This window comes from Ruminococcus flavefaciens ATCC 19208 (assembly GCF_000518765.1).
GTDB classification, from domain to species: Bacteria; Bacillota; Clostridia; order Oscillospirales; family Ruminococcaceae; genus Ruminococcus; species Ruminococcus flavefaciens.
The window spans coordinates 293,009-350,679 of sequence record NZ_KI912489.1 but is presented as its reverse complement, the minus strand read 5'-3'; the positions used below and the strand labels follow the sequence as shown (position 1 = coordinate 350,679).

46 protein-coding genes, 1 pseudogene and 1 riboswitch (2 of these 48 running past the window's edge) are annotated in these 57,671 nt (G+C 45.1%); of the genes and pseudogenes, 24 read left to right on the top strand and 23 right to left on the bottom strand.

Features of this window, described 5'->3' with window-relative positions:
• Positions 1-617, bottom strand: the start of a protein-coding gene (locus L870_RS0108340) for a bifunctional folylpolyglutamate synthase/dihydrofolate synthase (protein ID WP_028517755.1). 661 nt of this gene lie to the left of the window's left edge; the window shows 617 of its 1,278 coding nt (coding positions 1-617); its start codon is at positions 615-617; the stop codon falls past the left edge of the window.
• Positions 614-1,186 (bottom strand): folate family ECF transporter S component, encoded by a 573-nt coding sequence (locus L870_RS0108335; RefSeq protein ID WP_028517754.1) that lies wholly within the window; start codon positions 1,184-1,186, stop codon positions 614-616. The genes L870_RS0108340 and L870_RS0108335 overlap by 4 nt, the downstream gene beginning before the upstream one ends.
• A gap of 69 nt (positions 1,187-1,255) precedes the next feature.
• Positions 1,256-1,370, bottom strand: a riboswitch (THF riboswitch).
• Between the two features lie 255 nt (positions 1,371-1,625).
• Here L870_RS0108335 and hrcA point away from each other — a divergent pair.
• The 6 genes from hrcA (at position 1,626) to L870_RS0108305 (ending at position 7,660) form a co-directional block, all read left to right on the top strand.
• The gene (hrcA, locus tag L870_RS0108330) at positions 1,626-2,672 is read left to right on the top strand and encodes a heat-inducible transcriptional repressor HrcA (protein WP_028517753.1); all 1,047 of its coding nucleotides are present in this window, start codon (positions 1,626-1,628) and stop codon (positions 2,670-2,672) included.
• Between the two features lie 16 nt (positions 2,673-2,688).
• Positions 2,689-3,258 (top strand): nucleotide exchange factor GrpE, encoded by a 570-nt coding sequence (gene grpE, locus L870_RS0108325; protein WP_028517752.1) that lies wholly within the window; start codon positions 2,689-2,691, stop codon positions 3,256-3,258.
• Positions 3,259-3,393: 135 nt separating this feature from the next.
• Positions 3,394-5,265 (top strand): molecular chaperone DnaK, encoded by a 1,872-nt coding sequence (gene dnaK / locus L870_RS0108320; RefSeq protein WP_028517751.1) that lies wholly within the window; start codon positions 3,394-3,396, stop codon positions 5,263-5,265.
• Positions 5,266-5,560: 295 nt separating this feature from the next.
• Positions 5,561-6,709: a molecular chaperone DnaJ gene (gene dnaJ, locus L870_RS0108315; protein ID WP_028517750.1), complete on the top strand. Its 1,149-nt coding sequence runs from the start codon at positions 5,561-5,563 to the stop codon at positions 6,707-6,709.
• Positions 6,710-6,776: 67 nt separating this feature from the next.
• Positions 6,777-7,175 (top strand): DUF6483 family protein, encoded by a 399-nt coding sequence (locus L870_RS0108310; RefSeq protein WP_028517749.1) that lies wholly within the window; start codon positions 6,777-6,779, stop codon positions 7,173-7,175.
• Between the two features lie 50 nt (positions 7,176-7,225).
• A complete protein-coding gene (locus L870_RS0108305; RefSeq protein ID WP_028517748.1) occupies positions 7,226-7,660 on the top strand; it encodes a hypothetical protein in 435 nt (144 codons plus the stop codon).
• Between the two features lie 35 nt (positions 7,661-7,695).
• Here L870_RS0108305 and L870_RS18535 read toward each other — a convergent pair whose 3' ends face one another.
• The 9 genes from L870_RS18535 to L870_RS0108260 all read right to left on the bottom strand — a co-directional run bounded on the left by L870_RS18535 (position 7,696) and on the right by L870_RS0108260 (position 17,017).
• Positions 7,696-8,685, bottom strand: coding sequence for a DUF805 domain-containing protein (locus L870_RS18535; protein ID WP_028517747.1), 990 nt, complete (start codon positions 8,683-8,685; stop codon positions 7,696-7,698).
• A 110-nt stretch (positions 8,686-8,795) separates the two neighbouring features.
• Complete coding sequence (locus L870_RS0108295; RefSeq protein WP_024861192.1) at positions 8,796-9,029, bottom strand: KH domain-containing protein; 234 nt, start codon at positions 9,027-9,029, stop codon at positions 8,796-8,798.
• A gap of 72 nt (positions 9,030-9,101) precedes the next feature.
• Entirely contained in the window at positions 9,102-9,344 is a 243-nt protein-coding gene (rpsP, locus tag L870_RS0108290) for a 30S ribosomal protein S16 (protein WP_028517746.1), read from the bottom strand.
• A gap of 67 nt (positions 9,345-9,411) precedes the next feature.
• The gene (gene ffh / locus L870_RS0108285; RefSeq protein WP_028517745.1) at positions 9,412-10,794 is read right to left on the bottom strand and encodes a signal recognition particle protein; all 1,383 of its coding nucleotides are present in this window, start codon (positions 10,792-10,794) and stop codon (positions 9,412-9,414) included.
• Positions 10,795-10,825: 31 nt separating this feature from the next.
• Entirely contained in the window at positions 10,826-11,161 is a 336-nt protein-coding gene (ylxM, locus tag L870_RS17130) for a YlxM family DNA-binding protein (RefSeq protein WP_037271656.1), read from the bottom strand.
• Positions 11,162-11,252: 91 nt separating this feature from the next.
• Positions 11,253-11,894 carry a hypothetical protein gene (locus tag L870_RS0108275; protein WP_028517744.1) on the bottom strand — a complete coding sequence of 214 codons (642 nt, stop codon included), beginning with the start codon at positions 11,892-11,894 and terminating at the stop codon, positions 11,253-11,255.
• A 1-nt stretch (position 11,895) separates the two neighbouring features.
• On the bottom strand, positions 11,896-12,759 hold the full coding sequence (locus L870_RS0108270; protein WP_028517743.1) for a phosphatidylserine decarboxylase: 864 nt from the start codon (positions 12,757-12,759) through the stop codon (positions 11,896-11,898).
• A 21-nt stretch (positions 12,760-12,780) separates the two neighbouring features.
• On the bottom strand, positions 12,781-14,010 hold the full coding sequence (locus L870_RS0108265) for a 2-hydroxyacyl-CoA dehydratase (protein WP_028517742.1): 1,230 nt from the start codon (positions 14,008-14,010) through the stop codon (positions 12,781-12,783).
• A gap of 34 nt (positions 14,011-14,044) precedes the next feature.
• On the bottom strand, positions 14,045-17,017 hold the full coding sequence (locus L870_RS0108260) for an acyl-CoA dehydratase activase (protein ID WP_028517741.1): 2,973 nt from the start codon (positions 17,015-17,017) through the stop codon (positions 14,045-14,047).
• 663 nt (positions 17,018-17,680) lie between these two features.
• Between L870_RS0108260 and L870_RS0108255 the strand changes: the two genes are divergently transcribed.
• The 11 genes from L870_RS0108255 (at position 17,681) to L870_RS0108205 (ending at position 30,092) form a co-directional block, all read left to right on the top strand.
• Positions 17,681-18,652: an AAA family ATPase gene (locus L870_RS0108255; protein WP_051411475.1), complete on the top strand. Its 972-nt coding sequence runs from the start codon at positions 17,681-17,683 to the stop codon at positions 18,650-18,652.
• Between the two features lie 531 nt (positions 18,653-19,183).
• Positions 19,184-19,957, top strand: a complete 774-nt coding sequence (locus L870_RS0108250; RefSeq protein ID WP_028517739.1) for an alpha/beta fold hydrolase — start codon at positions 19,184-19,186, stop codon at positions 19,955-19,957.
• 14 nt (positions 19,958-19,971) lie between these two features.
• Positions 19,972-21,606 (top strand): Mur ligase family protein, encoded by a 1,635-nt coding sequence (locus tag L870_RS0108245; protein ID WP_028517738.1) that lies wholly within the window; start codon positions 19,972-19,974, stop codon positions 21,604-21,606.
• Positions 21,607-21,722: 116 nt separating this feature from the next.
• Complete coding sequence (locus L870_RS0108240) at positions 21,723-22,907, top strand: D-alanine--D-alanine ligase family protein (RefSeq protein WP_028517737.1); 1,185 nt, start codon at positions 21,723-21,725, stop codon at positions 22,905-22,907.
• Positions 22,908-23,542: 635 nt separating this feature from the next.
• Positions 23,543-24,346 carry a hypothetical protein gene (locus L870_RS0108235; protein ID WP_028517736.1) on the top strand — a complete coding sequence of 268 codons (804 nt, stop codon included), beginning with the start codon at positions 23,543-23,545 and terminating at the stop codon, positions 24,344-24,346.
• 40 nt (positions 24,347-24,386) lie between these two features.
• Positions 24,387-25,220, top strand: a complete 834-nt coding sequence (locus L870_RS0108230) for a hypothetical protein (RefSeq protein ID WP_028517735.1) — start codon at positions 24,387-24,389, stop codon at positions 25,218-25,220.
• Between the two features lie 18 nt (positions 25,221-25,238).
• Positions 25,239-25,922, top strand: a complete 684-nt coding sequence (locus tag L870_RS17125) for a maltose acetyltransferase domain-containing protein (protein ID WP_080676396.1) — start codon at positions 25,239-25,241, stop codon at positions 25,920-25,922.
• A gap of 20 nt (positions 25,923-25,942) precedes the next feature.
• Complete coding sequence (locus tag L870_RS0108220) at positions 25,943-26,893, top strand: LysR family transcriptional regulator (protein WP_028517734.1); 951 nt, start codon at positions 25,943-25,945, stop codon at positions 26,891-26,893.
• Between the two features lie 330 nt (positions 26,894-27,223).
• On the top strand, positions 27,224-28,063 hold the full coding sequence (locus L870_RS0108215) for a sulfide/dihydroorotate dehydrogenase-like FAD/NAD-binding protein (protein WP_028517733.1): 840 nt from the start codon (positions 27,224-27,226) through the stop codon (positions 28,061-28,063).
• 1 nt (position 28,064) lies between these two features.
• Positions 28,065-29,450: an NADPH-dependent glutamate synthase gene (gene gltA, locus L870_RS0108210; RefSeq protein ID WP_028517732.1), complete on the top strand. Its 1,386-nt coding sequence runs from the start codon at positions 28,065-28,067 to the stop codon at positions 29,448-29,450.
• 21 nt (positions 29,451-29,471) lie between these two features.
• Positions 29,472-30,092 (top strand): redox-sensing transcriptional repressor Rex, encoded by a 621-nt coding sequence (locus L870_RS0108205; protein ID WP_028517731.1) that lies wholly within the window; start codon positions 29,472-29,474, stop codon positions 30,090-30,092.
• 51 nt (positions 30,093-30,143) lie between these two features.
• Here the strand turns inward: L870_RS0108205 and L870_RS0108200 are convergent, their stop codons facing one another.
• The 5 genes from L870_RS0108200 to L870_RS17120 all read right to left on the bottom strand — a co-directional run bounded on the left by L870_RS0108200 (position 30,144) and on the right by L870_RS17120 (position 37,069).
• The gene (locus L870_RS0108200; protein ID WP_028517730.1) at positions 30,144-30,734 is read right to left on the bottom strand and encodes a hypothetical protein; all 591 of its coding nucleotides are present in this window, start codon (positions 30,732-30,734) and stop codon (positions 30,144-30,146) included.
• Positions 30,735-31,182: 448 nt separating this feature from the next.
• Positions 31,183-31,776, bottom strand: coding sequence for a hypothetical protein (locus L870_RS0108195; RefSeq protein WP_028517729.1), 594 nt, complete (start codon positions 31,774-31,776; stop codon positions 31,183-31,185).
• 318 nt (positions 31,777-32,094) lie between these two features.
• A complete protein-coding gene (locus tag L870_RS0108190) occupies positions 32,095-32,637 on the bottom strand; it encodes a hypothetical protein (RefSeq protein ID WP_028517728.1) in 543 nt (180 codons plus the stop codon).
• 276 nt (positions 32,638-32,913) lie between these two features.
• Positions 32,914-35,763, bottom strand: coding sequence for a leucine-rich repeat protein (locus tag L870_RS0108185; protein WP_028517727.1), 2,850 nt, complete (start codon positions 35,761-35,763; stop codon positions 32,914-32,916).
• Between the two features lie 178 nt (positions 35,764-35,941).
• Positions 35,942-37,069 (bottom strand): M15 family metallopeptidase, encoded by a 1,128-nt coding sequence (locus tag L870_RS17120; RefSeq protein WP_037271653.1) that lies wholly within the window; start codon positions 37,067-37,069, stop codon positions 35,942-35,944.
• 495 nt (positions 37,070-37,564) lie between these two features.
• On the opposite strand from L870_RS17120, the gene L870_RS0108170 reads away from it, so the two are divergent.
• A complete protein-coding gene (locus tag L870_RS0108170; protein WP_028517726.1) occupies positions 37,565-39,154 on the top strand; it encodes a DUF7577 domain-containing protein in 1,590 nt (529 codons plus the stop codon).
• Positions 39,155-39,195: 41 nt separating this feature from the next.
• A complete protein-coding gene (gene mscL, locus L870_RS0108165; RefSeq protein ID WP_028517725.1) occupies positions 39,196-39,618 on the top strand; it encodes a large conductance mechanosensitive channel protein MscL in 423 nt (140 codons plus the stop codon).
• 42 nt (positions 39,619-39,660) lie between these two features.
• Here mscL and L870_RS0108160 read toward each other — a convergent pair whose 3' ends face one another.
• From L870_RS0108160 to L870_RS0108140, 5 genes are all read right to left on the bottom strand, one after another.
• Positions 39,661-40,389 (bottom strand): hypothetical protein, encoded by a 729-nt coding sequence (locus tag L870_RS0108160; protein ID WP_028517724.1) that lies wholly within the window; start codon positions 40,387-40,389, stop codon positions 39,661-39,663.
• Positions 40,390-40,443: 54 nt separating this feature from the next.
• Positions 40,444-43,665 (bottom strand): carbamoyl-phosphate synthase large subunit, encoded by a 3,222-nt coding sequence (gene carB, locus L870_RS0108155; RefSeq protein WP_028517723.1) that lies wholly within the window; start codon positions 43,663-43,665, stop codon positions 40,444-40,446.
• A 204-nt stretch (positions 43,666-43,869) separates the two neighbouring features.
• Positions 43,870-45,513 carry a MutS-related protein gene (locus L870_RS0108150; protein ID WP_028517722.1) on the bottom strand — a complete coding sequence of 548 codons (1,644 nt, stop codon included), beginning with the start codon at positions 45,511-45,513 and terminating at the stop codon, positions 43,870-43,872.
• A 23-nt stretch (positions 45,514-45,536) separates the two neighbouring features.
• Positions 45,537-45,932 carry a hypothetical protein gene (locus L870_RS0108145; protein WP_028517721.1) on the bottom strand — a complete coding sequence of 132 codons (396 nt, stop codon included), beginning with the start codon at positions 45,930-45,932 and terminating at the stop codon, positions 45,537-45,539.
• Between the two features lie 21 nt (positions 45,933-45,953).
• Positions 45,954-46,337 carry a VOC family protein gene (locus tag L870_RS0108140; RefSeq protein WP_028517720.1) on the bottom strand — a complete coding sequence of 128 codons (384 nt, stop codon included), beginning with the start codon at positions 46,335-46,337 and terminating at the stop codon, positions 45,954-45,956.
• Between the two features lie 313 nt (positions 46,338-46,650).
• Between L870_RS0108140 and L870_RS19730 the strand changes: the two genes are divergently transcribed.
• The 5 genes from L870_RS19730 (at position 46,651) to L870_RS18525 (ending at position 56,161) form a co-directional block, all read left to right on the top strand.
• On the top strand, positions 46,651-48,408 hold the full coding sequence (locus L870_RS19730) for an McrB family protein (RefSeq protein ID WP_051411474.1): 1,758 nt from the start codon (positions 46,651-46,653) through the stop codon (positions 48,406-48,408).
• A 15-nt stretch (positions 48,409-48,423) separates the two neighbouring features.
• Entirely contained in the window at positions 48,424-49,224 is an 801-nt protein-coding gene (locus L870_RS0108130; RefSeq protein WP_028517719.1) for a 5-methylcytosine restriction system specificity protein McrC, read from the top strand.
• A 147-nt stretch (positions 49,225-49,371) separates the two neighbouring features.
• Positions 49,372-50,124 (top strand): alpha/beta hydrolase family protein, encoded by a 753-nt coding sequence (locus L870_RS0108125; RefSeq protein WP_037271651.1) that lies wholly within the window; start codon positions 49,372-49,374, stop codon positions 50,122-50,124.
• A gap of 388 nt (positions 50,125-50,512) precedes the next feature.
• On the top strand, positions 50,513-52,660 hold the full coding sequence (locus L870_RS0108115; protein ID WP_028517716.1) for a leucine-rich repeat domain-containing protein: 2,148 nt from the start codon (positions 50,513-50,515) through the stop codon (positions 52,658-52,660).
• Between the two features lie 249 nt (positions 52,661-52,909).
• Positions 52,910-56,161: a S8 family peptidase gene (locus L870_RS18525; RefSeq protein ID WP_028517715.1), complete on the top strand. Its 3,252-nt coding sequence runs from the start codon at positions 52,910-52,912 to the stop codon at positions 56,159-56,161.
• Positions 56,162-56,258: 97 nt separating this feature from the next.
• Here the strand turns inward: L870_RS18525 and L870_RS19590 are convergent, their stop codons facing one another.
• The gene (locus L870_RS19590; protein ID WP_167549425.1) at positions 56,259-56,435 is read right to left on the bottom strand and encodes a hypothetical protein; all 177 of its coding nucleotides are present in this window, start codon (positions 56,433-56,435) and stop codon (positions 56,259-56,261) included.
• A 363-nt stretch (positions 56,436-56,798) separates the two neighbouring features.
• Positions 56,799-57,671 (bottom strand): annotated as a pseudogene (locus L870_RS17105) (NAD-dependent epimerase/dehydratase family protein) (it continues 195 nt past the right edge of the window).

Sequence of the window (57,671 nt, the reverse complement as noted above, 5' to 3'; positions counted from 1 at the left end):
TCGGCAATTATCTCGTAGGCTTCCTCGCTGTCACCGCCGAAATAAACAGGTCTGCCCTTTTTGATGATGCCAGACTTGTGGTAAGCTATCTCCGCAATGGTATCTCCGAGGAAGGCGCTGTGATCCTTCTGCACATTGGTTATCACCGACAGTACGGGAGCTTTTATGACATTTGTGGAGTCAAGGTCGCCGCCCATTCCGCACTCAACTACAGCTATATCGCAGCCTTTTCGCACAAATAGCTCGAATGCCGCAGCCGTAAGGACTTCAAATTCCGTGGGCTTCTCGTCCATGCTCTCGCATATGGAAGCGATATCGCCGATAATATCCGCAAACTCCTGCTCTGAAATCTCACAGCCGTCAATGCGGAAGCTGTCCGTTACCTTGGTTATGGCAGGAGAAGAAAATCCCCCGACTTTATAGCCTGCATTTTTCAGCACCGATGTGAGCATAGCTCCGAAAGAGCCTTTGCCGTTTGTGCCTGAGATATGGACTGTTTTCACCTTTTCCTGCGGATCGCCCATGAGCCGCAGAAGCTCTGTGACACGCGAAAGTCCCAGTACGCTGCCCCTTTCGGCAGCCTTTTTCATATATGCAAGTGCTTCCGAATAATTCATTTTCTTCTTACCTTGTTGAGCTCTGCTGTGAAAGCCTTATTTTTCAGCATAAGATAGATGACAGCTGTCTCGATAGCTGCTGTGATGAGGTAGATCGGCACACGGAGCCAAAGAGTCTCAAAGGGTGTGTGATAGTAAACGTAAAGACCTATGGAAGTGATCATCATAGAGCCTATAACGTGTGCGGTAACTGTTGAAGCTGCTACCTTTGGGAGCAGAGCGTTCTTGACACCGCGAAGTGCGAAATGATATACAAGTCCCGAGAAAACACCTATACAGGTCGAGCCTATAGTGATTATAGGATTGATTGCATAGCCCTTCATTATGCAGCCAACAACATCTGCCACAAGTCCTACTGCTCCGCCTATGACAGGTCCGAAGAAGATGCCTGCCATTTGTATGGGGAGTCCGCCAAAGCCTATGCGGATACTGTTGCCGATGTTGATAGCACCGAATTTGCCGAGAACCATGCTCATTGCTGCCAGCAGACCTGCTACGATAAGCACCTTTGTGCTGCCGAAAAGCCTGATATCGCTCTTTACTGCTGTTCCTCTGTTGTTTGTGATCATAAAAATAACCTCCTTTTCCTCACTCATACGACAAGAAAAGAAGGTTTCGGTTCTTTTTTAGTTGTCCTATGAAGCGGGATGCAAAATGCGAACCGTAAGCCTTAGCTTTTCGTTTGACCGACAACTCCCCGTTCGGTCAACACTGGAATACCGTGAGGTATAACGAACGCATTTTTACTCTTCAAATGATTGATTTGCAGTACCTTACTGCATTAACCATTATACAGCGCATATCGCCGTTTGTCAATAGTTCGGGGCATGAAAAAACGCTCTTTCGGGCTCTTTGTCAAATTGTTCTAAATACACATAGGCAGGTGGTAAAAATAGGACAAAAAGCCGAAAATGTATAAAACCCTTGACAAAACTCCATAATAGTGATAAATTATAGTTAGCACTCAGAGAGTTAGAGTGCTAACGAGATCGAAAGGTTGTGAGTATCGTGGACGACAGAAAGCTGAAAATACTTGCTGCTGTGGTTGACGAATATGTAAGGACGGGCGAACCCGTCGGCTCGAAATCTATCTCAAAGCTTGAAAATATAAATGTTTCCTCCGCTACTATCAGAAATGATATGGCGGCTCTCGAACAGATGGGATATCTGGAACAGCCCCATACTTCGGCAGGCAGAGTTCCTACCTTCAAAGGCTATCGCCTTTATATCGACGAGCTTATGACGCCTCACGACCTCCCCGATGAGGAAAAGCGGCGGCTCGATGAAATGCTCGGAGACAAGGATACTCCCGAAGAGCTTCTGGTACAGAATGCCGCAACTGCTCTTACCGAGATAACACAGTGTGCCGCAGTAGTTTCCAACGCTGTACCGAGATTTTCGGTGATATCAAAAGTGGAAGTTATCCCAACGGGTAAAAGACTGTACGTTATCCTGCTGATAACGTCCAACGGAAGCATAAAAAACAAGGCTTGCAGACTTGAATTCGACCTCAGCCATGAACAGCTTGATTTCTTTACACATTATATAGAGGAAAACCTCAGCGGTGTATCCGTAGACGAACTGTCTGAGGACGTTTTCGACAAAATGGTAGCAGCCGTGAGCGCGTACATGGTGTCGCTTTCACCGCTGGTAAAAGGCATCTGCGAGCTTTCAGAGGATCTTCGTCAGGAAGAACTGACAGTCAGCGGAGGAGAAAAGCTCCTCTCCTGTGAGGATCTTGACAAAATGGAAGTCGTAAGATTTATAGAACACAAGGACGGTCTTTCCGAACTCCTTGAAAACGCATTCAGCGGAATACAGGTAAAGTTCGGAGCTGAAAACGACAGCCTTGCAATAGGCAATTCAAGCCTTATCGTCTCCAAGTACCGCAAGGGCGGCAAGGAGGCAGGCTCTTTAGGCATCATAGGTCCTATGAGAGTCGATTATAAAAAGATAATCCCATACGTCGAATACCTCACCCAGAAGATATCCTATCTTATGGACGGTACAGACGATGACATCATAAATGCTCCGCCAAACGGACAGGAGCCATAGAAAGGAGAAATGACCGATGGAAAAGAATGAGAATTTCTCGGAGGAGCTTGAGGAGCTCGCAGGGGATACAGCTGAAACTCCCGATGCTGATGAAAACACAGACGCTCTTGACGAGGACGATGCAGCAAGCGAATACAATGATACTGCTACTCAGTTCTCCGACCTTGAGGACGCTCTTGCAGAGGCAAACGACAAGTATCTGAGGCTTTACGCAGAGTACGACAACTACCGCAAGCGTACAGCAAAGGAAAAGACAGAGACTTATCAGAACGCTTCCGCACAGTGTATAGAAAAGATACTCCCCGTGCTCGACAGCTTTGAAAGATCGCTGGAAGCAGAATGCTCCGATGAAAACTTCAAAAACGGCATGGCGATGATATACAATCAGATGAAGAACTTCCTTACTCAGATGAATGTAACTGAGATCGAAGCTCTCGGAGCTGAATTTGATCCCAATGTACACAACGCTATACAGCAGCTTGACGGCACGGATTACGCAAGCAATCACGTATGCTCGGTATTCCAGAAGGGCTATATGCTCGGGGATAAGCTTGTAAGACCTGCTATGGTGGCAGTGGCAGTTTAGTGCAAAGCGCTAAACAATTCATAATGCATAATTCATAATTCATAATTATGCGATCAACACAAGTAAACTACATTCATAATTCAATTATGCATTATGCATTGTGAATTATGAATTAGAAATTAGGAGGAATTTATTATGAGTAAAATTATTGGTATTGATCTTGGTACAACTAACTCTTGCGTAGCTGTTATGGAAGGCGGCAACGCAGTCGTAATACCTAACAGTGAGGGTGCAAGAACAACTCCTTCAGTCGTTGCTTTCACAAACAACGGCGAGCGTCTCGTAGGTCAGGTGGCTAAGAGACAGGCAATAACAAACCACGACAGAACAGTATCTTCAATCAAGAGACACATGGGCTCTGATTATAAGGTAGCTATAGACGGCAAGAACTACACACCTCAGGAGATCTCGGCTATGATACTCCAGAAGCTCAAGGCTGACGCAGAGGCTTACCTCGGCGAGCCTGTAACAGAGGCAGTTATCACAGTTCCTGCTTACTTCACAGACTCACAGAGACAGGCTACAAAGGACGCAGGTCAGATCGCTGGTCTTACTGTTAAGCGTATCATCAACGAGCCTACAGCAGCTGCTCTTTCCTACGGTATCGACAAGGAAGAGGAGCAGACCGTTATGGTTTACGACCTCGGCGGCGGTACATTCGATGTATCTATCATCGAAATGGGCGAAGATGTTCAGCAGGTACTTGCTACAGCAGGTAACAACCGTCTCGGTGGTGACGACTTCGACCAGCGTATCATCAACTGGATCGTTGACGAGTTCAAGAAGACTGAGGGCATCGACCTTTCACAGGATAAGATGGCTGCACAGAGACTCAAGGACGCAGCTGAAAAGTCAAAGATCGAGCTTTCATCTACAACAACATCTAATATCAATATTCCGTTCATCACTGTTGATGCATCGGGTACACCTAAGCACCTTGACCTTACACTTACACAGGCTAAGTTCAACGAGCTCACAGCTGACCTCGTAGAAGCTACAATGGGACCTGTAAGACAGGCTCTCAGCGACAGCGGACTCCAGATCTCAGAGATCAACAAGGTACTCATGGTCGGCGGTTCTTCAAGAATCCCTGCTGTACAGGAAGCTGTCAAGAAGCTCATCGGCAAGGAGCCATTCAAGGGCATCAATCCTGACGAGTGTGTTGCACTCGGTGCAGCATATCAGGGCGGCGTTCTCGGCGGCGACGTTAAGAACGGTCTCCTTCTTCTCGATGTTACACCACTTTCACTCGGTATCGAGACAGCAGGCGGCGTTTGCACAAAAATGATCGAAAGAAATACAACTATCCCTACAAAGAAGTCACAGGTATTCTCAACATATGCTGATAATCAGCCTGCTGTTGATATCAATGTACTTCAGGGTGAGCGTGAATTCGCACGTGATAACAAGCAGCTGGGTACTTTCCGTCTCGACGGTATCGCTCCTGCTCCAAGAGGAATCCCACAGATCGAAGTAACATTCGATATCGACCAGAACGGTATCGTTCACGTATCCGCTAAGGATCTCGGCACAGGCAAGGAGCAGAACATCACTATCACTTCTTCCACAAATATGTCCAAGGAAGACATCGACAAGGCTGTCAAGGAAGCTGAGCAGTATGCTGCTGAGGACAAGAAGCGCCGTGAGGCTGTTGACAACAAGAACGAGGCTGAGAACCTTGTATTCCAGTGCGAGAAGGCTCTCACAGACTTCGGCGACAAGGTATCAGCTGACGAGAAGTCCAATATCGAGTCCAAGTGTGCAGCTCTCAAGTCTGCTATCGAAGCAAACAACGATTCCGAGATAAAGACTCTCAAGGAAGATCTCCAGAAGGCATTCTATGATCTCTCTGCAAAGGTTTACCAGCAGGCAGCTCCAAACGGTGCAGCAGGCGCACAGGGCATAGATCCTTCACAGTTCGCTAACATGGGCGGTGCTGCTGACGCAGGCGCTTCACAGGGCGGAAACGACGACGGAGTAGTTGACGCTGACTTCACAGAGGTTTGATGAACTGAAATATAACACCATAAAAAGGGCGAACAATACTTCGCCCTTGTGGTGTATTTACAGGCGCGGCGAAAAAAGTGCTGTTTTTCATATGTAAGACGCGAAAAAGGGAGCGGAGGCTCTCCGCCGCCCTTGTGGTGTATTTACAGATACTAAAAGATCCGAATCCTTGTTTGTAGGGGCTGGCGTCCCCGACAGCCCGTATTTGGATTTATGATCATGTCCGAAGCGGGACGTCGAGGACGCCGTCCCCTACAAAATCTTTCCGCGGTATAACGGAAGAATGGAGTTATCTATGGCTGAAAAAAGAGATTATTATGAAGTCCTCGGTATCCAGAAGGGTGCTTCCGAGGACGAGATAAAAAAAGCCTTCCGTAAAAAGGCAAGAGAAAACCACCCCGACCTTCACCCCGATGATCCTTCCTACGTTGAGAAGTTTCAGGAGATAAACGAGGCTAACGAGGTGCTTTCAGACCCCGAAAAACGTGCTCGCTACGACCAGTTCGGTCACGCAGGCGTTGATCCCAGCTACGGCGGCGGTGCAGGCGGCATGGACGGCTTCGGCGGATTTGCCGATATGGACGATATCCTCGGAAGTATCTTCGGCGGTTTTGGTTTCGGCGGCGGTACAAAGCGTTCAAACGTCAATGCTCCGAGACGTGGTGCGGATATACAGGAAGCTGTTTCCATAAGCTTTATGGAAGCCTGCTCGGGCAAGAAGATAGACCTGAAAATAAACCGTATGTCTGTATGCGAAAACTGTAAAGGCACAGGTGCAGAGGCAGGCTCTACACCCGATATCTGTCCTGACTGTCAGGGCAGAGGCTCCGTAAAGACCACTCAGCGTACTCCTTTCGGTGCTATTTCATCAACAAAACCCTGTCCTCACTGCGGAGGCAAGGGCAAGATCATAAAAAATCCATGTTCAAAGTGCCGCGGCGTGGGCAGAGTAAGAGTGCAGAAAACAGTTACTGTTGATGTACCAGCAGGTATCGACGACGGACAGACACTGCGCGTAAGCGGACAGGGCGACTGCGGTATCAACGGAGGTCCTAACGGCGATCTTCTCGTTGGCATCAATGTAAAGTCACACCCCATCTTCAGACGCGAGGGCTACGACATATACTGCGATATCCCTGTTACTTATACAGAAGCCGTTCTCGGTGCTGAAATTACCGTACCTACAATCGACGGCGATGTAAAATACAATATCAGCGAGGGAACTCAGACAGGTACTGTATTCCGCTTAAAGGGCAAGGGCGTTACAAGACTTCACCGCACAGAGCGCGGAAACCAGTACGTTAAGATATATGTGGAAGTCCCGAAGAATCTCACCAAGAAGCAGAAGGATCTGCTGAAGGAGTTTGAGAATTCACTGACAGAAAAGAATTATGCAAAGCGTCAGAGCTTCTTTGATAAGCTCCGCTCAAAGCTTGATTTTTGACAACCGATACAGACCTGTTGCAAACAGCGCAGCAGGTCTGTTTTTATACCGAAAGGAGGCTTATTTTATGTATGAAGAGGATTTCATCATGCGGCAGATAAGAGAAATAACCGCAGTTATCGCAAAGGTAGTTTTTGGCAAGAAGGCTGATTCAATGACGCTGATGCTTCATCAGCGCGAAAGGCAAAAGGTCGAATATCTTGCGGACAAAGTGAAAGACGGCGAGATTCAGGACGCTGTCGAGGAGCTTGACAGGCTTGCTGACAACAACACCAAGGAAAACCTTATGATTGGTCTTGAATTCTATGCTCAGCTCAGCGATATGGACGAGGAATACTTCATCAACAGCGGCTACAGCTTCGGAAAGATGAGAGACGATTTCAAGCGTTTTGCAAAAAAATTCGGCATGGAACAGATGACCGAGCTTTACTTCGGAAAAGATGACGAAGAAAACACAGGCGAATAAGAATAAAACCTCCCTGAGCGGACATAATAACCGCAAAGGGAGGTGTTTTTATGGTCGAACAGGACACTATAAAGCTTCTTAGGGAGTGCGATTCGGGCGTAAAAATGGGAATATCATCTATAAATGATGTTCTGGACTATGTGAGCAGCGAGGAACTGCGCGGGATACTGCAAAAGAGCTCTGACGAACACGAAAGTATAAAAACAGGTCTGCAAAAGCTTCTCAGCGAATACCGCGATGACGGCAAAGAACCTGCGGCGATCGCAAAGGGAATGTCATGGATAAAGACCAGCGTCATGCTGAAAATGAACGAGTCTGACAGCACTGTAGCCGACCTTATGACAGACGGCTGTAATATGGGCGTAAAATCGCTGAGCAGGTATCTCAATAAATATGCTGCTGCCGATGAACGCTCAAAGGACATGGCAAAAAAGCTGATACGCGCAGAAGAATGCCTCGCAGCAGATGTAAGACCATATCTTTAAAAAAAGGCTTACGGTCAGCCGTAAGCCTTTAATAATTATCTTCTGTTTACAGGTCTTGCAGGAGCTCCCCACTGATTAGCGCCCACGCTGGGTCTGCACCAGAATATAAGAAGCACAATGCCCAAAACCAATATCACCATAGCGAACAGTCCGATCAATGCGCCAATAGCTTCAAAGCTATATGAGAAGTGCAGTATTCCTGCTATTGTTGAATAGCCCATAACTATCATCGCCAGTATCGAACCGATTACCCACCAGCCCGATTTTCCTGCATCATGCAGTCTTCTGACCTCGATAGAAAGATTAGGAACTAAAAATACAGCGTCGATCGCATATGACAAAATGTTAGAAGCAGTTTTACCCATGAAAAATCCTATAAAGCCTGCTCCAAGACCTACAAGCCAAGTAAACAGGAACGCATACCAGAATTCGCTTCGTGTTGAGCGTCCTTTGAAATTGACATAGTTCTTGAAAAACAGAGTTATCGCTTCACCGAATTCAACATACTTTGGACTTTCGTCAGTATTATTATAATACATGGGATCATAGCCGAAAGGCTGCTGATTGTACATATTAGGCTGTCCATAGGGATTTGGCTGACCGTATGGATTGGGCTGACCGTTGTAGCCCTGATAGCCGTTGTTTGGCTGTCCGTAGGGATTGGGCTGACCGTTGTAGCCCTGATAGCCGTTATTGGGCTGTCCGTAGGGATTGGGCTGAACGCCGCTGCCCTGATAGCCGTTATTGGGCTGTCCGTAGGGATTAGGCTGACCGCTGCCGCCCTGATAACCGTTGTTGGGCTGTCCGTAGGGATTAGGCTGAACGCTGCCGCCCTGATAGCTGTTTCCCGACTGTGGAGCATTATTCGCAGCCGCTGACGGAGGATTTGCGCCCTCGCTCAATGGCGGCGGTACAGGAATAGAGGATATATCGTTCATTCCCGTATTATTTTCAATACTCGCACCGCAGTTCTCGCAGTACTTATCCCCGGGTTTGTTCTCAAAATTACAGTATTTGCACTTCATAGTGCCACCCCCAAAATATTTTATGATATTATTCTATCAAAAAACGCCTTTTTTGTCAATATCTGTCCTTACAAAACAAAAAAAGCTCCCGAGTGGGGAGCTTGTCATACTTATTCGATCGTAACAGAGACCTTCTGGTCCTTTTTAGCTGCGCCTGCACGCATAATTGTACGGAGTGCCTTTGCGATCCTGCCCTGTTTACCGATAACTCTGCCCATATCATCAGGAGCAACGTTAAGGTGGAATACGATAACGCCCTCTTCATCGGGAGCATCTTCGGTAATATTGATAGCGGACTTGTCTTCTACGAGGCCTGCTGCGATAGCATAAAGTAAATCTTTCATAGTAAAACCTCCGTTCAAGCTCTGGGACAGAGGCAGAGACCTTACGCCTCTCCTCTTCCATTAAGCTTTTGATCAAAGAACTCCCTCTTTCTTGAGGAGAGCCTTTACAGTATCTGTAGGCTGTGCACCATTAGCGATCCAGCTCTTAGCCTTTTCAGCGTCGATCTTAACTTCTGATGGCTCCTTAGTAGGATCATAGAAACCGATCTCTTCGATGAAACGACCATCTCTTGGGTATCTTGAATCAGCAACAACTACACGGTAGAAAGGAGCCTTCTTAGCACCCATTCTTCTGAGTCTGATCTTTACTGCCATTTGAATTCACCTCCGTATAAATCATAATGTTTTATATTCAAGCGGCGGGAGACCGCATTGAAAGCTTTTAGAACGGCAGATTTCCTCCGCCCTTGCCCGTATACTTGTCGAAGTTCATGCCTGCAAGATTCTTTCTTGCCTTACGCAGAGACATCTTGCCGTTTTTGCCTGTGAACTGCTTCATAACGGACTGCATCTGGTCAAACTGCTTGAGAAGCCTGTTTACGTCCTCTACCTTTGTACCCGAGCCCTTTGCGATACGCTTTTTGCGTGAAGGGTTGATGATAGAGGGCTTAGCTCTTTCAGCCTTGGTCATAGAGGTTATCATAGCCTCGATCCTGCCAAGCTGGCTCTCGTCGATATCAGCTTCCTTTATCTTGTCGCCGACGCCCGGAAGCATACCCAGTATAGACTTCATAGAGCCCATACGCTTGATAGACTTCATCTGTTCGAGGAGATCGTCCATATCGAACTTGTTCTCCTTGAACTTCTTGGTGAGCTTTTCAGCGTCCTTCTGAGACATAACGTTCTCAGCCTTTTCGATAAGGGTAAGTACATCGCCCATACCGAGTATTCTTGAAGCCATACGCTCAGGGTGGAACTGCTCGAAATCGTCAAGCTTTTCGCCCATACCAACGAACTTGATCGGCTTACCTGTTACAGAGAGTACAGACAGTGCCGCACCGCCTCTTGTATCAGAGTCAAGCTTTGACATAAGAACGCCTGTGATACCAACAGCATCATCAAAAGCCTTGGCAACGTTTACAGCGTCCTGACCTGTCATAGCATCAACTACAAGCATTATCTCATCAGGCTGGGTTTCATTCTTGATATTTACAAGCTCGTCCATGAGAGCTTCATCTATATGGAGACGACCTGCTGTATCTATGATAAGGATATCGTGACCGTAGTCCTTAGCATAGGCAAGTGCCTTCTTAGCGATAACAACGGGGTCTGTCTGACCCATTTCAAATACCTTGACATCAGCCTTTGCGCCGACTACCTGCAACTGGTTGATAGCAGCAGGACGGTAGATATCGCAGGCAGCTAAAAGGGGACGGTGTCCTTCCTTCTTTAAAAGCTTAGCCAGCTTTGCGGCGTGGGTAGTTTTACCTGAACCCTGAAGTCCGCACATCATGATTACCGTAGGCGGCTTTGATGCCATATTTATACGTGAATTGCTGTTACCCATAAGGGATACCAGCTCTTCGTTAACTATCTTTATTACCTGCTGTGCAGGAGTAAGGCTTGACAGCACTTCTTCTCCGACAGCACGTTCTGTAACGCTCTTTACAAAGTCCTTAACGACTTTATAGCTGACATCGGCTTCGAGAAGTGCAAGGCGCACCTCACGCATAGCCTCTTTAACATCAGACTCGGTAAGCTTTCCTCTTGATTTGAGCTTTTTAAAGACAGTGTTCAGTTTTTCTGAAAGTCCTTCGAATGCCATGTCGAGCCTCCTTTTATACTATAATAATGTATTATAACAGCTCCGTACCCTTTGCGGTCTCGGAGAGTATGATATTTCTTGCAGCTTCATCAGTGATATGCTCTGCGGCAGCCTCGATGCGTCCGAAGCATTCCCGCATTTTCCCGAGCCTTTCGGCGAACCCGAGCTTTTCCTCATAGTTCAGGAGTATCTCCTCGGTGCGTTTTATGATACTGCGTACAGCCTGTCTCGTAATATCGAGGGGCTGACCTATCTCGGCAAGAGAGAGATCCTCGCAGTAATACAGCTCCATTATGCTGCGCTGATGCTCTGTGAGCAGGTCGCCGTAGCAGTCAAGAAGCATTACGAATTTAAGTTCCTTAGCCATTTTCAAAGCACCTCTTTCGGGTGTAATGCAAAATCACTTTACACATTATACTACATATCACAGATTTTGTCAAGTGGTAAATGAAATAAATTTATTCCTGCGACTGCTGAGTAAGGTCGGAATAGGTTATGCTCACCAGATCAACTATGCCCTGCTCATTGAAGGATACTGCGATAGTATGTCCTCGGAGTATTCCCTGCGCGTCCTCGCCGATATTGATACCGTAGTGATAGATATGGGTATAGGGCATTTCCACCATGTCAACAGTATCGGGCTGACCGATAAGGGATTCAACATCGGCTATAGTCGAAACCATAGGAGTTATGCCGTAGATATCGCTGTCGCTTGTCTTTATGGCAACGCTGTAGATAACGCTGTCCTGCTCTCTGCCTGTATAGCAGTTTTCAAGGGATACGGTACCCATTTCCACACCGTTATAATAAAGTGTGGCGAGACCGCTTCCCTCTTTAAGACCGTAGTCCTTTCTGTCGTAGTATCTGAATTCCCATTTGTCGCCAAGCTCGTCGATAAGCTGAGGCAGGTATAAGTGCTGACCCTTTATGGTTATCATACTTCTTACCGCATCAACATCGAAAGTACCAGCAGGAGCAGTATGAGGCTCTACCTTCGGTGCGACCTCAAAGGGGATATCGTGCTTTTTGTCGGGCTCAAGACAGCCTGTCATAGAAAACAGCATCGCACCTGCAAGAAGCAGTAACGGTAATCTCTTCATATCATTCTCCTGCCTTTCCTATTTTTTCTCCGAGCTTTACCACAGTCTCGATACCCTCGGCTGAATTTCGCAGTATATCATAGTCCACGCTGATACTGTCCCTGCCGAAGAGCATTACAATAGTAGAGCCGCCGAACTCAAATCTGCCCTTTTCCTCGCCTCTGCGGAAGCTTGCTTCGCCGTGGTTATTGACTATTCGTCCAACCATCATAGCTCCCACCTCTATCTGTACCACATCGCCGAAATTCTCGGTATGGAGCACTGTATACTCGCGGCAGTTGCGCTTGTATATGTTGTATCTTTCAAGAGCTATGGGATTTACGGTGTGAAGCTCGCCGGGGATAAAGGTATTACCGGTCTTTGTACCGTTGTCGATATAGCAGTAGCGGTGGTAATCATCGACCTCGAGACGGAATATAAGGCAGTATCCGCCGCAGAAACGCTTTGCAAGGAATTCGTTCTGCAAAAGGTCACTTACTCTGTAGCGTGAGCCCTTGATGCGGAAGATGCTGTTCTTTGATATCTTATGAGCCGTAAGCTTTGCGTCGCAAGGGCTTATAAGATGATCGGGTCTGAAATCAACAGGACGCTTCCCCTGCTTTACATGACGGGTGAAGAAGTCATTGTACGAGCGGAAATCACGCATCACATACTGTGAGGTATCAATGCCGCTTCTCTTGATAAAAGGCTTTATAAGGAGCTTTGAAGCCCTTGAATCCATGAACGCTCCTGCTGCCTTTGATATGCAGGGAGCAGTAAGAATTTTCAGTACAACTCGTCCAAGTGAACAGCCGTAAAGCTTTTTCAGCAGCTTGTTCTGTTTTTCGTTGGTGACGATGACATCGCCGTTTCTTGTTTTTATCATGTTACAGCTCCTCGCTTGTTCTCACAGACGGGCATTTGCGAGCATGAGTTTTATTCTGTTCTCCTGATTTACCCTCGTAGCACCCGGGTCATAGTCTATAGCAACGATATTTGCATTTGGGTTGTCCTGCTTGATAGCTCTTGACATACCCTTTGCAACGATATGGTTCGGCAGACAGCCGAAGGGCTGAGTGCAGATGATATTCTCAACGCCGGACTTTGCAAGCGCAGCCATTTCAGCGGGTATGAGCCAGCCCTCTCCCATTACAACGCCCTGATTTATATACTTGTCAGCAAGCTTTCTCAGGTGCTCGAAGTCGTGGAGAGGCTCAAAGCTTCCCTGCTCCTTCATTACCTTGATGAGCTCCTTCTGCTTTGCGTAGATGAGCTTATAGCCTATCTTGTTGAATATGGACTGCTTTGTGGTATGGTCGTATATCTTGGCATCGTTGAAGGTTCCTGCGGCGCAGTACATAACGAATTCCAGAAGGGACGGAACTACAGGCTCACAGCCCTCGGATATGAGGAAGTCCTCAAGGTGGTTGTTGGCAAGGGGCGAATATTTAACGTATATCTCACCCACTATGCCGACTCTGATCTTTTTCTCGCTGCTAAGCTCGATAGTGGCGAAATCGTCGAGTATATCCCTGTATATCTTCTTTGTTTTCAGGAACATCTTGCTGCCCTTGCGGAAGATATTGCACAGTCTGCGGTGCCATTTGTCCAGCATCTTCCTTGACTCGCCCTTGTTTATCTCATAGGCTCTGCACTTGTTATAGCAGGTCATGAGCAGGTCGCCGTAGAGCACTGCATACAGCATCTGCATGAACATGGGCGCAGTTATCCTGAAAGCACTGTCCTTTTCAAGTCCGCTGAAATTAAGTGATACAACGGGTATCTGAGGATAGTTCTTGGCAACAGCCTTTCTCAGCAGGTGGATATAGTTCGATGCACGGCAGCCGCCGCCTGTCTGGGTGATGAGGAGAGCTGTCCTGTCAGGGTCGTATTTGCCGCTTTTCAGTGCGTCCATGAACTGTCCTATAACGAGGAGCGCGGGATAGCAGGCATCATTGTGTACGTTTTTCAGTCCCTCATCGACCACTGCACGGGAGTCGTTTGTCAGCAGCTCCAGTTTATAGCCCTTGGCTTCAAAGATAGCAATGAGCATCTTGAAGTGTATGGGCAGCATATCGGGAACGAGGATAGTGTGAGTTTTTATCATATCCTCGGTAAATTTTGCATATTCAGGCATAAAAACCTCCATATATCATCTTCATAGCCCGAGCTTATACTACAGGCTGTACCTCGGGCTTTTTGGCAGGCTTCTGCTCTGCCTGCTCCATAGCGGCAACAAGGCTTCTCAGTCTTATCCTTGCCGCGCCGAGATTGTTTATCTCGTCGATTTTAAGCTGTGTATAGAGCTTACCGCGGCTTTCGAGGATATGTCTCACCTCATCGCCCGTAACTGCGTCGATGCCGCAGCCGAAGGATACAAGCTGTATGAGCTGCATATCGGGCTGTGTGGTAACATACTTGGCTGCGCGGTAAAGTCTCGAATGATAAGTCCACTGATTGAGTACCCCAAGCTTTGGTGTTCTTGCAAGACCTGCAACGCTGTCCTCGGTTATTACAGCCATGCCGAGGCTTGATACGAGCTTGTGTATGCCGTGGTTTATCTCCTTGTCGATATGATAGGGTCTGCCTGCAATGACGATTATCTTGCGTCCCTCGGCTCTTGCCTGATCTATTATCTCCATAGCCTTGCGTGTGACGGAGTTGTGATACTTTTCAAGGGCTTCGTAAGCCTTATCAACTGCATCGGGTATCTTGCCCTTGACATTGTACTTGCCAAGCACCTGTCCCAGTACCTTTATTACGTTCTTTCTGATGTTCAGGTCAAGGTAGGGGTGAACGAAGTTCTTATTGTTGAGTCTTGGGTTGTTTGCAAGGAGAAGCTCGGGATAGTAGGCTACAACAGGGCAGTTGAAGTGGTTATCGCTGCCGCCCTCGTCAAGGTTATAGCTCATGCAGGGGTAGAATATGAAATCCACGCCCTTATCGAGGAGACACTCGATATGTCCGTGAGCCAGCTTTGCAGGGTAGCATACCGTATCCGAGGGAATAGTGTGCTGACCGAGATAGTACATATCACGGGAGCTCTCATCGGATATGACAGTCCTGAAGCCGAGAGTAGTGAACAGCATATGCCAGAAGGGGAGCTGCTCGTAGAAGCCCAGTGCAAGGGGAAGTCCCACTGTGCCGCGGAAACGCTTTGGCTGGTGAGTCTTTACGGTATTGAGGATACTGTCGTACTTGAATTCGTAAAGATTTGGGACTGTGTTCCTGTTGGCGATGCCGCCGCCCTTTTCACAGCGGTTGCCCGAAATGAAGCGTCTGCCCTTGCCGAAGTTGATGATATTCAGCTGACAGTGTGCGGTACAGCCGCCGCAGTTAGCCGAACGTGACTCGTATGTGAAGTTTTCGAGCTCCTCGGCAGAGATAAGCTTTGAAGCCTCACCATTTGCGCGTTCCTTTGCGTAGAGTGCGCAGCCGAATGCTCCCATAAGTCCCGAAATAGCAGGACGGATAACGTTTCTGCCAAGCTCCTTCTCGAACGAGCGGAGGACTGCATCATTGAGGAAGGTACCGCCCTGTACTACGATGTTCCTGCCCAGATCATCGGGAGAATTAGCACGTATGACCTTGTAAATGGCGTTCTTGATGATAGACGATGAAAGTCCTGCGGAGATATCCTCAACGGTAGCACCGTCCTTCTGAGCCTGTTTTACCGAGCTGTTCATGAATACGGTACAGCGTGAGCCAAGGTCAACAGGGTGCTCTGCGAAGAGTCCAAGCTGTGAGAACTCGGAGATATCGTAGCCGAGAGCCATTGCGAATGTCTGTATGAAAGAGCCGCAGCCCGAGGAACAAGCCTCGTTGAGCATGATGCTGTCGATGCTCTTGTTCTTTATCTTGAAGCACTTGATGTCCTGTCCGCCGATATCAATGATAAAATCAACATCGGGACAGAAATATGCCGCAGCCTTGAAGTGGGCAACTGTCTCAACTATGCCGTGGTCAACGGAAAGACCTGCCTTTATGAGGTCCTCGCCGTAGCCCGTAACTGCCGAACCCTTTATGGTTATATCGGGGTTCATAGCCGAATAGATGCGTCTGAGCTGGTCGGCTATCTTGTCGAGAGGCTGTCCCTGATTTGAGGAATAATGATTGTAGAGCATACGTCCGTCATCGGTTATGAGCACAAGCTTGGTAGTTGTAGATCCTGCGTCTATACCGAGATAAGCGTCGCCCTTATATGTACGTATATCGGCATATCCTAAGTCGAACTTCTTGTGGCGGTCAATGAACTCGTCATACTCTGAGTGCGAACGGAAAAGGGGTTCGCCTGTAACTATAGCGTCCGAAGTCTTTGCATTAAGTATCTTCTCGATCATATCGCCTATCTTGTACGCTTCCGCAGCCTTAGCTGCATACAGTGCGCAGCCGTAAGCCACGAATACGGGAGCCTCCTGCGGAAATACAGCGTGTTCCTCATCGAGCCCGAGAGTCCTTACGAAAGCCTTTTTCAGTCCCTTTAAGAAGAACAGCGGACCGCCGAGGAAAAGGACTTTTCCCTCGATAGTACGTCCCTGAGCCAGTCCCGAAACGGTCTGGTCAACAACTGCCTGAAAGATACTTGCGGCAACGTCCTCGCGCCTTGCTCCCTGATTGAGGAGAGGCTGTATATCGGACTTTGCGAATACTCCGCAGCGCGAAGCTATAGGGTGTATCTTCTGAGCGTGGAGAGAGAGCTCGTCAAGCTCATCGGCTGTAATGCCGAGAAGTGTTGCCATCTGGTCGATGAATGCACCTGTACCGCCTGCACAGGTACCGTTCATACGCTGTTCTACTCCGCCTGTGAGGAAGATTATCTTTGCGTCCTCGCCGCCAAGCTCGATAACTGCGTCAGCATCGGGCTGTTTCTCCTTAACTGCAAGGAAAGCAGCGTGTACCTCCTGAACGAAGGGTATATCCGCAGAATTGGCAAGTCCGAGACCTGCCGAGCCTGTGATGCAGACTGTGAATTCCTCATCGGGATAGTCCGCCTGTATTATCTTGAGCTGGTCTGTGACAGTTTCCTTGACTTTGGAAAGATGACGCTGGTATTTCGAGTAAATGATATTGTTTTCAGCGTCAGTTATGACCGTTTTTACCGTGGTCGAACCCACATCAATGCCCAGTGAATATTTATTTGACATTTTACACCTCAGTAGAAGTAATCATATGGCGGATACCTGCGTTCCGCCGCTATCTTTACATTATAACATATAATAAGTGAAATTGCAAGCCGTTCAGTGATTAGTAATTAATGGTTAGTGTAGGGGACGGTGACTCCCTACAGTGTAGGGAGATGTCAGCAAAGCTGACAGAGGGTCGCGGCTTCTGTTGGAAGTCCTCGACGTCCCGAGCCGTCAGCCTGTAGGGGCGCACAGTGTGCGCCCGTATGTGCCTTACGATGCAAATATCAAGAACGCACTCACGCGATGATATTTCCCTTTCGTTTATTGCCCCTCGCGGATATTATCAGCAATTCGCGTTAACTATATCGCGGAGAGAGGGGGCGCAGGCTCTGCGCTCACGCGATGATATTTCCCTTTCGTTTATTGCCCCTCGCGGATATTATCTGCAATTCGCGTTGACTATATCGCGGAGCAAGGGTGTGCAGGCTCTGCACTCACGCGATGATATTTCCCTTTCGTCTGTTATCTCTCGCGGCTAAAAGCTAAAGTCCCAACGAAACTTTCACGCGGAGCAAGGGTGCGCAGGCTCTGCGCTGAATTTTTCCGATATTCAATGGTTTTCCGTTGAAAAAACGATTTTTTATGCCCTATTGTGAAAACCAATTAAAGGAGGTCATTTTTATGGCAACAGGAATTTACAATATGGCAAAGATAGAGGCTGCCGAGACTGAGTGGCTGTGGTATCCCTATATCCCATTCGGCAAGGTGACTATCATTCAGGGCGACCCCGGTGAGGGAAAGACTACTCTTGCGCTGAATATAGCTGCTTCGCTCACTCGCGGAAAAACCGTCACAGGTGAGACTCACGACCCCGTTACGGGGAAGGAGCTGTTCCCACAGCCCGTTATCTTTCAGACTGCCGAGGACGGTCTTGCGGACACTATCAAGCCCCGACTCCTTGCGGCTGATGCGGACTGCGGCTATATAAGCGGAGTTGACGAGAGCGTCTACCCTATGACTATCACTGACGGCAGACTTGAAGAAGTTCTCAGGCTGACCAACGCACGTCTTGTAATTCTCGACCCCTTGCAGGCTTATCTCGGAGCTGATGTGGATATGCACCGCGCCAACGAGATACGTCCCGTTATGAGCTATCTTGCCAATATGGCTGAGCAGTTCGGCTGTGCTATAGTCCTCATCGGTCATATGAACAAGAATATGGGAGCTAAGGCGGCTTACCGCGGACTGGGCTCTATCGACCTTACCGCCGCCGCAAGAAGCGTTCTTCTGGTAGCCCGTGACAAGCGCGAACCCGACAGGCGCATCGTCATGCAGATAAAGAGCTCCCTTGCCAGAGAGGGCAAGCCCATTGCGTTCAGACTCGGCGAGAATAATGCCTTTACCTGCGAGGGCGAGTGCGAGGCTGACCCCGATAATATGCTCCTCGGTCTGGGCACTCCCCAGCCCAAACAGTCCGACCTTGCAAGAGAGTTCCTTATGGCGGAGCTGGGCGGCGGCGAAATGAAAGCCGTTCAGGTGCTTGTGGATAAGGCGCAGAAAATGGGGGTGAGCTATGATATTCTGACGAAAGTAAAAAAAGAATTGGGTATTAAAGCAACAAAATATGAAAAAATATGGTTCTGGCAACTTTGAAAATGTTCCTTCTTTCTTCCTTTCAACCTTGAGTTGTTTAAAGTGTTAAAGTGCATTTTATAGAATAATAGTCAAAGAAGGAAGGAAGAAAGAAAGAAAGAAAGAATGTGTGCAGGGGACGGCGTCCAACAGCGCGTTCATGTTATTTTCATCGTAAGGCACATACGGGCGCACACCAAACGGGCGCACACCAAACGGACGCACACTGTGCGCCCCTACAGCGCAGAGCCTGCGCACCCTCTCTCCGCGTGAAAGTTTCGTTGGGACTTTAGCTTTTAGCCGCGAGAGATAACAGACGAAAGGGAAATATCATCGCGTGAGTGCGTTCATGTTATTTTCATCGTAAGGCACATACGGACGCACACCAAACGGGCGCACACTGTGCGCCCCTACAGGCTAACGGCTAAGGGCTAAGGGAAAAATAAATGTTGACATAAAATAGTGCAGGTGATATAATAGATTATATATGTATATTTGCGGCTGTATGCCGTATATCATATAGAAACAATATTTTTATCGGAGATAATAGAATTGATAAAGACAGTTAACGGTTTAAAGATAAACTACGAGGAAAAGGGCGAGGGCGACCTTATCGTACTGCTTCACGGCTGGGGCAGCAATATCACCCTTTTCGCCAATATGATGGAGCTCCTCTCCAAAAAGTACAAGGTTGTTGCTATGGATATGCCGGGCTTCGGAAAGAGCGAAGAGCCAAAGGAAGTATGGGACGTGAGCTCCTATGTGCAGTTCGTCATCGACTTCCTCAAAGACTACGACACAAAGGAAGTAATGCTTCTCGGACACAGCTTCGGAGGTCGAGTAATAATCAAGATGCACAGCCGCGATGACCTGCCCTTCAAGGTTACAAAGGTCATTCTCGTGGACAGCGCAGGCATCATGCCGCCAAAGTCCAATAAAAAGAGCTGGCGCACTCGCTATTACAAAATGGGCAAGGCTGTGCTCTCGCTGGGCATAGTGAAGAAGCTCTTCCCCGATGCGCTTGAAAACTTCCGCAAGAAAATGGGCAGCGCCGACTATGCCGCAGCCTCTCCTATGATGAGACAGGTCATGGTAAAGGTAGTAAACGAGGACTTGGAGCCCTATCTGCCGAATATCAAAGCTCCCACACTGCTCGTATGGGGCGTTAACGATACAGCTACTCCCCTCTCCGACGGCGAGAAAATGGAGAAGCTCATACCCGATGCAGGTCTTGTAAAGCTTGAAAATGCAGGACATTATTCCTTCCTCGAACAGCAGTTCACATTCAACCGCGTGATGTGCAGCTTTATGAAGATAGAAGATTGAATTAGGAGATATATATGAATTTGGTTTTATGGATGATCTATGCGGTCATTACGCTGGCTGCTATTGTTTTTCTCGGGCTGAGGGAGTTCCATATGCTCCAGCTCAACGGCTACAAGACCCCCGAGCACTCACGCTGGATGAAGAAGAACAAAAAGAGGTATATACTCCCTGCGGTGCTGTTTGTGGCGCAGTTTCTGCTCATTCCGTTTCACGGGCGCAGTGGTCTTGAAATAACTCTTGTGATAGTTCTTTGCTTCTTCAATGCTATCATAGCACTTGCCAACAAACCCGGCAAGAAGTTCAAGAAGCCGCTGGTCTATACAGCGCGTATGAAGCGCATGATGATAACCTTTGGCATATTGATCGCGATATGCTATGCTATTGCCATAATCAAGGGCAAGACCTACGTTGATATTGACGGCATAGACTTCTGCCGCACCGAAACTCGCTGGTTCACATGGTATCTGCCGTATATCATGGTGGGCTCGGCACTGTACCTCACACCTATACTGGTTCCACTGTCAAACCTGATAAACAAGCCAATAGAAAAGGCAGTACAGAATTGGTACATCAACGACGCAAAGAGAATACTTTCCGAGTGCCCCACACTTCACAAGGTGGGTATCACGGGAAGCTACGGCAAAACAAGCATGAAGTTCTATCTTGATGAGCTTCTCAACTCGCAGTACAACACGCTGAAAACTCCCGAGAGCTTCAACACTCCTATGGGTGTTACAATAACTATCCGCCGCGACTTAAAGCCCACACACGAATACTTCATCTGCGAAATGGGCGCAAGACGAGTTCACGAGATAAAGGAGCTCTGCGGCATTGCAGACCCCCACGACGGCATCATCACTTCCGTAGGTCCTCAGCACTTGGAGACATTTGGTTCTATCGAGAACGTAGTTAATACGAAGTTCGAGCTTGCCGACCATGTAAAGGCAAAGGGCGGAAAGATATACCTCAACGGCGACAACGAGCTTATCCGCAGGAAAGCTCCCGAGTACCCCAATGCTGTGCTTTACGGCTTGCAGGAGGGCAACCACTACCGCGGTACTGATATATCCGTTTCCGACAGAGGTACAGAGTTCACGGTAACTGCTCCGAACGGCGAGACACAGCGTTTCTCAATGAAGCTCCTCGGTGAGCACAACGTTCAGAACGTCCTCGGAGCTATCGCCTACGCACACGGTACGGGCATATCCCTTGACAAGCTGACGCTCCCCGTGAAGCGTATCGCCGCAGTTCCCCACAGATTACAGCTTCTCGATAAGGGCGGCAATATGACCTTTATCGACGATGCATACAACTCAAATCCAAACGGCTGCCGTGCAGCTCTCAATGTCCTCGGTCTTTTCGATGCCTGCCGTATACTGGTAACTCCGGGTATGGTCGAGCTTGGCGCAAAGCAGGAGGAGCTGAATTTCGAGTTCGGTCAGGAAGCTGCTAAGGCTTGTGACCATATCGTACTGGTTGGCAAAAATCAGACAGTGCCTATATATAACGGTATCAAGGACGCAGGCTACGATATGGATAACGTTTACGTTGCGGATAGTCTTAACGAGGCTCTCACCCACGTAAATGCATATCAGACCGACAAGAAGAAAATAGTCCTTCTTGAAAACGACTTACCCGACAACTATTAAAGCCATAAGCTATTGGCTGTCAGCCTTTAGCCTGTGGTATCGCTGCGCGATAATATTTGAAATTAAATCAAGAGCTTCGGCTAACGGCTAAGGGCTCGAATAAAGGAGTAATTACAATGAAGATCAATCTTGCAGTTCTTTTCGGCGGAAGAAGCGTTGAACACGAGGTATCAGTCATCTCGGCTGTTCAGGCTATGGCAAGCATAAACAAGGAAAAATACAACATTATCCCTGTGTATATGACCAAGAAGAGCGAATTCTGGACAGGCGAAAAGCTCATGGATATCAACAGCTTCAAGGATATCCCCGCACTCCTCAAAGAGTGTACCGAGTGCGTTTTCGTAAGAAGCGAGGGCAAGGTACAGCTTATCCGCCAGAAAATGAAGAAATTCGGCTCTAATGTCATTTCCGATATCGACGTTGCATTCCCTATCGTTCACGGTACAAACGTTGAGGACGGCGCATTGCAGGGCTATCTCCAGACTCTCGACCTGCCTTATGTAGGCTGCGACGTACTGGCTTCCGCTGTCGGTATGGATAAATTCGTAATGAAGATACTCCTTAAAGACGCAGGCTTCCCTGTACTTGACTGCTGCCGTTTCTCCTCATACGAGATAAACGACATGGACAGAATGGTCGAGGAAGTTGAGAAGAAGTTCGGCTATCCTGTTATCGTAAAGCCTATCAACCTCGGTTCAAGCGTTGGTATCTCAAAGGGCAAGGACAGAGACAGCCTTATAAAGTCTATCGAAGAGGCTTTCGAGTTCGCTGACCGTATCCTCATCGAGCCATGCGTTGTTCAGCTCAAGGAAATAAACTGTGCTGTTGCAGGTGACAGCGAGTCCGCAGAAGCTTCCGTATGTGAAGAGCCTGTACAGGCAAGCGGCGATGATATCCTCAGCTACGACCAGAAGTACGTAGGCGGCGGCAAGGGCGGCAGCAAGGGTATGGCTACCCTGAAAAGAAAGATACCTGCCGAGATCACTCCCGAGCAGGACGAATTCATCAGAAAGACCGCAGTTGACGCATTCCGCTATCTGGGACTCAACGGCGTTACACGTATCGACTTCATGATAGATATGGCTGCCGACAAGGTCTACATCAACGAAATAAACACTATCCCCGGCTCTCTTGCATTCTACCTCTGGGAGCCTAAGGGCGTGAAGTACACAGAGCTCCTCGAAAGACTTATCCAGCTTGCTCTCAAACGCTACAGACAGAGCGAAAAGATAAGCTATACATTTGATACAAATATCCTTTCAATGGGAGGAAGCTTCGGTTCAAAGGGCAGCAAACGCTAAGGCAGCGTGACGCTGCACCCTTACTCCGCGTGAAAGTTTCGTTGGAACTTTAGCTTTTAGCCGCGAGAGATAATATGCGAAAGGCTAATAACATCGCGTGAGCGCAGAGCCTGCGCCCCCTTGCTCGGACGAATATCATCGAAAGGGCAGTTGCTTCTCGACACGGGCAGCGTGACGCTGCACCCTTACTCCGCGTGAAAGTTTCGTTGGGACTTTAGCTTTTAGCCGCGAGAGATAATATGCGAAAGGCTAATAACATCGCGTGAGTGCAGAGCCTGCGCACCCTTGCTCCGCGATATAGTCAACGCGAATTGCAGATAATATCCGCGAGGGGCAATAAACGAAAGGGAAATATCATCGCGTAAGTGCAGAGCGTGAGTGCGTTCATGTTAGTTGCAGCGTAAGGCTCGGGAGCCCGAGGGTGACTCCCTGTAGTACAGGGAGATGTCCGAAGGACAGAGGGTCGCGGCTCCTGTTGGGAGGCGTTCCCTACAATCTACTCACTACTCACTTGCGGACTGCCAAATAAGCAGTGCCCCAAATCTGTGATTTGGCTGGCAATGCTATCTTATTTCCATTGGCTCTGTTTCTTCCTTTTATACTTCATTAATGTACTGTTTAACAGGGGGGATAAAATGAAAAAGCTGAATATATTACCGCTGGCAGAAAAAATAACTGCCGACAACCTTTACTCTGCACCGACTGAAAGAAAGCTGCCGTCTGTAAAAATACCCTCGGCAGTATATACCGTCTTAGCTGTTATATCATTTATCGCCTGTTATACCGATCCTGTCATCGGCATTATCGCATTCGGTATACTGTTCATTGTTGCAGGTATAGACGGCAAAACAGGAAAGAACAAAAAAGGCACAACAGCAGAGAAAATGATATGGACAAGGCTCCCCCTATTATTCATGGGTATTTTCTTCATATTAACAGGTATATTCATATTAATATCGGAAGAGCCCTCAAGAAGCACCAATACCGACATGACCAGAGCGTATTTCATGTTGATGCTGAAACTGTTTCTCATTGCTTTTGCAGTATTGGGAATATCGAGACTTATCATGCTTGTGACTGTCGAGCTTGCCCTGCGCAGCAGACGAGAACACTGCGGTACACTTGTACACATCGAGCCCGACATAGCAGCTGCGGACTGTACAGTCACTGCATCGGATACCGAATACAAGTGCCATGTTCCCGTATACAAATACTACTATGAGGGAATAGGCTATCGCTTCACGGACCATTCCAGAGACCTGTATTTCTTTTCGCCTACAGACTCATCTCTGGTATACGTAGATCCCGAAAAGCCCGATCGTTATTATTCTCCCAATCTCTTCGCAGACAACGGTGAGAACCTTATAGAATTCCTTCAGTTTTTAGGGTATATGTTCGTCTTTTCAATTCCCTTGCTGGTAGTGCTGCTTTTCAAATGATAAAATATACCGATGACTTATGTGATAATGGGGGGATAAAATGAAAAAGCTGAATATACTTCCGCTGGCAGAAAAAATAAGTGCCGACGACATATACAAACCTGCGCCTGTTGAAAGGGAATTCAAGATATCGTTCCCTCCAATGACGTATTTGATATTATTTGCTGTAATGATAGTATGTGCTTTCGTCTGTCTGCCTTTATGCATGATCTTGTTCGGAGCATTATTTACTATGGCAGGGCTTGACAGCTCGGGAAATATCAGACACAACGGAAGAAGAGTCGAAAACAATGCGTGGAACCGTCTGCCTTTTCTGATTATCGGACTGCTGGTGTGCGCAATGACTATCGTTATCACATTGTCCGGCATTAAAAACAAAGGCAGCAGGAACTCAGACTCAGAGGATATGAGCGGTGCAAATATAGTATTAGGGCTGTTCGCACTTGCTGTCGTGGCAATAATAATCGGCAGACTGATATTCCTTGTGGTCAATGCCTTTGCAATATCAAGCAGGAAAAAGCACTGCACCTGCCCTGTACACGTGGAAGGTGACACCCTTTCCTTCTATGCTGTCGATCCGTCACAGAATACCGAAGCTAATTACAGCAATCCCGTATACAAATACTATTATGAGGGTGAAAGCTACCGTTTCGCAGACCATGAGAGACTTACATCTTTTTTCAACGAACAGCCTGAGCTCCAGGTATATATTGACCCCAATGAGCCTGAAAGGTACTATTCACCCTATCTTTTCAGACGGAATGCCTACAAGCTGAAAAGCTATATAAAGAATATGATCTTCATTTTACTGCTCACATCTCCTTTATGGGGAACATTTCTCTTCAAATACTTAGTTGACAAAAATATAATTTAAAATTAAGGAGGGTTTAAAATGACCGAAAAAGAAAAAATGCAGGCAGGAGAGCTTTACAACAGCAATTCTCCCGAGCTTGTAAACGAGAGGATAAAAGCAAAAAAACTCTGCGCCGAATACAATGCTGTTGAATACAACGATTATCAGAAGCGCGACCGCGTTCTCGGCAGACTTATTCCGCTGAAAAGCGACGACTCCATAATAGAGCCGAATTTCTTCTGCGATTACGGATACAATATCATAATGAACGGCAGATTCTATGCAAACCATAATCTCGTTATCCTTGACTGCGCCGAGGTGACCTTCGGTGAAAATGTCTTTATCGGTCCGAACTGCGGTTTCTATACTGCTGAACACCCTATTGACGCAGATACAAGGAATCAGGGACTTGAGTCCGCAAAGCCCATAACTGTGGGAAACAATGTATGGATAGGCGGTAATGTTACCGTTATCGGCGGTATCACCATAGGCGATAATACAGTCATCGGCGCAGGAAGTGTTGTCACATCGGATATCCCTGCAAACTGCGTTGCCGCAGGAAATCCCTGCAAGCCTGTAAGACCCGTTGATTCAAGACCTGCCCCAGTGCCTGAGAAGGAAGAAGAAAAAGCTGAATTCAGGACTCCTGCCCCTCAGAAGCCCGAGCCTCCCAAGCACAGACACATCGAAGTAAAACTTGTAAACAGCACTGACGATAAATAAGACGAAAGGACGACTGAACCATGAACACACTGCACTTCAAATACGCCGTTGAGATCGAAAAAACACGCTCTATCACACAGGCTGCTGAAAATCTCTACATGGCTCAGCCTAATCTGAGCAAGGCTATAAAAGAACTGGAAAGCACCCTCGGCATCACTATTTTCCGCCGCACATCAAAGGGCGTTATCCCTACGGATCAGGGACTGAAATTCCTTGATTACGCAAAACAGATACTTATACAGATAGACAATATGGAGGCTATACACTCCCCTGACAAGCCCAAAAACAGCCGTTTGCGCATATCCGTACCGAGAACGGGCTATATCTCAAAGGCTTTCTCGGAGTATATCGCTTCACTGGATACTCCCGAGGATATGGAAGTATTCTTCTGCGAGACAAATTCACTGAGAACTATCGAAAATGTCCGCGAAAATGGCTATGATTTCGGCGTTATCCGCTATAATACCGCTCACGAGAAGTACTTCACCGACTTCCTCGCCGAGAAGAACCTGGACGGCAAGCTCCTCTGGGAATTCGAGATGCTGGCTGTTATGTCAGCCGAACACCCTGCCGCAGGTGCTGATGTTATCACTTATTCAGACCTGTCCTGCAACTACACCGAGCTGGGACAGGGCGATGACGCAGTCCCCTATGTTTCGGGAGCTGTGGAGAAGCTCTATGCATCAAACCGTCCTGCCGACGTGCCCGTGAGAAAGGTCTGTATGTACGACCGCGGAAGCGCTTTCGACTTCCTGCTCACAGTACCTCAGGCTTTCATGCTGGATTCTCCCATGCCTGCAAGCCTCTGCGGAAAATACGGACTTGTCCAGAGAAAATGCGCCTTCCCCGACAACAGCTTCAAGGATATGCTCATCTACACATCGGGTCATAAGCTCTCGGATAACGAGCTGAAGCTGGTAAATCGCCTCTATGAGGTAAGAAACGAAAGCGCTTTTGCCGAGTATAAATAAGATATATTGCATAAGGAATACGAATATTCCGTGCAGGAATAAGAAAAAACTGTAAAAGCAACAAAATACAAGGGCGGCTTTATGCCGCCTTTTCTCTTTTTTCCATTCATTTCCGCCCTTTACACGGCTTTGTCAAGCAATTGTCAAGGTTTATTTCGTTACAAGAATATCGATATCGGAATACCGATATTCTACTGTTATATTTGTGCAACATACGTTATTATGATATAATATTGAATATATCATGCAGTACCTGTATCTGAGGAGATCAATGGGGATATCACAGAAATGCTCCCGTACTGCAAATCTTTAGCAAGGAAGGTTAGGACTATGTTTGAAATTCTTGAAAAAAGAACTCTCAATCCCACCGTTACTCTTATGAGGATCAACGCTCCCAAGGTAGCAAGAAAGGCTGAACCGGGTCAGTTCATCATTCTCAGAACTGATGCTGAGGGCGAGCGTATACCGCTTACTATTGCGGATTTCGACCGTGAAAAAGGCTCTGTAACTATCATTTTCCAGATAGTCGGAGCTACAACAGAAAAGCTAAATCACCTCAATGAGGGCGACTGCTTACAGGACTTTGTTGGTCCTCTCGGCAGAGCTACAGAAACAGAGGGACTTAAAAAGGTAGCCGTTGTGGGCGGCGGCGTTGGCTGTGCTATCGCTTACCCTGTTGCAAAGAAGCTCCACGAGCTTGGCGTTGAGGTACATTCTATAGTTGGTTTCAGAAATAAAGACCTTGTTATCCTTGAAGATGAATTCAAGGCTTCAAGCTCTAAGTTCGTACTTATGAGCGATGACGGCACAGCAGGCGAAAAGGGTCTGGTTACAGATGCTCTCAAAAAGCTCATCGAAAGCGGTGAGAAGTATGACAGAGTCATCACTATCGGTCCTCTCATTATGATGAAGTTCGTCTGTCGTCTTACAAAAGAATACGAGATACCCACTGTTGCTTCCATGAACCCTATCATGATAGACGGTACAGGTATGTGCGGCGGCTGTCGTCTTACTGTTGGCGGTCAGACAAAGTTTGCCTGCGTTGACGGTCCCGAGTTCGACGGTCATCTCATCGACTTCGATGAGGCTATGGCAAGAGGCGCTATGTACAAGCCTTTCGAGCGTCATGCCTACGAAGAAGCCTGCAATCTGTTCAAGGAGGTAAAGTAAAATGCCTAATATGTCACTTACAAGAAACGAGATGCCTGTACAGGCTCCCGATGTGAGAAATAAGAATTTCAGCGAGGTAGCTCTCGGCTATACCGAGGAACAGGCTATCGACGAGGCTAAGAGATGCCTTAACTGCAAGAACAAGCCATGTTCAACAGGCTGTCCCGTACAGATAGATATCCCTGCATTTATCGCTCAGGTTGCTGAGGGTAATTTCGCAGAGGCTTACAAGATAATCACAAAATCAAGCTCACTCCCTGCTGTATGCGGCAGAGTATGTCCTCAGGAGACACAGTGCGAGAGCAAGTGCGTAAGAGGCGTAAAGGGCGAGCCTGTTGCTATCGGCAGATTAGAACGTTTCGTTGCAGACTGGCACAATGCACAGCCTGAGACAGCCCCCGAGATACCTGCAAAGAACGGTCACAAGGCTGCTGTTATCGGTTCAGGTCCTTCCGGTCTTGCCTGCGCAGGCGACCTTGCAAAGAAGGGCTATGACGTTACTATATTTGAAGCTCTCCACGTTGCAGGCGGAGTTCTCTCCTACGGTATCCCCGAGTTCAGACTTCCTAAGTCAATCGTTCAGAAGGAGATCGGCGGTCTCAAGGCTCTCGGCGTAAAGGTAGAGACTAATACTGTAGTCGGCAAGACTATCTCAGTTGACGAGCTTATGAAGGAAGAAGGATTTGAGTCCGTATTCATCGGCTCAGGCGCAGGTCTCCCAAGATTTATGAATATACCCGGCGAGAACCTCAACGGCGTTTACTCAGCTAACGAGTTCCTCACACGTATCAACCTTATGAAGGCATACAAGGAAGGCAGTGCTACTCCTATCAAGGCAGGTACTAAGGCTGTTATCGTAGGCGGCGGAAACGTTGCTATGGACGCAGCACGCTGCGCTAAGAGACTGGGCGCTGAAGTATACATCGTATACAGACGTACAGAAGCAGAGCTTCCTGCAAGAGCTGAGGAAGTTGAACACGCTAAGGAAGAGGGCATCATCTTCAAGTTCCTCACAAATCCTATTGAGATACAGGCTACAGAGGACGGCTGGGTAAAGAGCGTTCACTGTCAGCAGATGGAGCTTTCAGAGCCTGATGCTTCGGGCAGAGCAAAGCCTGTTCCGATAGAGGGCGCATTCGTTGACATCGAAGCTGACTGCGTTATCATGTCTATCGGTACTTCACCAAATCCGCTCATCAAGTCCACTACAGCAGGTCTTGATACTCAGAAATGGGGCGGTATCATCGCTGACGACAACGGTCTTACTTCAAAGGAAGGCGTTTACGCAGGCGGCGACGCTGTAACAGGTGCTGCAACTGTTATCCTTGCTATGGGCGCAGGCAAAAAGGCTGCCGCAGCTATGGACGAATATATGCAGAACAAGTAAGCCCTCTGACGGAGGTATACCATGGAAAAAAACATTACCTCACAAACTCTTTCAAGGCTTCCGATATACTTCAATTACCTTGTATCACTTCCAGAGGAGAGAAAAAAAGGAAACATATCAGCTACTGCTATCGCTGAGGCTCTCGGACTCAACGATGTACAGGTGCGAAAAGACCTTGCTTCGGTGAGCTGCGGCGGTCGTCCCAAGGTGGGATATATGACCTCAGAGCTTATCGGCGATATCGGCAAATTTCTCGGCTTTGAGAACCACGACAAGGTGGTAGTGGCAGGTATGGGAAACTTCGGAAGAGCCATGCTGGAATACAACGGCTTTGAGGCTTACGGCTTTGATATAATCTGCGGATTTGACTGCAACAAAGAGCGTGTGGGCAAAAATGTGGGCGGCAAGCCTGTCCGTCATATCGACGAGCTTGAGGACTTCTGCCTGACAAACGATATACGCATCGGTATCATAACTGTACCTGAAACTGCTGCACAGGAGGTCTGTGACCGTATGGCAGAGGCAGGGATAAAATATATCCTTAATTTCGCCGCCGTACATATAAACGCTCCTAAGGGAGTTGCGGTGCATAACGAGAATATTTCCCTCACTCTTGCAATGCTTGCAAGGTGCGGAGCATGAAAATAAGGGACTGCAATTGCAGTCCCTTTTATTATATTCAGTAATTTATGATCATACTAATCTGACAAATTTGCATCTTGCACTGTCAAAAATATCATCGCTCTTACCGTTTTTATAAATGCGCTTTGCAACAAGTCTTCCATCGCTTTCGAGGAAGTAATAATAACAGCAGTCTCCTTTCTCACAGGTCAGATTACTGTATGTAGATGTGTGACATAACGGACGTATAACCTTAGGGTTAGTAGTTGAATAAATTACAATATTTCCGTCACTCTGGAAGTATACTTTAAACTTTGAAATCTTTTCATTTGTACCGGGATATTTGCTGTTTGAATTATACGGTGACTTGAATAAAACCTTCTTCTGTTTTGTTCTGGTATTATAAGTATAAAAATCTCCGTTTTTATCGCCCTTGAGTACCCAATCGCCATTCTGCATGATAGCAGAACCGTTTAATTCATAGCCAAAGATGTCCATATGGCAATTGCCGGGCTCAACCATGATAACAGAAGGTCTTGAAGAAGCTGCTTCTGCTACAATAGCATTGTCACTGAATGATAATACATCACCTGTGTAGCCTGTTATCGGTGCTGATGCCATTACAACAGCTAATAACGCACCGACGAGTTTTACTTTTTTCATAATAAATACTCCTTTGTTTTAAATTGATTCTCTTAAAACCGATAGTTTAAATACATAAAATATAAACAGAATGTATCAAACAAGTATATTATATATTTATCATCTTCAAATGTCAAGTATTTTTATTCAAATCAGCAATCTATGAACAAAAGTTGTAAACTCAGATGCGCATAATAGTTACTTGAATTACACTCGATCCACGCTATAATTATAAATTCTTAACTTTTCGGTTTTGTAATAATTAACGCAATTATTAACTTGCAATCCAAGTAATACGTGCGAACACTGTTCGCCCCTACAGCGCAGAGCCTGCCCCCCCTTGGTCGTCCGCGTATCTTCAAAGGAGATATTGCTTCTCGACACGGTGATACCATCGAAGCGGCTTCAATTATGAATTGATCCGCGGCTAATAGCAAAAAAAGACGGCATAAAGCCGTCCTTTTTATTATTATTCTTTTTCTTCAGCTGCTGCTTCTTTTTCATCAGCAGCTGTTTCTGTTGCAGTTTCATCTGAATCAAAATCTGCTTCAGCTTCAGTGTCAAAGTCAAACTTCATTTCCATATCCTCAGGTATTTCCTTGAATCCGTCTACCTTTTCGAGGGTTGCCTTGTTTTCCATTTCGTCGCCCTCTTCTGAAAGGTTAAGGATCATCTTTCCGCCTTCATTTTCAAGGAAAACTTCGTCTTCATCGAATACTTCCTTGCTGATGAGCTGGACCTTTCCATCCTTTTCTTCCCACTCGATATCCTGTGGTTTTCCGTCTTCACTGTAAAGGAATGAATAGAATGTACCCTTGTTGTCGTCTTTAAGCTCGATCTGGAAAAGTGCATATGCATCTACACCGTAAAGGCTATCCATTTCTTCTCCGTCAAGAACAAGCTTGCTGCACTGCCACTTACCAACAGCAGCAGAATCAGCTGCCTCTGTTGCAGCAACAGTTGTAGTCTCTTCCTTTGCGTCCTTTTCCTTAGTATCGCCGCAGCCTACCATAGATGATAAGATGCAGACAAGTGCCAGTGATGAACAAATAAGTTTTTTCATAAATTTTATCCTCCATAATAATAAGCCTTAGTCAGTTTAATATCCCTCTTCCAACTGACTCTTTTCGGCTTCGTGAATTATATCACACTTTTTTTGCATCTGTCAAGTTTTTGAGGAAACGGTTTTATGGCGTTTAACAGTCGATTTTTCGCTAATTTATGTGAAATAATCGTTAATTAGCAACAAAATTAACATCACGTTCTTGATATATTTCGCTATTCGATAGAAATTTTAAATACTCTTCCGAGCACCTGTAATAATGAGCAGATAAAAAAACCAAAAACGGCGGAAAATCCGCCGTTTTCATTGTTATTATCCTTACTCTGCTTCTTCAGCAGTAGCATCTTCGTCTTCGTCGTCAAAGCTGAAATCAGAATCATCATCACTGCTAAGATCACCGAATGGATTTTCAGGCATTTCCTTGAATTCGTCTACCTTTACAAAATACATCTTTACTTCTTCGTCTTCACTTACCTCTTCCTCTTCGTCGTAAACCATACTCATGAGCAATTTGCCGCCGTCCTTTTCAAGGATAGCCTCCTCGCCGTCAAATGCGTCGTTCTTTGCGATCTTGACCTTACCGTCCTTCTGCTTCTTCCACTCGATGTCAATAACCTCTCCGTCATTATTCAACAGTGAATCTACTGTACCCTTGTTTCCTTCTTTAAGTTCGATCTGGTATAAAGCATAAGCATCTACGCCGAAGAAATTATCTGTTTCTTCACCGCCCATTACGATTTTTTCACACTCCCACTTGCCGATGAAGTCGTCCTTCTTTTCCTTCTTAGCACTGCATCCTACAAATGCAGAAGCAACGCAAACTACAGCGAGTGATGAGCAAAGTATTCTTTTCATAGTCATAATTAAATCCTCCATAAATATATGTGTTATTGCTTCGAGTTCACATTAACTTTGGATAAGTTCACTTGAACCCTTTCGACATTATGAATTATATCACACTTTTTTAAGTTTGTCAAGTTTTTGGCAAAAAATTTTTATCGTCGATTTATGCCTGTTCTGCGCCAAATCAGGATTTTTAGTTAGTTACGTATAACAATTTGAAAAATTTCAGGTGACGACCTTTCACAGAAAGATCATCACCTGATAAAGCTTCTATATGGTTATTTCTATTTCAGATCACTTCTTATTTGTTCTCTGCTTTCTGAATTCCGAAATGCCTACTGGCTTTTCGTCATCAGTTGTAGAAAGATATGTGTAATAAGCAAGTATATTTGAAGCATCAACTGCGTCTATAAGTCCGTCTGTATTGACATCAGCGGCTTTCTTCTGCTTGTCTGTGAAATTGCCGCTGCCTGTTGATAACAGAGCGTACTGTTTAAGTATCATGGACGCATCAACCGAATCCGTACGCTTATCATCGTTAACATCGCCCAATACATACTCTTCAGGCTTTGTGGTTACAGTCGTGGTAGTTGTTGGCTTTGAAGTTGTAGTAGTTGTTGGTTTTGATGTTGTGGTTGTTGCCTTTGAAGTCGTGGTAGTTGTTGGCTTTGAAGTTGTCGTAGTCGTCTTTGAAGTTGTAGTAGTTGTTGGCTTTGATGTTGTGGTTGTTGCCTTTGAAGTCGTAGTAGTTGTTGGTTTTGATGTTGTCGTAGTCGTCTTTGAAGTCGTGGTAGTTGTTGGCTTTGATGTTGTGGTTGTTACCTTTGAAGTCGTAGTTGTTGTTGTGGTGGTCGAAGCATTCAGTGCAACGTACTTTCCTTCGCTATTAAGCACCTTTATCTTGCCGTCAATACTCTCATTTCCTTCATTTACTGTTACCGACTTCCATGCTTTTTCGCTGTCGGGATAGAAAACATTGAGTATGCCCTTGCAGCCTGCGAAGGTATTCTCGCCTATCTGTACAACAGTCTTTGGAAGTGTGATATCCTCCACCTTTGCGAAGCCGTCAAAAGCATAGTTTGGCAGGTATTTTCCGCCTGAAACAGTTATAGTTTTTAGGCTTTCGGGAATGTAGCGCACCTCTCCGTTGAAGCCGCTTGCTTCATATGTGCCCTCAGTCTTGTCGAGGAACATATCACCGAGCCATACATTGCTCTCGCCGTTTATATCCTTATCGCCGAAGCCTGCAAACGGAAGTGTAAGCTCCTCAAGAGCAGTACATCTGTTGAAGATATGATCCTCGATGCCCTTGCTTCCGCCCTTTATAGTCGCCTTTTTAAGCGATGTGCAGCCTTCAAACGCACAAGCTCCGATAGTCTCTGTGCTTGCGGGAACGTTTATCTCCTTTACAGACTCGCAGCCTGCAAATGCTCTTGCTCCTATGGATCTGACTCCGTCAGGGATATCCGCATTTAACTTCTTACAGTCATAGAAAGCGTATTCGCCGATAGATGTTACCTTAGAAGGTATCTTGAAGTCAGCAAGAGAAGTACAGCCCGAAAATGCGGCTTCTTCTATAACTTCGATATCATCGGGAACAGTTATCTTCTTGACCGATGAGAAGCCGTCAAAGGTATATGCAGGTATTTTCTTGCCGCCTGTAACGGTTATGCTTGTAAGTGACTTGGGGATATTCAATACCGCAGCATCGAAGCCCTGCACTGAATATATCATTTCTTTTTTACCGTCAAGGAAAAGATATCCCAGCCATGATATATCACCGTCATCGACCGCTTTGCGCTGGAAACCTGCAAACGGAAGTGTAAGCTCCTCAAGAGCCGTACAGCCGTTGAAAACGAAATCGCTGATATTCTCTGTTCCCTCGCCGATAACTGCCTTTTTCAGCGAAGTACAGCCGCTGAATGCGTATGAGCCTATAGTCTTTGTTGCCATTGGAATGTTTATTTCCTTAATAGACTCGCAGCCCGTAAATGCATAATCACCTATGCTAACAACTGCCTCGGGGATATCTGTATCAAGCAAAGAACAGTGCTGAAAAGCGTTATTGCCGATAGAAGTCAACTTGCCGGGCATTTTGAAGCTGCTGAGCTTGCTGCACTCAGAAAAAGCACTATCCCCGATAAATGTAACACTGTCGGGAACCGATATCTTCTTGACAGACGAGAAACCGTCAAAAGTATACGCAGGTATCACAGTTCCGCCTGTTATATTGATAGTTTCAAGGGACTTGGGTATATATCTTGTTTCGCCGTTAAATCCGCTTATGCTGTATGTTTTGTCGGATTTTTCCGCACTGTCTCCGAACATATCGCCCAGCCATGTGACGCTTGCACTGTTTATATCATTAAGTACGAAGCCTGCAAAGGGAAGTGTAAGCTCTTCAAGGGCAGTACACTTGCTGAATATATGTCCGCCTATGCCTTCGCTGCCGCCTTTGATGACTGCCTTTTTAAGCGATGTACAGCCCTCAAAAGCACGTTCACCGATGGTCTTTACCGTGTCGGGGATAATTATGTCTTTAAGGGAAGTACAGCCTGCAAAAACATAGCTTCCCACTGAGGTTATAGCTTTTCCGCTGTCATTCTTTATAGTTACCTTTGTGATCTTTGCAGCATTCTTGAAAGGCGACTGCGGATAGTCCTGCATATCGCCGCTGCCGCTTATAACAAGTGAACCGTCATTGTAAAGTATATAGCTTACAGCATCGCCGAGCTTTCCTTCTTCTGATGTGTTTGAAACTGTAGTTACAGAAGTCGTTGAAGTTGAAGATGTCAAAGCCTTTGTTGTCGTAGTTATTGATGTTGTTGTATTTTTAGTCGTAGATGTAGATGTTGAAGATGCTGCTTTTTTAGTAGTTGTATTAGTTGATGAAGAAGACTTTACTGCTGAGGAAGTAGTTGTGGACCCTGTCTTTGTGGTAGTTGCAGAAGTTGAAGTTGCCGCCTTTGTTGTGGCAGTCGATGTTACTGCTGCACCTGCCTTTACATTGCTGTTTGCTGCCATTGATACTATGCCTGCATATGTTGCGGCAGTATTCTTGTCAGAACAATTTCCACTGCATGGGATAGCCGCTGACAGGCATAAAGCCGTACTTAATGCGACTGCTGTGATTTTACTAAGCATTTGATATTCGCTCCTCTTCAAAATTATACAAATAATATTATTTTTGTATTTTTATACAAGCAATATTATAATCCATATTATCACGTTTGTCAATCCAAATATTGTGCTAATGACATTTTTTACCATATTCTGCTGAATAAAGCAAAAAAGCGGACGATCTTTCATCGTCCGCTCTGTATCAGTATTCATTTGTACCATCAGTATCTTCCGAATTTTCATCTTCACCCTCATCGGTGCTGTTTTCGTCGTTTTCCTCGGAAGTATCTTCAAATGTCTTGGTCGGTGCTTCTTCCACTATAGGCTTCTGACCCTTGTATACAGTCACTATGAAGCCGTCTATGTTATTTCCCGATATCTCATATCTAACACCTGTAGGTACGGGAACTGTTGTCTTTTCGTTTCCGTCATCGGATTTTACGAAATAGACCTCATAGTCATTGCCCTTATCATCTGAAAATTCAAGATGATCCTTGTCATACGGGTGCTCGCCCACAAGCTTGATATACTCTTCAAGGCAAAGGTCGTTTGCGTCCATATAATATGCATGGGGTATTCCTACATAGCGGAAATGCCACGGCTCGTTCTGGAAGCCTGTTATTTTTTCCTTGCTTGATGTATAACGCACTATAAAGCCGTATTTATAGCAGTTTGCGTTTATCCACTCAAAATCGCCTGTGCCCTGATAATCGTTGTTCTCGGTCTCGCTGAAGTCAAAGGCAAGTCCTGTTTCGTGCTCACTGAAGCCCGGTTTTGCAACTCTTGTGGACTCTTCTCCGTCATTGTTTGCAACGTCGTTATCGTAAAGCTGCTGCTGGAATTCCGTTGTTCTGTATGAACCGTAGATAATAAGCGTATCATTGTTGTACTTGTCGTAGAAGTCCTGTATCATCTTGGTCATAGGCCCGTAGACTTCCCTGAGGATAGTATATGTTGAGTCAACTGCGCTGAAACAGCTGATCTCGTTCTCATAGTTCATATCCGTGATACTTACAAGATCCTCATCGCCGCCGAAATACTGATGTTCCTTATTTACAAGGATAAGATCGCCGCGGAACTTGTCCTTTGTATTGACTGAAAGTGATTCATATATAGTCTGATTAGGGTCGGGAACGGTAGAAGCTGTAAGATCCTCCACCTCTATATCATTCTGCTCAACAAACGGCGAGGGTGCTACCTCTTTTGCGTGATGAAAGCTTTTTGCGATAAAGAAAGCACAAGCTCCGAGAAGGACAAGGCTTATAACTATCTCAGTTGTCGTTTTTGCTCGTCGTATACTTTTTTCTTTGCTTATTTTCTTTTTGGACATATGTCTGCTCCATTCCGCTGCTTCATAAGCAGCCGCATCTTTTGGGAACTCTTTCGATTCCGTTCACTTTTGTTCTTTTATCTCTATAAATTCCGTATAAATGGACGTATGAATGTATTATACCATATTCCGCGCTGAAAATATAGTGTTAGCGATACATATTTGTAAAGGTGCTGTATTGTCAATGTCGATAAAATCTACAAATTGTGAGCTTTTGACAATTTTTCGGTTTTCTCGGAGCTACAGAAACCAATATATAAAATAACTTCCTATTTATATATAGGTAATATAGTGTTAATCTTCACAAAAAGGATACAGCAATTAACACAGTATTGCACAATCTTTCTTAAATCACTTGAAAATGCATTAAGGAAATGTTATAATATATTGTGAGAGTATAGACAAATTCTTTAATTAAGCGATTTTTACGACCGCTCCGTCGGGGATACGGCTTACGCGGTCTTTCTGTTATCTTCGCGTTAAGGAGTGATCTCTATGAAATGTCCACGGTGCGGAACAGACAACGAAGCGGGTTTCAGGTTCTGCGTTAAATGCGGCGTTAACCTTGAAGATCCGCAGGATGTTAACATTGAACAGGCAGATATGGGCGGCTATTACTCCGAAGAAGACCCTGCCTCAGGCGGCTTCACTTTCGGAAGCGGCACATTTACTATAAGCGATACACCTTCTCACGATTCTTCTTCAGACCTCTATACTGCTGCTGAGCTGAATGATACGGACGAAGAGTTCGACTTCAGCAGCTTTGACGAGCCCTTTATTCCAAAGCTTGATACAGGAAGAGTTACTCTTCCCGAACAGACAAGAGCTGTACGTCAGGCTCAGATGAACAATGCAAACCCATTCCGTCAGCAGGGTGCTATGCAGGGCATTCCTGTTCAGGGCGGTATGCAGGGGATTCCCCAGCCGGCTGCCATGCAGGGTATTCCTGCACAGGGCGGTATGCAGAGTATTCCTCAGCCAAACGCTATGCAGGGTATACCTCAGCCCGCTGCCATGCAGGGACTTCCTCCGCAGGGTGGTATGCAGGGTATACCTCAGCCAAATGCAATGCAGGGACTTCCTCCGCAGAGTGGTATGCAGAGTATACCTCAGCCAAATGCAATGCAGGGTATTCCTGCACAGGGCGGTATGCAAGGTATGGCTCAGCCTGTCATGTATGCGCAGCCCCAGATGATCGGTTACGACCAGAATGGTATGCCCATATACGGTCAGCCTGTCATGTATGCGCAGCCTCAGTTGATCGGCTACGACCAGAACGGTATGCCCGTCTACGGTCAGCCTGTCATGTATGCGCAGCCTCAGATAATCGGCTATGATCAGAACGGTATGCCCGTATACGGTCAGCCAATGGTCATCAATCCTGCCCAGACTGCTGAGCTTGCTGATATAAACGGTATGCCTGCTATGGGCGGTATACCAGTTGTTCCCCAAATGGGCGGAATGCAGATGAATCAGCCCCTCCCTCCTCCCGCAGAGGATAAGGACAAGGTCGAGGTACCCGATGATTTCTGGGAATTCTTCGACGGCGGCAAGGCTACCGAACACGCTGAGACCGATCCTACCGACGATTTCTTCGGAAAGCGCAATGAAGATCTCGGCAGCCTGAAACGTCCCGAAAAGAAAAAGGTATCGTACATGAACGATACCCCTCTTGTTGACGCAAGCAAGCTCAGAAAAAACGAAGAGTCAAAATACAACAAAATGTTTATGCGTTCGGCAGAAGTTGCTGATCCAAGCGCTCTTGAAGCGAAAAAGGAACAGCGTCGTTTTGATTATATGGGCTCTACAAAGAGCGTTGACGCATCAGAGCTTCGCGCAAAGGAAGAGCGCAGATCATGGAACGTTATGTCGGCGGCAGGTATGGCTGATCCAAACGAATTGCAGGCAGCAAATAATACAAAACAGCATAAAGGCTCACTCATGGCTCAGGCAGATCACGCAGTTCAGGCACTGCCCAAAAAAGCAAAAACCTATAACGACGAGATAGACGCTATAGAGCTCCCCGAAGAGATGAAAGCCAAAAAGACCAATAAATCGGAAATTCCCGGTATGCCGGAATTTTAATAAAATTTTATATTACACATTTTAAGGAGATGTCGTAAAAAATGAAGAAATTTTTAAAGGAATTCAAGGAATTCGCACTCAAAGGCAACGTAATGGATATGGCTATCGGTGTTATCATCGGTGCTGCTTTCGGAAGCATCGTAAGCGCTCTTACCGATAACTTTATCACTCCTCTTATCGCAGCTATCACAGGCGGCGCTGAAAAGGACGAAAACGGCGTTATGCAGCTCGTAGGCGGTAAATTTACAGTTGCAGGTGTTGATTTCAATTACGGTGCATTTATTTCCGCAGTTCTTAATTTCCTCATCATCGCTATCATTCTCTTCTGCATCCTCAAGGCTGTAAACAAGGCTATGTCCGTTGGCAAGAAGAAGGAAGAAGAAAAGCCTGCTGAGCCACCAAAGGAAGAAGTTCTTCTCACAGAGATCAGAGACCTTCTCAAGGCACAGAACGAAAAGAAATAATTCTTCATTACATAGAAAGCCTCCGCTTCTGCGGAGGCTTTTTTATGCGTATTTCATCATCAGGTAAAAATTTACTTCCAGAAAGATATAAAAGCAGCCCAAGAATGTCATCGTTCTGCAAAAGCTCTTTTCCTCAGCAGGAGAATATATCTCATAAATGTTTTCGGGGTTTAAATAGTGAAGTCCGGGAGGAAGCTTTTTACTGTCCTTAATTATGTAGGTATTATCCTCTACGCTTATTTTTTTCGTCAAATCATAAGGGATAACAAAGCTCATATTGTGTTTCTCACCTGTAAAGGCATCAACAGAGCTGTTATTGGCTATTTTGTATTTCATATCAATGACTTCTACTTCCATTTTCAAAGTACACTGTTTCTTCTTTATGAAGCTGTTTATGCGCGGAACTATTATCTGTATAACTCCAAACAGCGCAAGAAAAGGAATAACAGCCTGCGACATTTTTATCTCGTCTATACAGCATAAATAAAACAGCAGCATATATATCAGTCCGATAAATATGACAAAAACATTTGTAAAGCTCACATAATTGGCTTTTTTTATACTGTATATCCCGAATGCACACAAGACAGCATTGACGATCATCATTCCGAATTCCACGACCGGCTGTATGCGAATACTCAGGCATACAAAAATGACCGCGCCTATAATAAGCCAGAATACAAATGATGTGGCGATATTACTGCCGAATATACCTTCAATGGTCTCCTGAAACTCTGTATCGGAACACTCCCTGTAGCTTTTCTTTTTCATTTTCCCTCATATCAGATGTGCCGCTCCATTACGGAACGGCACTTTATATTTATATTACTTAATATCAGCGTGATGAGCCTGAAGTGACTTAACGCCAAGGTGAGTATTGTGCTTGATAGCCTTGATACCCTCTGCACTTGCCTTTGCAGCAGCCATAGTTGTCATGTATGGTATTCTGTGCTTTATAGCAGCCTTTCTGATATAGCTGTCATCGTGTACACTTGTCTTGCCGGCAGGTGTGTTGATTATCATCTGTATCTCGCCGTTTGCGATCTGGTCAGCAATATTCGGACGTCCCTCATAAAGCTTGAATATCTTATCGCATGGGATACCTGCTTCCTTTATCATCTCATAGCTTCTGCCTGTTGCAATGATGTGGAATCCGAGCTCGTTGAATGACTTGGCAATGTCTACAAGCTCGGGCTTGTCTCTCTCGCATACGCTGAGGAGAACTGTTCCCTCCAGTGGGAGCTTGTTCTTTGTAGCTTCCTGTGCCTTGTAGTATGCTTCACCGAATGATGGCGAGATACCAAGAACTTCACCTGTTGAACGCATCTCAGGTCCGAGGAGAGGATCTACCTCAGGGAACATATTGAACGGGAATACAGCTTCCTTAACGCCGTAGTGACCGATCTGCTTGTCCTTGAGCTCAGGTACAGGAGAAGGTCTGCCTGTAAGCGAAGATGTGATTATATCTGTAGCGATCTTTACCATGTTGATATCGCATACCTTTGATACCAGCGGAACTGTTCTTGATGCACGTGGATTAGCCTCGAGCACGTATACTGTATCGCCCTCGATAGCGTACTGCATATTCATAAGTCCGCATACATTCATCTCTACAGCTATCTTCTTTGTGTACTCCTTGATAGTAGCGACCTGCTTCTCTGTCAGGTTCTTTGAAGGAAGTATACAAGCGGAGTCGCCCGAGTGTACGCCTGCAAGCTCGATATGCTCCATAACGCATGGAACAAAGCAGTGTGTACCGTCTGAGATAGCGTCAGCCTCGCACTCTGTAGCGTGGTTGAGGAAACGGTCGATGAGGATAGGTCTGTCAGGAGTTACGCCGACAGCCGCATTCATGTATACTCTCATCATCTCGTCATCGTGTACTATCTCCATTCCGCGTCCGCCGAGAACATAGGAAGGACGAACCATTACAGGATAACCGATCTTGTTTGCGATAGCAATAGCTTCGTCAGCATTTACAGCCATTCCAGCCTCAGGCATAGGGATTCCGAGCTTGTCCATCATTGCGCGGAAGTGATCTCTGTCCTCAGCAAGGTCGATAGTCTCGGGAGTTGTACCGAGGATATTTACACCGTACTTCTTAAGGTCGTTTGCAAGGTTAAGAGGAGTCTGTCCGCCGAACTGAGCGATAACGCCAACGGGCTTTTCCTTTTCGTGGATAGCGAGAACATCTTCAAGTGTAAGAGGCTCAAAATAGAGCTTGTCTGATGTATCATAGTCAGTAGAAACTGTCTCAGGGTTGCAGTTTACAATAATGGACTCAAAGCCCAGCTTTTTAAGTGCAAGTGCAGCATGAACGCAGCAGTAGTCGAATTCGATACCCTGACCGATTCTGTTAGGACCGCCGCCGAGGATCATTATCTTTGGCTTTTCTGTGCTTACAGGGCTCTTGTCCTCGTCAAGGTGATATGTGGAGTAGTAGTAAGCAGCGTCCTTTGTACCGCTTACGTGAATGCCCTCCCATGCTTCCTTTACGCCGATAGCCATACGAGCGTTTCTTATCTCCTCCTCGGAAACTTCAAGGAGAGAGCTGAGGTAACGGTCTGAGAAGCCGTCAAGCTTAGCCTGCTTCAGAACGTCGTTTGCAGGAACAGCGCCCTTGTTCTTGAGGAGAGCCTCCTCCTCGTCAACAAGCTCCTTCATCTGCTCGATGAAGTACTTCTTTATCTTTGTAAGGTCGTGGAGCTCGTCAACAGTTGCGCCCTTGCGGAGTGCCTCATACATGATGAACTGTCTCTCGCTTGTTGGGAAACGAAGGTTTGAAAGGAGCTCTTCCTTTGTCATATTGTTGAAGTTCTTCGCAAATCCGAGACCATAGCGTCCTGTTTCAAGTGAACGGATAGCCTTCTGGAATGCTTCCTTGTAGGTCTTGCCGATGCTCATTACCTCACCGACAGCCTTCATCTGAGTGCCAAGCTTGTCCTCAGCGCCCTTGAACTTCTCGAAAGCCCAGCGAGCGAACTTGATAACGATGTAGTCACCGTCGGGAACATACTTGTCAAGAGTGCCGTACTTGCCGCACTCGATGTCTTTAAGGGTGAGACCGCAGGCAAGCATAGCAGATACGAGAGCTATCGGGAAGCCTGTAGCCTTTGAAGCAAGTGCGGAAGAACGTGAGGTTCTTGGGTTGATCTCGATAACAACAATACGTCCTGTCTCGGGATCACGGGCGAACTGACAGTTACAGCCGCCGATAACTTCGATAGACTCGATTATCTTGTATGACATTTCCTGTAACTGAGCCTGTACGTCCTCGGGGATAGTGAGCATAGGTGCAGAACAGAAGGAGTCACCTGTGTGTACACCGATAGGATCAATATTCTCAATGAAGCATACTGTGATCTTGTTGTTCTCAGCATCACGTACTACTTCAAGCTCAAGCTCTTCCCAGCCGAAGATACATTCTTCAACAAGTACCTGTCCAACGAGAGATGCCTGAAGTCCTCTTGCACATACGACTTTGAGTTCGTCAACGTTATATACCATGCCGCCGCCTGCGCCGCCCATAGTATATGCAGGACGCAGAACAACAGGATATTTCAGCTTTTCAGCTATCTTTACAGCCTCATCTACGGAATAAGCAACTTCACTTCTCGGCATACCGATACCGAGTGCGCTCATAGCGTTCTTGAATTCGATACGGTCCTCACCGCGCTCAATAGCGTCTACCTGTACACCGATGACCTGTACATTGTACTTTTTGAGTACGCCTGCCTGATCAAGCTCGGAGCAGAGATTAAGTCCCGACTGTCCGCCAAGGTTAGGAAGGAGAGCATCAGGACGTTCTTTTTCGATGATCTGTGTAAGTCTTTCGAGATTAAGAGGCTCAATGTAAGTGATATCCGCAACATCTGGGTCTGTCATGATAGTTGCAGGGTTTGAGTTAACAAGAACGATCTCATAGCCCAGCTGGCGAAGTGCCTTACAGGCCTGTGTTCCCGAATAGTCAAACTCGCAAGCCTGTCCTATGATGATAGGACCTGAACCGATGATCATGATCTTGTTAATATCCTGTCTTTTTGGCATATTATTCTCCTGACCCGTACAAAAAACGTACGTTTATAAATTTGCCATGAATCGTCATGGCGCAACTTCTTACCTTATATAATAACACAAATCTCACCAAAATGCAATATAAAAATTAGCTTTTACGATCAGTACAATTTTAGGAAATATGCAAAAAAAGGCAGCCGCAGGGAAGCATTTTCCTGCGGCTTGTTATTTATATGATCACAGCTCCGAAAGAGCGTCGTTTATTATCTCCTCGGGGAAACCGATAACCCCAAGGAGCTTTATAGCGTTGCTTGAACGGCATATGCCTTTATGTATTTTATAATCAAAGCTTATATCGCCTTCGTCAAGCTTTTCGCAGAAATAATAGTTCTCATAGATACCCTCAAAGGCTTCTGCAAGCTCCACATCATGAGTCGCAACCATGAGCATACAGTTCATATTCTCAAAATAGCGCAGTACGGCCTTTGATGCGGCAATCCTCTCCTTGGTGTTGGTACCTTTGAGTATCTCATCTATGGCAAGGAAAAGCAGTCTCCCGCTCTTTGCGGTCTCAGTCATGCGCTTCAGGTACTTTATCTCGCGGATATAGTAGCTTTCTCCCGAGGCAAGGTCGTCGCGTACAGCCATTGAGGTAATGACTCCGCAGTGGGGTATGGAAGCCTGCTCCGCAGTACAGGTGAATATGGACTGTCCGAGAATAAGATTAATGGCAGCTGCTTTTATGAACGTGGATTTTCCCGAAGCATTTGAGCCCGTAAGAACTATACTATTCTCCTGCCTTATATCATTTTCGACAGCTTCTGAGATAAGCGGGTGAAAAAGTCCCTTGAACTCTATGCACTTATTGTCGGTCAATTCGGGTACACAGTAGCCTTCAATGCTCCTTCTGAATGAAGCAATGGCTATGGAACAGTCTATCTCGCCTACAAATCTGAATATTTTCAGATAATCCTCCGTTTTTCCTTCAAGCTCCTTTAAACCTATGTTGTAAAGTATAAAATCTATCATGAACGGATCGGTAATATACATCATCAGCATAGAAAACGGATCATCTGACTTTGACATTGATTTTTTCATATTCAGAAGATTCATTATGGAGGCAGACTTTTTCAGCTTTTTGAAGCTTTCCTCTGCGCCCTTTGCAAATTCGGGCACGATATTCTGTATCGCAAAGCCTGCATTGATAGTCATTCCCATTGAAAAAAGAGTTTCAAGCTTTCTTTCAAAGCTGTTTTTCAGAAATATGTGAACTACCATATTCACAAAGTAATTGAAGATGCCAAGCATCAGCAGCATCGGATTATTCAGGACAAGTCCAAGAATAACAAGTGTCACCAATGATATCAGAAGCAGCGGATAAACGAACTTGTACGGAAGATATTTCGAGTCGATATCCTCAGCCACATCAATGGAATAATAAGCACTTATCGGCTTGCCGATACCGTGAAGCACCTTCCTTACCTTATTGCGCTTTTCCTCGTTTTTGTCAAAGAACTCCGCTGTATTATTGCTCAGCAGGGAATCCTCTTCTCTGTCACCGAGAATATGCATCGACGAATAAAGACACTGTTCTCCTGCAAAGCTGTCGGTATGGTCTGCACGGAAAAACACCGTTTTCATGTCAAGGTCGTCCCATGTTACATTGTCTACAAGCTCGGAATCATTATGCTTCCTTTTCTCCTTTTCAAACAGCAGAGCCACAGCATCAAGCCTGTCAAGAACATCGTCCTTTACACGGCTGCTGTCTCCGAAGGAATGCCTTATGTAGTAGTCAATTGCTGCTTTATTTTTTATATTGTATACGATCATGCAGATAACAAAAACTGCTGCAACAACTGATATGATAATTACTTCTTCCATTTTTTCTCCCTATAAATGCAAAATCAATTTCCGTTTCTTATAAAGTCCATGAGCTTTTCAATGTCGTCAAACTCATCATAATCGCCCATAATGCCCTCACGATGATAGACTATCCCTGCTTTCTCGTTGCGTTCAAGGCAGTCAAGAAGTTCCTCAACACCGTATCTTCTTGCAAACTCCGCAAAAGCTCTTGCCTTGATCTTTTCGGCGTACAGACCTTTACGGCAGCTTACAGGCTCACACTCATAGCAGCCGCTGATGCCCTTTGCCATGCCGCATTTTCTGTTCTCGCACCATTCTGCGTCCTTGCACCATGAAAGCTCTTTAAAGCCGTCACGCTTGCAGCCTTTACATTCCACATTTTCAGAGCAGAGACAACAAGCAAGTCCGCATCTTGCTATACCCAATTCGCGTTTCATTATTTCTTCCTCCATATAAGCTCAGACAGTTATTTCGATAAGATTTCCTTCGATCACAGCGATACAGCTCTCATAATATCCGTCACCGGTCGTGCGCGGACCGCTTTTTACTTCGTAGCCTGCCGAGCGCAGCCGCTCAGTGAGTTCATCGACTTTTTCACTGCTGCCCACACTGAAAGCAATATGGGAATAACCTGTGTGTTCAGCCGCCTTATCCGTATCCTTCACCTGCGGCTTGTGCATCAGTTCAAGCCTTGCCCCGTCATCAAAGGTGATGAAGTATGATCTGAAATCCGTAGTTTTATTGTGATAGCCGCTGTTTGAATGTCCGCCGAGATATTTCGTGAAGAATTCACGGGCAGCTTCAAGATCCTTCACAAACACTGCAATATGTTCTATCCGCATTTTTCCTCCATTTCCTGCTGTTTCACAGTTAATAATACAGCCATTAGGCATTAGACGAAGGCGACACATTGGCTAATAGCTAACAGCTAAAGGCAAAAGGCTGCATTACCCAGTATATTGATATCATTATACAACAATATACAGTAAATTTCAATATAAGCTTGATGAATATTATATAGTCAAATCAATTGATTAAGCAATAAAAACGGCTTTTCTTTGTGAATGATGTGTAAAAATTTATATCAGTGTTGACATCTGTTTGTTATCATGGTACAATTATTGTAGGATATTATTGGAAAGGTAGTCAGATAAAATGGATAAAGAGATTATTATTGACAAACTCAAACATAAAAATGAGATCCTGCCCAATGAATTTGACGGAACATACCGCTCTGTACATGAGGCGATGGAGTTTTACGCAAAGGTGAGAAAGATCGCACTCATCGACTGCAATGACCTTGAACTGATGTACTATCTGTCCCTCGGATTATGGAAAAACGATAAAAAAGAGCTGAAGTATTATATCCAGAAAAGTCACCTGCTCCACAACGACAAGCTGCTCCTTGAAAAAAAGCTGGAAAAGATATGGAGCAAGGGCTCACGAATGTTATTCGGTCACGTCATCGAAAAGCTTGAAATGGATTTCCTTACAGCGCCTGTCTCGTTCAAGGATCTTCCTGTAGCTAAAAACGCCGAATCTATCCAGTTCTTTTTCAAGATGTGCATCAATCTTTCAGGTCTGGAAAACGACGGCAAGCTATTTGATACGGCTCAGCAGATGCTCAATTCCCAGATCAAGAATTCGGGACTTCCCGTATTTGCCGTATCGAGGATCCTTCACTGCCTGAAGCCGTTTACATTCCCTATCCTTGACGAAAGCGTTACCGATTCCATAGTTTTCAGGTCAATAGATATCGGAGTGTGCGCTATAGACGATATATCGCAGTATATCACCAACTGTCGGAAGATACTGGATTTCCGCAATTCTATTTTCAAATTCCAGAATATGCGTGTTTTCGATATCGTATCATGGGAGCTGATCTATGAAAAGAACAAGCCTGCCGAGCCTGAAGGAAAAGGCAAGGTGCGTCAGCGCAAAAAATCCAACGCCTCTCTCAACCAGATACTTTACGGCCCTCCCGGAACAGGAAAGACCTACAATGTAGTAAAGTATGCCGTAGAGCTTATCGAGGGCGCAAAGATCGCTGACGGCGAGCCATATTCCGCAATAAAGGAAAGGTATGATAAATATGCCTCGGCAGGTCAGATAAAGTTCACTACATTCCACCAGTCCTTCAGCTATGAAGAATTTGTCGAGGGTATCCGCCCCGTTGTAGTTGACAAATACGGCAACGACACAAATATCGCCCACGCTGATACCACAGTAATTTATCGTCCGTATAACGGCGTCTTCAAGTCGCTGTGCGAGAAGGCGGCAAAAAGTCCGCATATGAACTTCGTTGCAATTATAGACGAGATCAACCGCGGTAACATCTCAAGGATATTCGGTGAACTCATAACCCTCATCGAAGAATCGAAACGCGGTACTTCCGTAATACTTCCCTATTCACAGACCGAGTTCAATGTCCCTGCAAATCTGTATATACTCGGTACGATGAATACAGCCGACCGTTCTATAGCAATGCTCGATACAGCCCTCAGAAGGCGATTTGACTTCACAGAGATGATGCCTCTGCCTTCACTGCTCGGGGACTGCGACGGCGTTGACCTTTGCGAGCTGCTCACCGCACTGAATGAGCGCATAGAGTATTACTACGACCGCGAACACGCTATAGGTCATGCTTATTTTATGAACAAAAACGGCTGCATCAAGACCCTTGACGAGCTGAGAGATGTTTTTGCGACCAAGATAATACCTCTGCTTCAGGAGTATTTCTTCGATGACTATGAAAGGATAAGGCTCATACTTAACGATGAGAACACCTTCATAGAGTGTATCGCTCCGAAGTATATCAAGCATTTTGATTCGGGACAGAAGCTTTACCGTCTCGGCGACCCGATGAACTGGGAAAAAGAGCACTTCATAAACATATACAGTGATGTTTCCTGATGAACGGAGAATATAATGTACACCAGACATATTTGCGTAACAGCCAATGAAAAGATCGCAGACTTTTCCAGAGAAAACGGCGAGCTTTCGGAAATGCTCGGTGAATTCGCAGAGGTCTGCGCAGCTGACGGCAGAAAAGCTGTCACCGTCCGCCAGCAAAAGGGTGTAAAGTATTTCATGGCAGGCTCTTACTGCGGATTTGCCCGTCTCACTGACGGAACTCTCGTTGAGATACTGCCGAACAGCAAAAACGACAACGCCGCAAGAGAGAAGCTCTGTGCCGAATTCTGCAAGCGATGCGGTCATTCATTCAGACCGTCAGCTATCGCCCCGGACACGAATTTCATGGAGTTCTTTATCTCCGTTTTTGCAGGCGAGACAATGAAGATAATCAAAAGCGGCGTTCTCTCCGCCTACGCAAGCCGCGAGGAGAATATGACCTCGGTACACGGTACTATCCTGTTTGCCGAAAATATCCGCCGAAATCTTGTTCACAGAGAGCGTATATACGTGCGGCATGACATTTTTACTCCCGACCGCGCCGAAAACCGCATCATTAAAGCTGCTGCATCAAAGCTCATAAAAATAACCGACAATGCTCACAGCTCACATCTTCTGAAAGAAGCATTGTCATACCTTGACGAAGTACGTATGCCCTATAATGTCCCCGCAGAATTCAGCAAGTGCATAAACACAAGGAATACAAAAAAATACAGCACCGTTCTGAATATCTGCAAGATGCTTTTTGACAAAAATGAGGGCACTGCTTTTTCCGGGAAATATATATCCTGTGCACAGTTTTATAAAATGTCATAAGGAAGCAAATCGGATATTTTTTAAATACCGGGATAAAGATAAGTCCTCACAACTGTGAGGACTTTTTCTGTCAATCGCCCGTATTGACAAAATACACAGCGTTTGATATAATTTATGAAAACACAATACCGAACGGAGATGATAACTATGAAAGAGTTTTATATAAACAATGACGGAATACGCATTCATGCTAAGCTTGACCGTCCGGATGAAACTGTAAAAGGTCCGCTTTGCATACTTGTTCACGGATTTACAGGACATATGGAGGAGGATCATATAACTGCGGCTCAGAAAGCAATGAATGAAGCAGGTATATCAGTCCTGCGCGTGGAAATGTACGGTCACGGAAAAAGTGACGGTATATTCAGAGAGCATACTCTGTACAAATGGGTGACCAATGCGCTTGCGGTTGTCGAATACGCAAAAAAGCTGGACTTTGTGACAGAGCTTTATATGTGCGGTCATTCACAGGGAGGACTGCTTACTATGCTGATCGGTGCTATGTGTGCAGATGACTTCAAGGCTATAATCCCGTTATCACCTGCATGGATGATACCCGAAAATGCAAGGAACGGTATAGTGCTCGGAAACAGCTTCGATCAGGAGCATATTCCCGAAAAGTTAGCAAGCGAAAGCTGGGAGATATCGGGAGATTATATCCGTACAGCCCAGACTATCCATGTTGAGGATTCTATTGCAAGGTTCAAAAAGAAAGTTCTGATAGTACACGGAGACGAAGATGATATCGTTCCTTTTTCCTACGCCGAAAAAGCTGAAAAGCTTTATAACGATGCAGAGCTTATCCCGATACACGGTGCAGATCACGGTTTTATCGGTCATCTTGACGAGCTTGCTGATGCCATATGCTCTTTTTTCAGGAGAGAAGCTTCAAAGAGCTGAAAAAATGAAATATAACAAAAAAGGCAGTCATTACGACTGCCCTATTTTTTTAATCCCCCCTCTATGGCGTATTAAATCAGGCAATGAACAGACTTTGCAATTCAATCAGAGTCAGTTTTGTTTTGATGTTGATGATAATATGTCCGTCAGGTATAATTCTCCCCCTTCTCTGCAACTTACCCATAAAAAAAAGCAACTTACCATCTGCGAAATGCAACTTACCTGATTTCAGTTGATTTCGTTTTCAACGGGAGATATAATATGCATATGCTCACGAAAAACGAGAGCACCCTGTAATTGACTAAAGCCAAAGCATTTAAGCTGACTTGCAGGAGTGCACACTGCAACAGCTAATAATATAATTACCATGATAAGGAGAATAATGATTATGAAAAATTCTATCAGACGAACTGCTGCAGCAATTATCGCTATAGCAGCAGTATGTACACCACTCAGTTCAGCACCTGTACTCAAAGATCTCAGCGTCAAGCCCATATCAACATCGGCAGCTGAGAGCAGCAATGTAAAACAATCAGGAAACTGTGCAAGAGGCAACTGGCATTACTACGATGAACTTGAAAAATATACGCTCAATTATCAGATCACCAGCCGTGGCTCTATCATAGTAGGCTGTGAGACAAACAGAGCAGGTACGACTATAAGGATACCAAAGAGTCTTGGCGGCAAAAAGGTCATTTCTGTTGCAGATAATGCATTCAAGGATCAGACAAATATTATTAACGTGATGTTTTACGGCATAAATGGGATTAATGCGACCTATTATAATAGATACGGAGAGCCTACTCTGTACGCTAAAGGTCTCGATGGAGGAAGTCAGATCGCCGAGATAGGTGAAAGCGCTTTCGAGGGCTGTAAAAATCTTTCCTATGTAAGTTTCGGTGAAAAAGAAGTAACGTTCAAAAAGGCTGCATTTCGTGGATGCGAAAATCTTAATCGTTTAAGCTTTGTTGATTCGGAGAATTATACATTAAAGCTTATGTTAGGTGATATTGGTCCGAATGCATTTGAAAACACCGGCTTTGTATATATGGATGACTATAAATTCAAAAATATCGGAGACAGTGCTTTTTCAGGCTGTAAAAAGCTGAAACGAGTTTGTGCAACAGCAGATACGATCGGCAAAAATGCGTTTAAAGGGTGCCACCTTCTTACAAATATAGATATCACAGCTAACTCCATTGGCGATGAATGCTTTACGGAATGCAATGTCCTTAGCGATGTAAAGATCAAAGCCGCTTCTATCGGAGGATATTGCTTTGAGAAAGATACTGCTATAAAAACTGCATCTCTTGATGTGAATGATATCGGAAGGAATTCCTTCAGCGGATGTTCTGCTCTTGAGAGAGTCAATCTTCAGAATACACAGAAAATCGAGACTCATGCATTTGTAGGCTGTCCGAATATGGAGCTGTCGGATTTCCCTAAAACTATCGAATATATCGGTCCATTTGCATTCTGGGGTGATACAAACCTTAATACACCCGCACTGTTTGTAAGAGAAAACGGTCAGAAGCTTCAAATCGGCAGAGCATCATTCTGTAATACTTCTGTCGGCTATGTGGTATTATGCGGCGATATTGATGTTGATGACTATGCATTTGACGACTGCAGTTTAAAGGCTGCTGTTGTAGAAGGAAATGTAACTATCAGCCGTGACGGTCTCGGAACTGTAAAGCACAATGATCCGAAATTTGCAGTATACGGCACATCAGATACAAACCCATATACAAATGTCACATATAACGATGTTCCGTATGTAAAGTATGACAATACAGACGGTTACACCAAGATCATCAACGAATACAAGAAGCACTATCTGCCGATTATAGGAACCGGATTCAGTAATGCTAACGGAAGCTGTGCAGGTATTTCTATAGCGCAGAATATGATCATAAGCGGCAAAATGAATTACTCTGATATTCTTCCTGAAGGATACAGCTGTTTTATGGATCTTCCGCATACAGTAAAAGGCGTAGAAGGATTTGAGGATTTTGTAGCAAAAATTGATGATCTGCATACAAACTGGAGATACTTCAGCTACAGAAGTCATAAGGTAGAGCTGAACAGTGATAACATCGAAGGCTATGCCAAGCTGACAAAATACGGAATAGCCGTTCCGGGTTCTATGCGTATAGACAACCATCATCATGCCGTAACATTCTTAGGTGTAGAAAAACTCGATCAGCCAAAGGTAATTGATTCATATACCGAGTCAGGCATGGTCTGTGATTACAGGATAATCACCATGGAGAACGGCTATTCCTTCAAGTATGACCAGAACGGCAATCTTGTAGGAAATGGCTTTGATGTAAATACACTCGGAGATAAATGGATCCCTGTTGAAAATACATTTATCTATGTCAGATCAAGTGACGGAAGATGCTATGCGCAGAGATGGGATCATCCTGCTAATGTAGAACATGAGCTGGGAAAAGATCCAAATTATAATTACTCTGTTATGGATTTTTCGGATCTTCAGTTAGTTACAGGCAACTGGATATACAACCACACTTGATCATTTCATCTCCGAACATAAAATCCCCGGGATTGTTTAATCCCGGGGATTTTGTATTATGTAAGACAGCGATACAAGGTCAGAAAAAAAATATCCTGAAGAAATTAATAATACAATGCACAAAACTATAGTTTAATTTTCATAAAAAACACACATTTTCATCACAAATACTTGACATTTCGTTTTTTTCTTGTTATTATTTACATATTGTATTATACAATAGAAAATTTTAAAGAAAGAGGTCGATTTATGCTAAAAAACAAGATCAAAAAAACCATCTCTGTGTTGTCGTCTTTAACTATCGTTGCATCAAACATAGCCGGACTCGCAGCACAAGCTTCCGGCAAGGAAGCGAAAAGCCTGAATATTTCCAATGCAGATGAAGCAGCGGAAAATCATCTTGGCTTTCATGGTTACAGCAGCAATCCTGAATGCGAATGTGAACTTATCGGGACAGGAAGCGGAACAACGATCGCATTACTTGATGCAGGTGTGACCGATTATGATACCTATAAGCAGGTTTCATTTATTGATGATGAAACAATAGGTTCAGATCATGGCAACCAAATGATGAGTATCCTTAATAATGAAGTACCTGATGCCAGAATACTGGACGTAAGGGTGCTTGATGATGAAGGAAAAGGAACATATTCCGATGTCTGCAACGGCATAAAATGGGCAGTTGATAACGATGCTGACATTATCGTTATGAGCTTTGCAGGTGAAAGTAATTCATCACTGCTTTGGGATGCTGTCGAATATGCTGAAAAAAACAATGTCTTTGTTATTGCTTCAGCAGGAAATACATACTGTGAAAAAGAAATGTATCCTGCTGCATATAACACTGTTATTTCTGTTGGCTCTATAGACGCTGAGGGACTTATATTGGATTTCTCTAACTTTGGCGAAAATGTCGATACATATGCTGAGAGCCAGGAAGGTACATCAGGAGCAGCTCAGCTTATCGCAGCAGAAGCGGCTGTTACTATTGAATATTCAGACGATATCAATGTAGCTGAATTAAGATCGCAATTTCAGCTGAATGATAAAGCTGTTGTTGCAAGAGCAAATGAAGAAAATGCAGATGAACTTGTTTATGCTGCCGCAAAATGCAAACACACATACAGATGGGTAACAACAAGACAGCCCACCTGTACAGCATCAGGCTCTAAGTCATATAAGTGCTCGAAGTGCGGATATGTATCATCTACATCTTCTATAGCAAAGCTTGGACATAATTATGAAAGCTGGAGAACAACAAGGCAGGCTACTTGTACTTCAACCGGTTTAAAAACAAGAACTTGTATGCGTTATGGCTGTCATAATCAGGAATCACAGACTATTCCAAAAACTTCACACAGCTACAGCTGGGTAACAACAAAGCAGCCTACCTGTACAGCTACAGGCACAAAGTCATATAAGTGCTCAAAGTGCGGAAGTGTATCCAAATCAGAAACAATTAGCAAAACAGGACATAATCTTGAGAACTGGAGAGTTACTAAGGCTGCAACCTGCTCGGCTACAGGTACAAAAATCAGAGCTTGTAAACGTTACGGCTGTAACTATCAGGAATCACAGACTATTCCTAAAACTTCCCACAGCTACAGCTGGGTAACGACAAAGCAGCCTACCTGTACAGCAGCAGGCTCTAAGTCATACAAATGCTCGAAGTGCGGAAGTGTATCCAAGACAGAAACCATCAGCAAAACAGGACATAATCTTGAGAACTGGAGAGTTACAAAAGCTGCAACCTGCTCGGCTACAGGTACAAAAATCAGAGCTTGTAAACGTTACGGCTGTAACTATCAGGAATCACAGACTATTCCTAAAACAGCCCATACTCTCAGTTGGGTAACAACGAAACAGCCTACCTGTACAGCAGCAGGATCTAAGTCATATAAATGCTCGAAGTGTGGATATGTTTCAACTACATCTTCTATAACCAAACTCGGACATGACTATGAGGACTGGAGAGTTACTAAGGCTGCTACCTGCTCTGCAACAGGCACAAAGACAAGAACCTGCAAGAGATATGGCTGTCATAATCAGGAAACACAGACTATCGCTAAATTAGCTCATACTTATAAGTGGGTAACTACAGTTCAGCCTACCTGCACAAATACAGGTAAGAAGCAGTATAAGTGTTCAGTATGCGGAGATATATCAAAGACAGAGATCCTTGATAAAACAGGTCACGATTACGAGGACTGGAGAGTTACTAAGGCTGCTACCTGTGCAGAAACAGGTACAAAGACAAGAGTATGCAAGCGCTACGGCTGTAATAATATTGAAACTCAGACTATCGCTAAATTACCTCATACTAACGAATGGGTAACTACTGTTCAGCCTACCTGCACAAATACAGGTAAAAAGCAGTTGAAGTGTAAAGAATGCGGAGAAATAACAAAGACAGAGATCCTCGATAAAACAGGTCACGATTTTGAAGACTGGCGAGTTACAAAGCCGGCTACTGCTACAACAGAAGGCATAGAGACAAGAACCTGTAAGCGTTATGGCTGCAATTTTCAGGAAACAAGACCAATACCACCTACAGATTACAGTTATCCGTTTGGTTCACAAGCATATTTCAATAATTTAGATGAAAGAACAGCAAATCAAATAGGTTCCTCTGCAAAAACAACTGAGTATTATAAGCTCAAAGCTGAATTAATGATGGCAGACTATGATGCTTATAAAAACTACACAAATTTGAATAATGTTTCTGGCGCTAACTGGAATGCTTTCTGCAATGAGTTTGCATCATGTGTTCAAGGCTATGGTAAAGTAACAAAGGAAATGCATTACTTCAGAAATAATCTTAACCGTGCTCCTGCAACTTTAAGAGAGCTTCTTGCTGAACAGGAGAATTGGGAATTGCTTCCTGTTACAGAGTCATTATATCATATGAACGATACAACTGCTTCTCCGGAAGGCGAATTCAATTTAAAGTTCATATCCAAGGACGGTCATCACGAAGCTGTATATAACAAAGACGGTATACTTCTTACACAGTATAATGATCCTTACAATATGGGAACTTTTAACTTTGTAGGACCAAACCAAAATAAAAGCAATCATAAAAAATTTGATGTGGATACTTACTTTGATTGGGGAAATACTCCCGGCACAAGTGATATCGGTTTAGGCACAGTTATCGGAGATCCCGCAAGTGCATTGGTTCGTTATGAGAAAAACTTTGATGCGCAGGATCACAGAATAAGAATTGAAGATGTAATGGCACTGCATTTTTATGAAGGTGCATATCAGGTAAAAAGCAATTTCAGCTATCTTGTAGCATTAACTTTAGAAGAAAATGTTGAAAATGGTGGAATCGTTACCGAAGGCCATGTCGGAGAATATTTAACCATTAGCCAAGGAACAGTACTCGAACTTGATTACACAGGTATGTGCATTCATGGTACTGACGCCGTGACAGGACAAAGCTATGTAAACTTTGATTTCCTGGGTCATATTGGATCAAATCTTACAAAAATATATTGATTTGTCAATATTCGTAAATTTAAATTCACGATAATAACCGTATAATTAAAAAACAGGCAGATACCGCGATATCTGCCTGTTTTTTTATATATACATATTATTTATTATTATCTTCAATCCAGGGCGACGTATAATGAAATTTACCTGAATTCATATCCATAGCTACATATTCATCTAAACGCCTCATTAAATTCCCCTGAGAGTCCATGCCCATTTTATTGTCAAATGGCATTATAAAATCATTATCATTATAATCAAAAACCGCTGCACACATATTGAATCCTCCTTCTTATAGCTTTGAATTTGCCATTAACGGAGATACACGCATTATCATAATGTATTATTCAATAAACATTTAAATCACCCCTAAATAGAATATACTTTATATTGTATATTTATTATATCATATTTCCACAAATTTGTCAATATATAGTTTGATATGCACAATTATCGTTAACAGTCATTATTGAGTACCTGTTTTTAATATTTTCCTAAACTTATTCAGTTAAAAAGAAAGCACTCCCTCATATTGAGGAAGTGCTTTCACTTCGTTATTATATTAAAGTTTGTGACGAGACTCGAACCTGTGACCTGCGATACAAATGCCATTTGAAAACATAGTACGTGGGCAGTATGTTTATTTATAGTATTCCGCATACCACTGCGCGAACTTTCTCAGTCCCTCACGGATACCGATAGTAGGTCTGAATCCGTAGTCATTTTCAAGACCTTTACTGTCAGCATAGGTAACAGGTACATCACCCGGCTGCATTCCGACAAGCTCTCTATGGCCTTCAAAGTCATAGTCAGCAGGAAGAACACCTGCGTCCACAAGCTCCTCCTGAAGAGTGCTGATATAGTCGATGAGGTTTTCAGGTGTCCCTCCGCCGATGTTATACACAGCGTATGGCGGAAGCGGAAGTCCGTCTTCTCCGTTCTGCTTCTCAGGGGCTCCCTGCATAACTCTGAATACACCTTCAACAATATCATCAACATATGTGAAGTCACGCTTGCAGTTGCCGTAGTTAAAGATCTTTATTATTCCGCCTTTAGCTAATGTATTTGTTGCGGAGAAATAGAACATATCAGGTCTGCCGGCAGGGCCATAGACTGTAAAGAAACGAAGTCCGGTTGATGGAATGTTATAGAGCTTGGAATAGCTGTGTGCTAATAACTCATTACTCTTCTTGGTTGCAGCATAAAGAGATACAGGGTTATCTACCTTATCCTCAGTGCTGTACGGAACCTTCTTGTTGCCGCCATATACAGAAGAGCTTGATGCATACACAAGATGCTCCACAGGATTATTACGACACGCTTCCAGAATATTGTAGAAACCTATGATATTGCTCTCAATATACACATCAGGATGGTCGATAGAATAACGAACACCTGCCTGTGCTGCTAAGTTAACCACTACATCAAATTTATACTCAGCGAAAAGCCTGTCAATCAGAGCTTTATCAGCTATATTTCCCTTAACAAATATATGTCTGACAGGAGAAGTAAT

Bases quoted from the DNA above. Each gene is read 5' to 3' on its own strand.
- L870_RS0108335 (WP_028517754.1), bottom strand. From the start codon at position 1,186: ATGATCACAAACAACAGAGGAACAGCAGTAAAGAGCGATATCAGGCTT.
- grpE (WP_028517752.1), top strand. From the start codon at position 2,689: ATGGAAAAGAATGAGAATTTCTCGGAGGAGCTTGAGGAGCTCGCAGGG.
- dnaK (WP_028517751.1), top strand. From the start codon at position 3,394: ATGAGTAAAATTATTGGTATTGATCTTGGTACAACTAACTCTTGCGTA.
- dnaJ (WP_028517750.1), top strand. From the start codon at position 5,561: ATGGCTGAAAAAAGAGATTATTATGAAGTCCTCGGTATCCAGAAGGGT.
- L870_RS0108310 (WP_028517749.1), top strand. From the start codon at position 6,777: ATGTATGAAGAGGATTTCATCATGCGGCAGATAAGAGAAATAACCGCA.
- L870_RS0108305 (WP_028517748.1), top strand. From the start codon at position 7,226: ATGGTCGAACAGGACACTATAAAGCTTCTTAGGGAGTGCGATTCGGGC.
- L870_RS18535 (WP_028517747.1), bottom strand. From the start codon at position 8,685: ATGAAGTGCAAATACTGTAATTTTGAGAACAAACCCGGGGATAAGTAC.
- L870_RS0108295 (WP_024861192.1), bottom strand. From the start codon at position 9,029: ATGAAAGATTTACTTTATGCTATCGCAGCAGGCCTCGTAGAAGACAAG.
- rpsP (WP_028517746.1), bottom strand. From the start codon at position 9,344: ATGGCAGTAAAGATCAGACTCAGAAGAATGGGTGCTAAGAAGGCTCCT.
- ffh (WP_028517745.1), bottom strand. From the start codon at position 10,794: ATGGCATTCGAAGGACTTTCAGAAAAACTGAACACTGTCTTTAAAAAG.
- ylxM (WP_037271656.1), bottom strand. From the start codon at position 11,161: ATGGCTAAGGAACTTAAATTCGTAATGCTTCTTGACTGCTACGGCGAC.
- L870_RS0108275 (WP_028517744.1), bottom strand. From the start codon at position 11,894: ATGAAGAGATTACCGTTACTGCTTCTTGCAGGTGCGATGCTGTTTTCT.
- L870_RS0108270 (WP_028517743.1), bottom strand. From the start codon at position 12,759: ATGATAAAAACAAGAAACGGCGATGTCATCGTCACCAACGAAAAACAG.
- L870_RS0108265 (WP_028517742.1), bottom strand. From the start codon at position 14,010: ATGCCTGAATATGCAAAATTTACCGAGGATATGATAAAAACTCACACT.
- L870_RS0108260 (WP_028517741.1), bottom strand. From the start codon at position 17,017: ATGTCAAATAAATATTCACTGGGCATTGATGTGGGTTCGACCACGGTA.
- L870_RS0108255 (WP_051411475.1), top strand. From the start codon at position 17,681: ATGGCAACAGGAATTTACAATATGGCAAAGATAGAGGCTGCCGAGACT.
- L870_RS0108245 (WP_028517738.1), top strand. From the start codon at position 19,972: ATGAATTTGGTTTTATGGATGATCTATGCGGTCATTACGCTGGCTGCT.
- L870_RS0108240 (WP_028517737.1), top strand. From the start codon at position 21,723: ATGAAGATCAATCTTGCAGTTCTTTTCGGCGGAAGAAGCGTTGAACAC.
- L870_RS0108235 (WP_028517736.1), top strand. From the start codon at position 23,543: ATGAAAAAGCTGAATATATTACCGCTGGCAGAAAAAATAACTGCCGAC.
- L870_RS0108230 (WP_028517735.1), top strand. From the start codon at position 24,387: ATGAAAAAGCTGAATATACTTCCGCTGGCAGAAAAAATAAGTGCCGAC.
- L870_RS17125 (WP_080676396.1), top strand. From the start codon at position 25,239: ATGACCGAAAAAGAAAAAATGCAGGCAGGAGAGCTTTACAACAGCAAT.
- L870_RS0108220 (WP_028517734.1), top strand. From the start codon at position 25,943: ATGAACACACTGCACTTCAAATACGCCGTTGAGATCGAAAAAACACGC.
- L870_RS0108215 (WP_028517733.1), top strand. From the start codon at position 27,224: ATGTTTGAAATTCTTGAAAAAAGAACTCTCAATCCCACCGTTACTCTT.
- gltA (WP_028517732.1), top strand. From the start codon at position 28,065: ATGCCTAATATGTCACTTACAAGAAACGAGATGCCTGTACAGGCTCCC.
- L870_RS0108205 (WP_028517731.1), top strand. From the start codon at position 29,472: ATGGAAAAAAACATTACCTCACAAACTCTTTCAAGGCTTCCGATATAC.
- L870_RS0108200 (WP_028517730.1), bottom strand. From the start codon at position 30,734: ATGAAAAAAGTAAAACTCGTCGGTGCGTTATTAGCTGTTGTAATGGCA.
- L870_RS0108195 (WP_028517729.1), bottom strand. From the start codon at position 31,776: ATGAAAAAACTTATTTGTTCATCACTGGCACTTGTCTGCATCTTATCA.
- L870_RS0108190 (WP_028517728.1), bottom strand. From the start codon at position 32,637: ATGACTATGAAAAGAATACTTTGCTCATCACTCGCTGTAGTTTGCGTT.
- L870_RS0108185 (WP_028517727.1), bottom strand. From the start codon at position 35,763: ATGCTTAGTAAAATCACAGCAGTCGCATTAAGTACGGCTTTATGCCTG.
- L870_RS17120 (WP_037271653.1), bottom strand. From the start codon at position 37,069: ATGTCCAAAAAGAAAATAAGCAAAGAAAAAAGTATACGACGAGCAAAA.
- L870_RS0108170 (WP_028517726.1), top strand. From the start codon at position 37,565: ATGAAATGTCCACGGTGCGGAACAGACAACGAAGCGGGTTTCAGGTTC.
- mscL (WP_028517725.1), top strand. From the start codon at position 39,196: ATGAAGAAATTTTTAAAGGAATTCAAGGAATTCGCACTCAAAGGCAAC.
- L870_RS0108160 (WP_028517724.1), bottom strand. From the start codon at position 40,389: ATGAAAAAGAAAAGCTACAGGGAGTGTTCCGATACAGAGTTTCAGGAG.
- carB (WP_028517723.1), bottom strand. From the start codon at position 43,665: ATGCCAAAAAGACAGGATATTAACAAGATCATGATCATCGGTTCAGGT.
- L870_RS0108150 (WP_028517722.1), bottom strand. From the start codon at position 45,513: ATGGAAGAAGTAATTATCATATCAGTTGTTGCAGCAGTTTTTGTTATC.
- L870_RS0108145 (WP_028517721.1), bottom strand. From the start codon at position 45,932: ATGAAACGCGAATTGGGTATAGCAAGATGCGGACTTGCTTGTTGTCTC.
- L870_RS0108140 (WP_028517720.1), bottom strand. From the start codon at position 46,337: ATGCGGATAGAACATATTGCAGTGTTTGTGAAGGATCTTGAAGCTGCC.
- L870_RS19730 (WP_051411474.1), top strand. From the start codon at position 46,651: ATGGATAAAGAGATTATTATTGACAAACTCAAACATAAAAATGAGATC.
- L870_RS0108130 (WP_028517719.1), top strand. From the start codon at position 48,424: ATGTACACCAGACATATTTGCGTAACAGCCAATGAAAAGATCGCAGAC.
- L870_RS0108125 (WP_037271651.1), top strand. From the start codon at position 49,372: ATGAAAGAGTTTTATATAAACAATGACGGAATACGCATTCATGCTAAG.
- L870_RS0108115 (WP_028517716.1), top strand. From the start codon at position 50,513: ATGAAAAATTCTATCAGACGAACTGCTGCAGCAATTATCGCTATAGCA.
- L870_RS18525 (WP_028517715.1), top strand. From the start codon at position 52,910: ATGCTAAAAAACAAGATCAAAAAAACCATCTCTGTGTTGTCGTCTTTA.
- L870_RS19590 (WP_167549425.1), bottom strand. From the start codon at position 56,435: ATGTGTGCAGCGGTTTTTGATTATAATGATAATGATTTTATAATGCCA.